This is a genomic window from Fructobacillus papyriferae (assembly GCF_018437225.1).
Taxonomy (GTDB): domain Bacteria; phylum Bacillota; class Bacilli; order Lactobacillales; family Lactobacillaceae; genus Fructobacillus; species Fructobacillus papyriferae.
Genome location: NZ_JAAMFI010000001.1, coordinates 170,662 through 228,332 on the forward strand (window position 1 = coordinate 170,662; position 57,671 = coordinate 228,332).

Below are 57,671 nucleotides of genomic sequence, written 5' to 3' on the forward strand. Positions count from 1 at the left end.
TTAGCTCAGGGAGTGACTGGTGTCAAACGAACCACTGGGCAGCACCCCGGTGGTATTCTGATCGTCCCTGCTGATTATGACATCTACGATTTCACGCCCGTGCAGTATCCGGCCGATGATCAAACGGCTCTTTGGCAAACTACTCACATGGATTACCACTCGATTCACGATAACCTCTTGAAGATGGATATCTTGGGTCACGATGATCCGACGATGGTGCGTACACTAAAGGATTTATCCGGGATTGATCCAACGACGATTCCGGCTAATGATCCGGGCGTTCTGAAGCTCTTTACTTCGACCGAACCGCTTGGTGTGACTGCCGAGCAAATCTATTCCAACACCGGAACGCTGGGCCTGCCAGAATTTGGTACCGGTTTTGTGCGAAACATGTTGGAAGACACGCAACCACACACCTACTCGGATTTGCTCCAGATTTCTGGACTATCCCACGGAACGGATGTGTGGTTGGGCAACGCCCACGACTTAGTCGAAAACGGAACGGCCACCATCGCAACCGTGATTGGAACCCGTGATAAGATCATGACCGATTTGATCAATTACGGCCTGCCTGCTGACGATGCCTTTAACATCATGGAAAAGGTGCGTAAGGGAAAGGGCATTACAGACGAGTATCAGGCATTGATGCGGCAGCACGAGGTGCCGGAATGGTACATTGATTCTTGTTTGAAGATCAAGTACATGTTCCCACGTGCCCACGCGGCTGCCTACGTCTTGATGGCTTTGCGAATCGCCTACTTTAAGGTGTATTTCCCAGCCATTTATTATGCGACCTACTTCACGGTCCGGGCCAACAGCTTTGACGTTGTGGCTATGGCCCGTGGTAAGGAGGCCGTTAAGGCCGCTATCGCGAAGATCAAAGACCTCGGAAACGACGCTTCAAAGGGTGACCAGGACCTTCAAACGGTGCTGGAAATGGCCAACGAAGCTTTGGAGCGTGGCATTTCCTTCAAGATGGTTGACCTGAAGCGCTCCGAAGCAACGGAATGGGTCATCGATGGCAACGAGCTGATCCCACCATTCTCGGTTATTCCGGGACTGGGGGACAACGTGGCCAACCAGATTGTCGCATCCCGGGCTGAGAAGCCTTTTATCTCAAAAGAAGATTTGAAAAAGCGCGGAAAAGTCTCGCAGACGATTATCGATTTCTTGACTTTGCACTCCGTGATTTCGGATCTACCGGATGAGAACCAATTGTCGCTCTTCGATTTTTAAAAGGAAAGAAGAGACTTGCTGTTTTAGCGTGACCGCTTATATGATGAGCGATTGTCGACCAGCAAGAAAAATGTAAAAACTAAAAAGGAGGGGGCTTTTGCCCCACACATCATGGATAAACTTTTCAAATTAAAAGAAAACCAGACGACTGTTAAAAAAGAAGTGATTGCCGGTTTGACGACTTTTGTCTCAATGGCTTACATCTTCTTTTTGAACCCACAAATTTTGTCCCAGGCGGGCATGTCCCAACTGGCTGTCTTCATCGCAGCCATTATCGTGGCAACTTTTGGAACGTTATTGATGGGCTTGTATGCCAATGTGCCATTTGCTTTATCACCTGGAATCGGCATGCAGGCTTACTTCACTTACACCATCGTCTTTGGCTTTGGCTTTAAGTGGCAAGAAGCCTTGGCGATTGTCTTTATGGTTGGACTGTTGGACATCTTGATCACCTTGACGCACGGGCGTCAGGCAATTGTGAAGGCCATTCCTGAAGAACTGAAAGCCGCCATTGGTGGTGGACTTGGCGTCTTTGTGACCTACATTGGTTTGAAAAACGCCGGTTTCATCAACTTTGTTGTGTCTAAAGGGTCGATCATGTCAGTCAATGACAAGCCTTACAGCGGTGGGGCAGTGAAAGATGGAATTTCTTCCATCATGGCTTCTGGTTCTGTGACACCAGAATTGACCCGTTTCACGGAAGCGTCTGCTTTGTTGGCCTTGATTGGTCTTTTGATTTTAACTTTCTTGGTCATCAAGAAAGTGCCGGCTTCCTTCTTAATCGCCTTGATTGTAACGACGTTGATTGGAATTCCAATGGGTGTGACAAGCACGCATTTGTCAGCTGCTGCCTCATTACCAAATGCTTTTGCGGACTTTACGAACACTTTTGGTGCTGCCTTTGGTTCAAATGGAATGGGCTCGCTTTGGACCTCTTGGACAAAAGCTTCCCTGGCCATTGTCACGGTCTTTGCCATGGGCTTGACCGGTCTGTTCGATGCCATTGGTACGTTGATCGGAATTGGAAACCAAACGGGAATCTTCTCAAAGAAGGACCAAGAAGCCTTTGTGGCGGATAACTCCTTTAACTCAAAAATGGATCGCGCTTTGGTTGTCGATACCTTTACAACGACTTTGGCCGGAGCAGTTGGAACGTCCAATACCACGACTTTGATTGAATCGGCAACGGGTGTTGCTGCCGGTGGACGCACTGGTTTGACGAACGTGGTTGCCTCAATCGGCTTCCTTGCCATGCTGGTTTTGTCACCATTGGTATCCATCGTGCCAACAGCTGCTACGGCGCCAATTTTGATTATGGTCGGTATTATGATGATGGGCGAATTCAAGAAGATTGACTGGTCAGACCTTGCTGTTGCTGTACCTGCCTTCTTCACGTCAATTTTCATGGGCTTCTCCTTTTCCATTTCTTATGGAATCGCCGCTGGCTTCATCTTCTACATTATCGTGAAATTGGCGCAGGGAAAGCGCAAGGAATTGTCACCAATTCTTTTGGTTGTCACGGCCTTCTTCTTAGCTAACTTTATTCTCTTGGCTTTTATCTAAAAAACGAATACGCATTTATAAAACCGCTCGTATCGAAAAGATGCCAGCGGTTTTTTGTTGTCGTCGATTTCATGGACTTTTGCAGCCTTAGACTAGCATTTTTGCTATAATAGAACTATGAAAAAAGGTACAGTAAAGATTTGGCAAAAAGACCGTGGCTACGGTTATATCACTCCTGATGAAAAAGGTGACGACATCTATGTTCACTTTAACGGGATTGCGGGCGAGGGCTTCAAGTCGCTTTTTCCAGGCGAGCGCGTACAATACGTGTTGGTGCAAGGAAAGGATGCTTTCCAGGCTGCGCAAGTTACTCCGCTTGATGAGGAGGATTAAGCATGGTCAAGAAGGAAGAATTCTACTCAAGCGATATTCAGTACGAAGGACCGATCTTCAAGATCGATTCACGTCGCGTCAAGCTCTTTGACGGCAGCATCGCCCAGCGGGATGTCGTTACCCGCGGACCAGCGGTCGGCATTTTACCATTGGTTGATGAGGATCATGCGATCTTTGTTCGCCAGTGGCGCGAACCAGTGCAGCAATTTGTTCTAGAAATTCCTGCCGGCAAAGTCGACGCCCGTGACCATGGCGATGTGAAGACGGCCTGTCGTGAAGCAGCCATTCGTGAATTAAACGAAGAGATTCGCGTCCATCCAGGAAAATTGGAGGAGTTCGCAGACGGCTTTGAGGCGGTTGGCTTCACTGACTCCAAAATTGCCTTATATCTGGCAACCGATTTAAAGCATTTGGATGGCACGGACCAACTGCCGCGTGATGAAGGCGAGTATTTGGATGTCGTCACGCTTTCTTATGATGAGTTGACTGCGATGTATCAGGCTGGTCAGCTCAATGATCTGAAGACCTTGGCTGCCTACTTCCACTGGACGATTCGGAGGCTTTCAAATGGCCAATAACTTTTTTACAAGAAGCCAAAAAACACGGGAACAGAAAGCTCGTTTAAAGCAACGTAGGCAAGTTGAACGGGAATATGCGAAGCAGCACGAAGACGACATTACCGTTGTTGAACCTGCCAATCGCCACGAAATGCGGCTCACGCACAAAGGACGTTTTGAGCTTGGATCAGACGGTGAACTGACATCAAAGGGGAAAACCGACCGTTTGTCCTACCGCTATAATCGTGGAATGATTTTGGTTGGCCTTTTGACGGTGGCGACTTACGTTGCTTTCTTCGTCTTGCCATAACGATAGGGGGACTTCATGAAAATTGGAATTATCACGCCAATGGAAGAGGAAAAGAAATCCTTGACGGCGGCTTTAGAAGACGCTGAAGTGGTGAGCTTTTCTGACCTTGACGTTCTAGTTGGCCGCTATCAGAGCCAAGACGTCTTCTTGGCGGAATCTGGGATTGGAAAGGTTGCTGCCGCCACAGCCACGACGATTTTGACGCAGGTCTTTGACGTTGATGTGGTGATTAACACGGGGTCAGCAGGTGCCTTACAGTCAGAATTAGCCATCGGTGACTTGGTCATTGGAAAAGAACTGGCCTACTTTGACGCTGACGTTACAGCCTTTGGCTACGATTATGGTCAGTTGCCAGCACAGCCGGCACGTTTTGAAGCCGACGCCGATTTGGTAGCGGCTTTTGAAAAGTTGACGGATGCCAAAACTGGTTTGATTGTAACGGGCGATACCTTTGTCCAACAGTCGAAGAAAGACGCGATCAAAAAGCACTTCCCGGATGCATCGCTTGCAGAGATGGAAGGCGCAGCGGTCGCGCAAGTGGCCAGCCGTTTCCAAAAGCCATTCATCGTCTTGCGTGGCGTGTCAGACCAAGCCGATGGCGAATCGGATGTCGACTTTGATGAATATGTTGTTCAAGCTGGACAGAAGTCCGCTGAACTTCTCCTTTCTTATTTAAAGGGATTGAATCAATAAGCAGACTTATTAAAAAGGACGAAAACCATGATTGCAGTTTATAACCAAGCAGCAGAGGGTGACATCCTGATGTTGACTTTTGCGCCTGCTTCAACAGGCACACCAGCAGTGGAAACAAAGAAAAACGTGACGGTTGTTAAAGAACCTGAATCAGAGGATCTGTTGGCCGTGAACATTCAAGGTATGGGCCAAGCGCTCGGTTTGGACAAGTTACCTGCCGGTCAGGTCTTCTTGTCAGACGAACAGGCTAAAGTGATCAACCAAGCCATCGAAACCGCCGGCTTTGATATCACGGTGGTAGCCGAAAAGCCAAAGTTGGTTATCGGGGTAGTCGAAGAAATGACGGAACACCCCGATTCCGACCACTTGCACGTAACGAAGGTAGACGTTGGCGAAGCCGATCGTTTGCAAATCGTTTCTGGTTCACCCAACATGACAACCGGCATCAAGGTTGTCGTGGCTAAGCCAGGTGCCATGATGCCATCGGGTGAAATCATCTGGCCGGGCGCCCTCCGTGGCGTGCCATCAGCCGGCATGATTTCTTCGGGCCGCGAATTGAAGATTCCGGGTGCACCGGACAAACCGGGCGCCTTAGTGCTTCCTGACGACTTTGGTCAGGTGGGGGAGGTCTTTTCATTTGAAAAGGCCAAAAACCTCTACAAAGACGGCCGCATCGATACGAATTACTAAAAAAGAGAGCACTATGCCAAAGAAATATTACTTCATCGGAATCAAAGGAACGGGGATGGGCCCACTGGCGCAGATCTTGCACGACCAAGGCAACGAAGTTCTTGGGTCTGATATTGATCAGTTTACTTACACGCAGGCGCCTTTGGAAAAGGCAGGAATCAAAATTTTGTCTTTTGACGAAAACAACGTTTTGGCCCACAAGGACTACACCTTCGTTCGCGGAAACGCCTTTGAAGACGACCAAGTCGAAGTCAAGGCGGCACTCGAAGCAGGCGTGAAGATGATTTCCTTCCCTGAAGCGGTTGCCGAACAGATCGAGCAGGCGACCACGATTGCCGTTGCCGGTGCGCACGGGAAGACGTCGACGACGGGGATGTTGGCCCACGTGATGAAGAACGTGGCGAAGACTTCTTATCTGATTGGTGATGGAACTGGTCACGGGGTCGAAGATTCCGAATTCTTCGTCTTGGAAGCCGATGAATACCGTCGCCACTTCAAGCCTTACCATCCTGATTACGCCATCTTGACCAATATCGATTTCGATCACCCGGACTACTACAAGAACCTTGACGATGTCTTTTCTGCCTTTGAAGACTTTGCGAGTGGTGTTAAAAAGGGAATCGTGGCTTGGGGCGACGATCCATCGCTGCAAAAGCTAGACGTCGACGTGCCGCTTTACTACTACGGTGACGTTGCCGGTCGTGATGACTTCTTAATTGAAAATGTGGACAAGGAGACCAATGGGTCAACTTTCTCCGTTTCCTTCCGGGGCAAGGACCTGGGCTCCTTCTTCATTCCAATCTTTGGTCAGCACAACATCTTTAACGCGACCGCAGTCATTGCCGTTGCCTATTTGGAAGGCTTGGACTTGGCTGGCGTGCGTGAGCACCTGAAGACCTATCCCGGTGTGAAGCGACGCTTTTCTGAAAAGCAGGTTGGCGGCGTGACCATCATTGATGACTACGCTCACCACCCAACCGAAATTAAGGCAACCCTTGATGCCGCTCGCCAGGAACATCCAGACAAGGAAATCGTGGCGGTCTTCCAGCCTCACACCTTTACCCGTGTGATCGCCTATAAAGATGAGTTCGCCAAAGCCCTTTCCCAGGCTGACACGGTTTATCTGACGCCAATCTTTGGCTCAGCCCGTGAAGCTTCCGGAACGGTTTCAGCAGAAGACATTGCGAAGGAAATCCCAGGTGGGGCAACGATTATCACAGAGGATAACCTGTCGCCCTTACTTGAACACGAAGACGGGGTCTTGGTCTTCATGGGGGCCGGTGATATTGAAAAGTATGAATTTACTTTTGAAAAGTTGCTCGGTCAAATCCAATCGGATCGGTCATAAGCTTTTAATCTTAGTTTAAGCTGGTTTCGATAGAATATTTTCAAATAAATTAGAAACTGAGGAGATATAAAATGAATAATTTTGATTTCAACTCTCGTCGCGACGTGACGGGCGCTGATACGGGCATGAAGCTCTTCTTCCAAAAGGTTTACGGTTACATGGCCGTTGCTTTGGCCGTGACAGCTATTTCTGGCTACATTGTCCAGAACTTCTTTTTGCCACAAGTTTTGTCACTCTTTACCGGTTCGTTTGTCGGTACGATCATCGTTTTCGGTATTGAAATCGCTTTAGTTGTGATGATTCGAAACGCTTCTTTCCAAAACAACCCTTCTAAGGCATTTGGTTTACTGATGACCTTTGCGGTTGCGCAAGGACTGATGCTGGGCATTCTCTTGGCCTACTACACGGGCGCTTCCGTTCTGGCAGCCTTTGTCTCAACAGCCGCACTTTTTGCTGGAATGGCCGCTTATGGTTTGTTTACTAAAAAGTCATTGGCTGGTATGGGATCCATTTTGTTTGGTCTTTTGATTGGTCTGCTTGTGGCCATCGTGATTAACATTTTCATGGCTTCAAGCGCCTTTCAGTTATTGATCTCTATGGCCTCTGTTGTGATTTTTGCCCTTTACACGGCATACGATAACAACATGTTACGTCAGGCATACGTCCAACTGTCTAGCCAAGGGGCTGATGAGGGGCATTTAACGGGCATGGCCATTGTTGGTGCCTTGATGCTTTACTTGGACTTCATTAACATTTTCTATTCATTGCTTCAGTTGTTCGGTGATAGCCGTGACTAAAGCAGTCAAAAAAGACTCGTTTCGGCGAGTTTTTTTTATGCTACACTACAAGAAGATGAAACAAGGGGAGCAACATGAGTAAAAAAATCCTACTAATTGACGGAAATTCGCTGGCTTTTCGGGCCTTTTATGCGATGTACCAACAACTCGACCGGATGGTGACACCAGAAGGTTTGCACACCAATGCGTTGGTCGCCTTTAACAACTTCTTGGAGTCGATTGTTTTACCGATGCAACCGGACTTGGCTTTGGTGGCTTGGGATGCTCGCTCTGGTAAAGAGACATTTCGAGGCGATTTGTACGCAGATTATAAATCTGGTCGTGATAAGGCGCCGGCCGAATTTAAGGAACAGTTCCCTTATTTGCGGGAAATGGTCGAGGCCCACGGCCTGCACAACTACGAGCAGATTGGCTTGGAAGCAGACGACATCATCGGAACGCTGTCTCGCATTGGCCAAAAGGCCGGGGACGAAGTCATCATTATTACCGGGGACCAGGATTTGACGCAATTGGTCACGGACCATGTGACGGTCAAGCTGACCAAGAAGGGCGTGACTCAGGTCGAGGTCTACACACCCGACTTTATCATGGAGCAGTTTGGCATTACACCCGAGCAAATAATTGATAAGAAGGCGCTGACGGGGGATACCTCTGATAACTATCCGGGTGTCACCAAGGTCGGAGAAAAGACGGCTTTGAAACTCCTGAAGGAGTATCATGATCTGGACAATCTTTACGCGCACGTGGAGGCGATGAAGCCTTCCAAGATGAAGGAAAACCTGATCAACGACAAGGACCAGGCTTATCGCGCCCAGAAGCTGGCGACGATTATTACTGATGCCGACCTGTCGATTGGCCTGGACGACATCGTTTATGCCGGTCCAAAGGAAAAGGGCTTGGTGACGCTCTTTGAAAAGTTGCACTTCCGACAAGCGCTGAATAAGCTCCGTTCGCAGTCACTTCTTCCTGATGACGGTCAAGCAGCCGAAGCTTCCGAGCAAAAGCAAGGGAACTTCCAAGAGGTCAAAGAACTGACGGATGTGGCCTTGGCCAAGTTGGGCAAGGAAAAGTCACTGGCTTTTCACATCGACACGACCGGTGACAACTACCACCAGGCTGACATGATTGCCTTTGCGATTGGAAACGATCAGCTTGGTTACTTTGGCAGCCGGGACTTCACGCTCTTTGATAACGAGCATTTGCGCCAAATTATCGAAGATAAAAGCATTCAACTTCGCCTCTTTAACGCCAAGGCCCACTGGGTTTTGCTACACCGTTTGGGTCTGACTTTGGCGGGCGTGGATTTCGACTTCCTGTTGGTCGCTTATTTGCTGGACACGGTCGGCAATGACAACGTGCTGTCGACATTAGCTGGCCGCTTCGGTCGTTATTTGGCAGATGATGAAGCAATTTACGGCAAAGGCGCTAAGTTCGCTGTGCCTGACGAGGGTCGAATCGTCGAAGAACACGTTGGCCATAAGGCGCAGACGGTCTTTGACTTGCGCGATCAGGCTTTCGAGGATTTGGACAAGCACGAACAGGGCCACTTGTACCACGACATCGAGTTGCCTTTGTCCTTTGTGCTTGCCAAAATGGAAGCCCGTGGCTTCACGGTTAACGAGGACCGCTTGGCCAAGATGGGGCAAGAGATGGACGAGCAGATTGCCTCACTGAAAGAAGAAATCTTCCAAATGGCAGGCGAAGAGTTCAACATTAACTCGACCAAGCAGCTGGGCACTTTGCTCTTTGAAAAGATGGGCCTGCCCGTCATCAAGAAGACAAAGACCGGCTATTCAACGGCTGTCGAAGTCCTAGAAAAGTTGGCGCCACAGGCACCAATTGTGGATCACATTTTGTCTTATCGTCAGTTGGCTAAGCTGAAGTCCACCTATGTCGATGGTTTGCTGGCCGTGGTTGATCAGGCTGATCATAAGGTCCACACGCGTTTCTTGCAAACGCTGACGCAGACCGGTCGATTGTCCTCAGTCGATCCAAACTTGCAAAACATCCCGATGCGGACGGAAGCCGGCCGCAAGATTCGCCACGCTTTCGTGCCGTCACACGACGACTGGGTGATCTTTGGTGCCGACTACTCCCAGATCGAATTACGTGTTTTGGCTTCGATTACCGGGGATCCAGCCATGGAGCATGCCTTTGTCGAAGACGAAGACATTCATGCGGAAACGGCCCGCAAAGTTTTTGGCCTGCCAGATGATGCGCCAATCGATGCCGACCAGCGTCGGACGGCCAAGGCGGTTAACTTTGGTATTGTGTATGGTATTTCCGATTATGGCTTATCGAAGAACTTGAACATTGCACGTAAAGATGCCAAGGCCTTCATCGAGACTTATTTCCAGGAATTTCCACGCATTCATCAATGGATGGAGCAGATTAAGGAAAAGGCGCATCAGGACGGCTTTGTCGAAACCATCGAACACCGCCGCCGGTATTTACCAGACATCAATGCCAAAAACTTCAACACACGCTCCTTTGCCGAACGAACGGCCATGAATTCGCCAATTCAGGGATCCGCTGCCGATATCATCAAGATTGCGATGATTAAAGTCAGTGATGCCGTGGAAGAGAAGGGCTTGCATGCTCGGATGTTAGTTCAGGTTCATGATGAACTAGTCTTCGAATGTCCAAAAGATGAACTGGAAACCTTAAGAAGAACGGTTACCTCCGTGATGGACAGTGCGGTTCAACTTGCCATTCCGCTTAAAGTAGAATCCCATGCAGGACCGACATGGTACGAAGCTAAGTGAGTCTTGCAAAATGAAAGGAGTCGATTGAATCGGCTCTTTTTTGCTCGTTTTGATTTATTAGCATTCTCTAACGGGGATCTTTACTAGACCAATTGCCATACCAATTGGGCGGTCAAGTCAAGAAAGCTGACCAAATTCTATACAAAGTCCTATGTTTCGACTATTATTTGTAACAAGGAGGTGGAACCAACATGAAAAGTTCGGAATTACAACGAAATAAAGCCGTCTTGCCGATGTCGGTTGTACGGGAGCTAACGTTGCTTTCTGACCGTCAAATCCGTTATTACGAAGAACATGGGTTGGTGAAGCCGAAGCGGGGAAAGGGTGGACAGCGCCGGTTCTCGTTAAATAACATCGATCAATTGTTACAGATAAAGGATCATTTGGACGCTGGCGATTCGACCAAAGATATTAAGGAACTTTTTGACAAGGCAGATCGCCTTCAAAAACAAAAAGAAGAGGATAAGAACTCTTCTTTGCGCCGTTCTTTGCAAGATGAATTTGCCCAAATTGCCCGGTTTAATCAGTATTAATTGATGGGATTTGATAGGATAAGGGGGAAGAAAATGGAAAAAGAGATGATGACCAAAGAGTCGATTAAAAAACGCGTGGTAGACGAACAAGTGGAGTTCATCCGGGTGACGTTCACGGATGTCTTTGGCACGATTAAGAATGTCGAGGTGCCTGCTTCACAGCTCGACCGAGTGTTGAATAATGACTTGATGTTTGATGGCTCTTCTATCGAAGGCTTTGTTCGAATTAACGAATCGGACATGTATCTTTATCCTGACTTATCTACTTTCATGATTTTCCCCTGGGCAACGGATGAGCATGGTGGCAAAGTGGCGCGCCTGATTGCCGACGTTTATAATGCGGATCGGACACCGTTTGAGGGCGACCCTCGAATCGCTTTGAAAGAGGCGGTTAAAAAAGCAGAAGACCGTGGCTTTACGGAATTTAATGTCGGAACTGAACCGGAGTTCTTCTTGTTTAAGTTAGATGAGCAAGGCAAGCCTACCATGGAGCTAAATGATCATGGCTCTTACTTTGATTTAGCACCATTGGACCGAGGCGAAGATGTTCGACGTGAGATTGTGTTGACTTTGGAAAAGATGGGCTTTGAAGTGGAAGCGGCCCACCATGAAGTGGCGGCTGGTCAGCACGAAGTTGATTTCAAATACGCTGATGCGTTGGATGCAGCCGACAAGATCCAAACGTTTAAGTTGGTCGTGAAGACAATTGCGCGAAAGAATGGCTACTACGCCACCTTCATGCCAAAGCCTGTTGCCGGCATTAACGGGTCGGGGATGCACGTTAACATGTCGCTTTTTGATCAGACGGGGAACGCCTTTGCCGGAGACGAAAAGAATCAGATGGCTCTTTCTGATACGGCCCTGCATTTCTTAGGCGGCCTATTGAAGCACGCTCCTGCCATTACAGCCATTGCCAATCCAACGGTGAATTCATATAAGCGATTGACACCTGGTTTTGAAGCACCGGTATACGTTGCTTGGTCGACTTCTAATCGGTCACCGATGGTCCGGGTTCCTGTGGCACGGGGCCTGGCCACTCGTTTGGAACTGCGAACAGTCGACCCAACAACCAATCCATACACTTGCTTGGCAGCGATTTTGTCAGCTGGACTGGACGGAATGGATCAAGGGTTGGAACCAAGTGCGTCGGTTGATAAGAACATCTACCTAATGGATGAAAATGAGCGAAAGAAAGCCGGTATCCGTGATTTGCCGGACACGCTCTTGGATGCTCTGGAAGAGTTAGAACAAGATCCGGTTATTATCGATGCAATCGGAACGCATATTACTGACAAATTCATTGAGGCTAAGAAGATTGAATACACGTCTTATCGACAGTACGTTTCCAAATGGGAAGTGGACAATTACTTTATGAATTATTAGAAAAAAGACCTTCGAGTAATGAACTCGAAGGTCTTTTTTTGTGCGACTTTGCTTGCTAATGAACGGTTTTGTTTCGATAAATGTTGAAATAAAAGAGCGTTCCGTTAATCGCCATGACAATTGCGGTGAAGATGAAGATCGCCCGGTAGTCAAAGACCGACGCAATGACCGTGCCACAAAGCGGACCGAGAACGGAACCAATCGATTGAAAGGATTGATTGTAAGAAAAGACACGGGAAACCATCTCGTCTGGACTGTTGCGTGACAACAAGGTCTGGATGGCTGGTAAAAGCGTGGCGTCGGCAATACCAATAGCAAAGCGGAAGAAAAGTAACCAAAAGACGGTTGTGACAAAGGCTGTTGGTACAAAAGCGATGACCGCCATGACAAAGCCCATCTGAAGCATAAATTTGGTTCCAATATGATCCCCTAAGCGGCCAAACCACGAAGCAAAGATAAAGGTCGCACAGCCAGGCATCGCCGCGACAAGACCGGTGATAAAGGTGATGTTACTGTGGCCGGAAAGCACCTCGCGGACGAAAAGGGCAACAATTGGGTTGATGGCCATGTTAACAATTTGGACCAACATCGTAGTTGTAAAGAGGGCCAACAGGACTTTCCAATTGGCTAAATCTGAAAAACGCATCTTGGGTTTTGGCTTTTCGTCTTCAGCTGGCTTTTCAGGTACCTTTTCTTCGACTAGAATCCAAATGAAAAAGAAGACGATGACAAAGATCGTTGCCGTAATCAAAAAGATTTGCCGGTAGGAAAGAAATGTGGCTAATGAACCACCAATTAAGGGGCCCATTAATGTACCACCAGTAAAGCCGGTAACGACAATACCAAGGGCTCGCCCAACTTGATCCTTTGGCGTCTGGGTGGCGATTAAAGCATTTGAGTTGGAGATAAAGCCACCAAGTGCCCCTTGCAAACCACGTAAGAAGATCAGCTGCCAGACGTTTTGACTAAAACCGGTCAAGGCCATCACAAAGGCCAAGCCGAGGGCTGCTCGCATCATCATTAGCTTGCGGCCTTTTTTGTCAGCCAGCTTGCCCCAAAGAGGCGAAACAATCGCTGAAACTAAGAAGGTTACCGCAAAAGCAGCCCCAGAATAGAAGTTTAGCTGATCGCTAGTGAAGCGGCCCATCGTGTCGATGTAAAGTGAGAGAAAGGGGACGATTTCGGAAAAGGCAATGCCTGTCATCATGACAGCTAGCCAGATGATCCACATGTTTCTTTTCCAATCAATTGTGTGCGCGTTTTCGGTCATGGCACCTCCGATAATGATTCAATACTATGGGCATATCTTACTCTTTTTTGATGAAAATGTCAGCTTTTAAACCGGGTATCATCAGGCGCTTTTCTAAAGTAAATATATATCTTAGAAAGGGGTCAGGACAGGGATCGATCGGAACAATTCGGATCTTGTGTCTGCTACATCCTTCCCTTATAATGAAACTTATCTAGAGTAAGGATTGAAACGTTTAAGGAGGGCCCCATGACCAAACACAAAGACTATCAAGCAGCTGACGTGTTGGCCATGGTGGCCGACTATTTACCAGAAGAACAGGTGCAGGCCGTCAAAAAGGCCTATGACTGGGCAGCGTTTTTACATAAAGAGCAAAAGCGCCAGTCGGGGATTCCATACATTGCCCATCCTATTCAGGTGGCAGGAATTTTAGCCGAGCTTAAAATGGACGGCCCAACAATTATTGCTGGTTTTTTGCATGACATTGTGGAAGACACTCCGGTGAGCTTAGAAGATGTTGTGGACCGATTCGGCCCAATCGTCGGCCGAATCGTGGACGGTGTGACGAAGATTTCCAAGATTAAATATCAGGATTCCAAAGTCCAATTAGCGGAAAACCATCGAAAGCTTCTTTTAGCGATGGCAAAAGATATTCGAGTGATTATTGTTAAATTGGCGGACCGTCTGCACAATATGCGTACGTTGGATGCTTTACGGCCAGAAAAACAACGTCGGATATCTCAGGAAACCTTGTCCATTTATGCGCCACTGGCAGATCGTCTTGGTATTTCGGCGATTAAATGGGAGTTAGAAGATCTGTCTCTTTCCTATTTAGAACCGGATGCCTATCACAAGATTGCCAGCATGATGTCGATGAAGCGTGATGAACGCTTGGCTGTTATTCAAGAAGCCATTGATGAAATTGAAGCTAGCATTGACGAATTACATATTAAGGACGTGTCCGTCTATGGCCGTCCAAAACACATCTATTCGATTTATCGCAAGTTGGTCGACCAGCACAAATCCTTTGATGAAATCTATGATTTGTCGGCCATCCGCGTTTTGACCGAAAATCTAACGGACACTTATGCTGTTTTGGGCGCCATTCACGCGCACTGGAAGCCATTGCCTGGTCGCTTTAAGGATTACATTGCCTTACCAAAGCCAAACGGATACCAATCCTTGCACACGACGGTGATCGGCCCTGCTGGTCGCCCGCTTGAGGTACAGATCCGCACTTATGCCATGCACCAAGTTGCTGAATTTGGTGTGGCCGCTCACTGGGCCTATAAAAAGAATAAAGGTTCTGATCAGCAGGCCGATGTTTCAGACAAATCTGAGCGTGTCTTAAATATGATCCAAGGTATTTTGGAGTTCCAGGAGTCGGCCGAAGACGCTCAAGATTTCATGGATTCTGTGCAAACAGACCTTTTTGTTGATCGCGTCTATGCCTTTTCACCAGCTGGGGATGTCTACGAGTTGTCAAAAGGGGCTGGTCCTTTAGATATGGCTTTTGCCATTCACTCTAAAGTTGGCGCACATACCACCGGTGCTAAAGCTAATGGCCGTATTGTCCCGTTGGATTATCAAATTCAAAACGGCGACATCATGGAGATCCTGACCAGTCCCAATGCGCAACCTTCTCGTGATTGGCTGGACTTAGTCAAAACAAGAAAGGCCCGGCATAAGATCAAGTCGGCGTTAAAAAAACGCGATCGTGAAGAAAACATTCAGGCTGGTTTAGATGCGGTTTCAAAGGAACTCTTTGATCAAGGTTATGATCTTAGTGACTTTGTGACCGACGAGAAACTGCAGGGTGTGGCTGATGTTTTCCAATCGGGAACAAAGGATGATTTACTGGCAGCTGTCGGGTATGGGGACGTCACCCGTTTGGCTGTTGTCCGTGAGCTAACGAAGGCAGACCGGGAAGCCAAAGAGGCGGCGGCAGCTGAAGAATTGCAAAAGCGCTTGCTCGAAGAGGGTGGTGCGATTAAAAAGAATAGCCAGACCAACAAGAAAAAGGAAAAGGCTGATTCTGATGTCGTTATTGCCGGCATTGACAGCCTGCTGGTTCATTTGGCCAAATGCTGTACGCCAGTGCCAGGCGACAACGTGACGGGTTATATAACACAAGGGCGTGGAGTGGCCGTTCACCGCTTTGATTGTCCAAACATTCACGCTGCCCAAAAAGCAGGTGAACGATTAGTGGATGTGATCTGGGCTGATCCGAATGGTCAGCGTCCAGACTACACCGCAGATTTGACTATCCACGCCGAAAATGAGCCAGGCATCTTAAATAGCTTGCTGAAATCATTGAACGCGAAGACGCGCTTTATTAAAGAAATTAATGGGCATGTTACTCGCGGTGGCATGGTGCAAGTTCAAGCTTCGCTTGGGGTGATGAATTTGGCCCAGTTAAATGGCATCATTGATTCTTTGTCTGCGCAACGCTCGGTCTATGAAGTGAAGCGTACGATTCACTAAATACAATCAAAAAGAGAAGAGGAGGACGTTGTGTCCAATACCCCAATCCGCCTGGTGTCTTTGAAAAAAAGGCATCAGGATCAGACGATTTATTACGATCCTGAAGACGGTCGCTACTACCAACGCACTATGCCTAAGAAATCTGGCTATGATTTGGCGCTCTTTGTCGCCTTTCTAATTTCAGCTGTTATCGGGACGGTTCTCTGGCTGGGCAAGTTTTTCTTCCCACTGCCCCAAATCACGCTGACGAATCCCTTGCTTTGGTGGCTCGTCTTAATAATCACGATGATTTTGCCCGCTTGGTTCTGGTTCATGGCCTACCGTCAAGGCAAAAAACAGGGCTTGCCAAAAGAGGAACTGCTGGAATTCTTGCCAAGCTCTGGACAGAAGACTTATCTGAAAGGGAAGTGGGGCTTTGAACGGGCATGGATTATCTTTGTTCTGCTCTTGCTGCCACCAACGACGCTGCTCTTCTTGATTCTTTATATCTTCAAGGCCAACTTGATTGATGCGGTCTTGCTGACTTTGCACGGGACGCTTTTCTTACGTCGGGTGCAGCCAGACGTTTGGCGGCGTTTGAAATGGTCAGCCAGAAAATTAAAGTAAATGAAAAAAGATTGATTTCCTTTTTATAGAGGGAATCAATCTTTTTTTATGCTTTGATCAAGGAAAAGTCGTGCTAATAAAAGCAATAGTAACGTAAAACCTAGACAGGTAACCATCATTTGAAGAGAAAATCGACTGGCTTGACCAGCAAGAAAATGACCGACTGGCATCGCAATGTTTAGTGCAATAAAGAGTAGCGAAAAGACTTTTCCGAGCTGCTTTGATTCGACAGTGAGTTGAATCGTATTTTGACTAAAAATAGCAAAGTGAACCATAAGCGTATTGCTAATGATAATAATCAGATACAATGACCAATCGCAGACTAGAAAGATTGGCGTTGCGATTAAGGCGATCATAATGATATAAATTGAACTTTTTTGAAGAAATCCTTTCTGAAATAGCGGATAAGTGACAGCTGCGGCAATACCCACGATGGCAATTAGCAGCAAAATCGCTGCATACTGTGAGGCATTACCCTTGATGTGAACGTAGTAATTCGGTAAGAAAACATTGAGCTGAGCAGCATAACAGGATAAGAGAAAACCATAGACGATTAAACATTGTAATGGTTTATTTTTATAAAGATAACCAAGTGCCTCTCGATAAGAATTTTTTTGTTTTTTTGGCTTTCTTTGGATTTTGTTTCGGATTGGGAGCAAAAGAATAAGCGATAGAAGAAAGGAACAGCCGTTCAGTAAGAGGACTGTTGGTAAATCGATCGATTTTAGACTGAAAAGGGAAACCGCTAGGGGAGGGATAACCACAGTTAGTATTTGACTAAAGAGGTTGTTTTGTTGATTAAAGGAGGGCATTCTTTCTTTTTGAATTCCAGCATGAATTAGTTGTTTCATGATAGGCGAAAACGTGTAATTGGCTAAGTTTAGTGAAAAGAGAATGAGGTTGATCGACAGCAGGTCAACGTGTCCTCTTGAGAACAGAAAAAAACCAAGAACAGACAGACCACATGAAAGGAGTTGGATGCTAACTGTTGCTTTGAAAAGCCTGGATGAATCAGCTAGGTAACCACCCATTAAACTGGCCAAAAAATTGGCTAAGCTCGCGATCATCATGGATTGTGCTAAGATCTGGGTCGAACTGAACAGTTGGAGAATCCATAAATCAAGGACAGCATTGAAGGCTAAATCACCAAATTGAGAAATTAAACGGGCACTTAATAATCTTATCGACACACTTTCACCTTTTTTGTATATTATCTAAAAATACGCTTGTTATTTAAATATTTTTAACTTATGATGATTGTAATCTTAATTGATTCTGAGTTCAATCTATTTTTGAAATGGAGGCGTAAATGAAGATTAATTTGATAGGTACAACTTTTGTCGATGTGCTTTTTAAGATGAAGGAGGTAAAAATTCTCTTTGATAATATTTCCTTTGCTGAAGAGGGACGTTTAACACCCGGGGGAAATGGCAGTAATGTTGCGATTAACCTATGTCGAAAAGGTTTAGATGTTGATTATTACGGGCAGGTTGGCAATGATACACATGGTCAGTTCTTAAAAGAACAATTTGCTCATTTTGGCATTAACATGGAAGGGTTAAGGGTCTCACCTGTTGAACAAACCGGTATGTCTTTAATACTAGTGAATCAATCTGGAGAACGTTCTGTGACAAGTTTTCAGGGGAGCAATGATTATTTTGACTTTAACACTTTTACAAGTCGTGGCGATGCTGTCGTAATTGCTGGTATTGGGTTATTGCCGAATGTGGATTCGCGGATAGGGGAAATTCTTCAAGAAACGAAAGCAAACGGAATTCCAGTTTTTCTCGGTGGATCGCCGAATATTGCTGTCATTCGACGATTTTTAATGTCTGGTCAGTACAGGGACGTTGATTTCTTTTTCTTGAACATACGTGAAGCTTGTGATGTTGCAAGAACAAGTGATGTACTGCAGGCGGGGTATTTTTTCCAGAAGTTTGGTGTGAAAAATGTGTTCATTACAGCAGGACCAAATGGTATTCATTATTTTGGCGAGGGGCAAGTTTATCAGTATGTTCGAATTCGTTCTGTTCAGCCCTGTGATTCAACTGGAGCAGGTGATGCTTTTATGGCTGGTACGATTCACCATTATCTATTGACTCAAGAGATTGACGAAGCAATTTTTGCAGGTCATCAGATGGCCTTAGAAACTATCAATAAAATCGGAGCAGTTCCTGTTAAAGGAGATTTAAAATGACTTTTTCACGTTTTAAAAAAGTTTTACAGCAGAAGTTGCCATATCCGATTATAGAATTACCTACTAGTTCTCTTCGAAGAAAAGGAATGCCTTACTTTACTTTTTCACCGTTTCAAGATACTGAGGACAATTACATTCGGTTAGCAAACAGTAACGACTTTTATATTAAAAAACAAGAGACTATTCGTAAAATAAACACTCTTGATTTAACGAACCCACTTTGTGTGAACAACCAGTGGACTTATGCTATTCAAAACTATCAAAAAATAGATCAGGCAGACAATATCAAAAGAATGATCGATGCCTTGTGTTTAGAGTTTTTTCCTAACTTATCCAAACAAGAGATCGAGATTACTTTTCCGATCACTTTGAAAACATTTTTTAGAAAGAATTTTTTCCCTTATCGATTGAATCCTGATGTGATGGAGAAAAGATACCAAGCGCGTTTACCTTTGCCAGGGGAACACTATTACTTAAAGGTGCGAATGAAACATCAAAAAGGTTGGCTCAATATTGTTGATTTTGTTCTCGTTAATTTCGATCAGAAAAATTTATCCTCTCAGTTGGACTCCATCTGGGTGGAAGATCTGATTGATTTAATTGAGGAAGATAAAACATACATTTTTGATGAAAAGAAATATGTTTCCTTACAAAAAATTGTTAGGAGTATTAGTGAGGATAAGCGCGACCAGCACATTCTTTTAAATGATTTTCGATTAATTCAAAAAATGCTATCACTTGGGATTGAACCTAGTTCAAAAGGTTCTGGAAACGATTTAAAACGTAAAATCCGCTCTTTTTATTTTTACAATGTTTTTTATCTAAAACTTGATTTAGATGGAATAAAAGCATGGTTAGATCAAATGCCTCCATCGGCATTTCACACTAATATAAGCCGACAGATACTCTTAAGCACACTTGAAAAAATTGATCGAGAGTACAAAAAAAGTGTTAAAGATTATTGGTGTAACAACTATGGGCGAAAATTTGCTCAAGATAGTTTAGGACTACCAAACGAATTTTTTGGTGATTTTTTAGTCAATTCTAAAACTGAATACAATTTTTAGGAGGTAAACATGAAAGGCGTTATTCTATCTTCTGGATTTGGGAAAAGGCTGTGGCCGGTTACCGAAGTCTCTCCGAAAGTTGTTCACCCAATTTATAATAAGCCGAGTATCTATTATTCGTTGGCATTTCTAATTCAACAGGGAGTAACTGAAATTGGCATTGTTGGCACTGATGAGTCAAACAATCTGATTAGGGGGTTATTCAATGATGGCTGCGATCTTGGTTGTAAAATTAAGTATTTGAATGAAGCGAAAAAGTATGTACGGGGAACAGCAACATCGTTAGCATGTGCTGAGGACTTTGTTCAGAAAGAACCATTCATTTTACTATTGGGCGATTCCTTGTTTATTGATAAGGAAGCCGGATGTTTAGGTAAACTTTTTAATCAAGTAATGAAAGCAAGGTCAACGTCCTTTAATTTGCTAATGCCAGTTTATGATGCAAGACAATATGCTTACTTTGATAAAGAAAAAGCGGTTGAAAAAGGAAATCGCGAAGGTATTACTCAGGCTATATCAGGCTTATATTTCTTTCAACCTTCCGTGTTTCAATACCTAAAAAAAATTAAGCAGTCGGAAAGAGGGGAATATGAACTTGTTTCGGTTATCAATCTAATGATGCAAGATCACTACTTTGAAACGTTAGGTCCCTTTGACCACGTCATTTGGACAGACACAGGTGTCCCAGAATTGTTATATGCTGCCACTTCATTAATTAGGCAGATTGAATTATTAACAGGTCGTTTAATCGGTTCTCCGCATTATGAAGCTTATAAGAAGGGGTTAGTGAACAAAACAATGTTGGTCAATCAATTCCAAGGGAAAAATAGTTCTTATGCTGAAGGTGTGCGGAGAATGTTACCTGAATTGAAATGGAGGACAACATGAACTATTATATTTGGCCTTACTCTCCTCACAGCTTGTCTTTAATTGAAGATCATCAAACGATTGTTTTGACTAGCGAAGAGAATCGGTCTCACTTTGTTGATTGGTCAGACAAAGCCGTCTTTTTTTTTGATGAATTAAGTTTCGAAACGCTATTTGCTTATTTTCGTCAGCACCGTGGCCACTCTATTGATCGAATTTGGACTTTGGATGAGGAAAAGATCATTTGGGTTAGCCAGTTAAACAATCTCTTTGCAACGCAACGAGACGATACAGCGATCCTTTTCAAAGATAAATATTTCATGCGTTCAGCATTGCAAGACATTGTTTTACAACCACGCTTTCAAAAAGCTAGTCGTCAACAGCCATTTTCTGGCAAGGGCTTTCTAAAATATCGACGTTCGGACTCAGCACAAGGTGTCGAAGACTATCAGGATGATTCTGAATATCAACAATTACTTTTACAAATTCCCGAGGTGAGTTGGGCTGACTACATGGTTGAGGAAGCCGTTTCATACGATACCATGTACACAATTGATGGATATCGAACGGCTACCGGGCAATTTCGCCTGTTCGCACACGAGTACTACGGCAAAGTCAATGAAGTCGTTCACGGGCAATACTTGTTATTAACAACGGCCTCTTTATATCAAAAGCCCGAACTGTTAAAACGACTATTCACCTTATCAAAACGGGTGGTGAACCAGCTGAGCCGACCTGGCGATACTGTCCCTTTTCATATTGAATGGTTTTATCAGAAGGATCGTAATCGCTTTGTTTTCACCGAGATTGGTCGGCGCTTTGGTGGGGGGCATATTCCGCGCTTAATTCAAGAAGCGTTTGGGATTAATCTTTTACAGGAATACTGGGCAAATCTGAATAAGACGACAACTTTTAACGAGCAATTGCTCTATCCGAAGTGTTATTCCGCAACTTATTTCCAGATGCACGATGGTCGTGCGCTAATTAATACGCATTTCTTAAATGAATTTCAAAATGTTTTTGGTCAACAGGTTCATGACGATTCGGCAATGAAGGCCGTCGGTCAATCGGTCAATGATAATTATTTTGCTTTACAATTCCGCGCTTTATCCACTGTCCAGTTACAAAAGCAGGCGGCGTTGATAAACGAACGATTTAAGGAGGAAAACCCCCGATGAATGTTGTTATTTTAGCACCAATCGGTAACCGTTATATCGATTATTTCACTGTTGTAAAGGATCATCCCGATCATCATTATTGCTTATTTATTCTAGAAAAGCATCGCGATAATTATCCCGAAAGCTTACCTGATAATATCGAATTAATCGTCTTAAAAGATTGGGTGCGGACATACATTGCCTATGAGATTGGTCTTTTCCACCAACGATATCCCATTGATCTTCTTTTTGCTTATACAGAAGAAGAAATCCTTTTTGCTGCAGAAATGCGGGAGAGGTATCAAATAAAGGGACAAAAAACTGAGAATGCGCTGCGTTTTCGACATAAAAATCGCATGATGGATTTTGTTCAACAAAACGGCTTCGATGTTCCGAGCTTTGATCTGGTTCATTCCGTTGAAGAATTGAAAGAGGCGATTGAACGAATAACCTATCCGGTGATCGTTAAACCGGGGGATGGAATGGGATCACAGCGGACTTACCGATTGAATCATGCAAGCGATTTGCAGCAATACATCCGTGAAAATAACATACAAAACATTTTGGTGAGTCGGTTCATTGATTGGCCTGTTTACCATTTAGATGGATTGATGAAGCAGGGGGAAATTTTAGCGTTTTCGCCATCACGGTATTTTCATAACACATTGGATTATCAACACAATCAATCGATTGGTAGTATACAGGTCGAAGAAAATAGTCCGGCTTATCATCATTTACTCGACTATAGTCAAAGCCTATTGCCCTTGTTTAATCAGGAGGAAACGCTTATCTTTCATCTTGAAGTTTTTTTCAAAAAAGGGAAAATTTACTTTTTGGAAGTGGCTTGTCGAATGGGCGGCGGAAGAATTGAACGTGAACTTTATCAAACGTATGGTGTCCACTTTATTCAAGAACTATTGGCTCAGGAATTAGGGGAAAAACAACGAATGTCCTATCGAAAAATTAACCCATTAACGAAAGGCTTTGTATTGGTTGCGCCAAAAGAAGGGCTGATTCGACAGTTGCCGGCGCAGAGCATTGAGAAGTTACCCTTTGAAAACGTCTATGATTTTTATTTATTTCGCAAAGAAGGCAGTCAGTCAAAGAAAGCAGCATCCAGCATTGATGCTATTGCGTCGATTTCTGTGGAGGGACAGTCTTTTGAAAAAGTTTTGAAGGAGCTGAAAGAAATCGACCGTTGGTACCGCGAAAAGATGATCTATGAATAAAAAAAGAACGGCACCTAAGGTGTCGTTCTTTTGATATAGTATAGTTTATTTTTTTAACCAATAAACCAACCCGAATGGAATCGTGGATTCTTTTCCAGAAAGGATGCGGCCGATGTTTTGTCGGTGTCGATAGAAGACAAAGACGGTTAAGGTAATCGCGATGATGGATAAGATTAGGTCATGGTAGTAGAAAACGGACATGACTGTGGCAAAAGAAAAGCCGACCATTGAGGCAACTGAGACCATTGAAAAGAGAATCAGGCAGGATACAAAGACGGCACAAACCATCCAAAAGAGGGGGCCGTTATAAACGGACAAGACACCGGCCGAGGTGGCCACAGCTTTGCCTCCCTTAAAGCCAATCCAGATCGAAAAAGTATGGCCCAAAATGGCAAAAAGACCGACCCACATCACATTGACATCAAGACCAAAGATTGCTGGCAATAAACCGGCTAGGGCCCCTTTCAAGATGTCAAAAGCTAGGACAAAGCAGCCGGCGACAGGCCCTAGGATACGAAAGGCGTTAGTGGTCCCGATATTACCAGAACCTTCGTTTCGAATATCTTTATGGAAGAAGAGTTTACCAATCCAGTAACCTGGGACGAGTGAGCCGATTAGGTAGGCCAAGATAAACACCATCATTATTTTTTCCATTCTGTTACACTCCTTTTTTAAAAGCAGATAATATTTTACCACAGAGACGAGTTTTTGGTTGATTCTAAGCCCTTCTTTTTTGTTTTTTAGAAATGGTTGGAAAGTGACGCAACCGAAATGAAATGATTTTCGCTGGATTTTTTGTTGTCAGTTTTTCGTTTTTAATCTATGATAAGGTAGATTGCCAAAAGTGCCGGGTTGCCCGGCCTTTTGAAAACGAAGATTAAAGGATGATCACTGTGACAGAGCAAAGACATTACGATGCAGATTCGATTAAAATCCTAGAAGGCTTGGAGGCCGTTCGCAAGCGTCCCGGTATGTATATCGGTTCGACCGATGGCCGTGGCTTGCACCACCTGGTTTACGAAATCGTCGACAACGCCGTCGATGAGGCGTTGGGTGGTTATGGTGACGATATTGAAGTCACGATTGAAGAAAACAACGCCATTACCGTTTCCGACCAAGGACGAGGCATGCCGGTGGGAATGCACTCATCCGGTAAGCCGACTCCTGAAGTCATTTTGACAGTGCTTCACGCTGGTGGAAAGTTTGGCCAGGGTGGTTATGCCACTTCAGGCGGGCTGCACGGGGTTGGGTCCTCGGTTGTTAACGCCCTTTCTGAATATTTGAAGGTATCGATCGTCCGTGACGGCCACCTTTTCGAAGAAACTTTTGAGCATGGTGGTAAGCCCGTTGGGACCTTGAATGATTTGGGGCCAACTAAAGAACACAGCGGGACTAAGGTGACCTTTAAGCCCGATGCTGGCATTTTCTCAACGACGGTCTTCAAGTTTGATACCTTGGCGGAGCGATTGCGCGAAGCTGCCTTCTTGATGTCTGGTGTGAAGTTTACACTGACCGACAAGCGCGTTTCACCAGCTCGTCAAGAAATCTATCACTACGATCACGGCCTCCGTTCTTTCGTTGACTTTTTAAACGAAGAAAAAGAGGGCCTTGGTCCAATCATGACTTTTGAAGGCAAAGAAGATGGCATCGTTGTCGACGTGGCGGCTCAGTATAACGATGGCTATTCTGAAACGCTTTTGTCCTTTGTTAACAATGTTCGTACCCAAGATGGTGGTACGCACGAAATGGGCTTCCGTTCCGCATGGACAAAGGCCTTTAACGAATACGCTCGACGGGTGAATTTGTTAAAAGATAAGGACAAGAACCTGGAAGGTTCCGACGTCCGTGAAGGCTTGTCTGCCGTTATTTCCCTCCGTGTACCAGAAGAAATTTTGCAGTTCGAAGGACAGACCAAGGATAAGCTGGGAACGACCGAAGCGCGTGGCGCTGTTGATTCCGTTGTCAACGACACCTTGGCTCGTTTCTTATTGGAAAACGGTGATTTCGGTCAAAAGATCGTCCGCAAAGCCCTTCGTGCTCGTGAAGCTCGTGAGGCCGCTCGTAAGGCTCGAGAAGAGTCCCGAACGGGTAAGACAAAGGGAAAGAAGGAACGCTTACTGTCGGGTAAGCTGGCCCCTGCTCAGTCAAAAAACGCCGATAAGAACGAACTGTTTTTGGTCGAGGGTGATTCGGCCGGTGGTTCGGCTAAGCAAGGCCGTGACCGGAAGTTTCAGGCTATTCTGCCGCTTCGTGGGAAGGTTTTGAACACCCAGAAGGCCAAACTGCCCGACATCTTGAAGAACGAAGAAATCTCGACGTTGATTTATGCCATTGGTGCCGGGGTGGGGCCCGATTTCAATATTAAAAACGCCGCCTTTGACAAGGTCATCATCATGACCGATGCCGATGATGACGGGGCCCACATTCAAACGTTGCTATTGACTTTCTTTTATAAGTACATGCGGCCATTGATCGAAGCAGGCAAGGTTTACATCGCTTTGCCACCGCTTTACCGTGTTAAGTACCGGGGCAAGAAGGATGATTCCTTTGCCTGGACCAACGACGAATTGGCCGACATTACGGCTGCTGCCAAGGTGAAGTACGAATTGACTCGTTTTAAGGGTCTTGGTGAAATGAACGCCACGCTTCTATGGGAAACGACGATGGATCCCGAGTCCCGTACGTTGATTCGTGTGAAAATCGACGATGCCATGCTGGCTGAAAAGCGCGTGACGACGTTGATGGGCGACAAGGTTGACCCACGGCGTCAGTGGATTGAAAAAAACGTGCAGTTCACCTTGGAAGAAGAAGGTTCGATTTTGGATAACGTGGCGGGTGGTTCCGACTCTCGTCAGGTCTTCGACCAAGTGATGGCCGGTAAAGATCCAAACCAAGAAGATGAGGCTGATGAAGTCGCTTCCGTTGCCAAAAACAGTCCAGCTGCCAAAGCCGAACGCCAGATCGCCGAAAAGGTAGCAGCTGATAAGGCAAAAGAAGAAGCTGAGGCGAAGAAAGCCGAAGCGGAAGTGAAGGCTGCCGAAAAGGCGGAAGCCGATGCTAAGAAGGCAGCTGCAGAAGCAGCCGCTGCCAAAAAGGAAGATGCTAAGGAAAAAGACAGCAAGTCCGAACCCAAAGCTTCCAAAAAGGATCCCGAAAACTTCGAGAACCTGAACTTGTTTTAATGATTAATTACGAAAGGATGGGGTTGTCCATATGGCAGACCGCATTACCGAGCTCTCATTAGAAGCCGTCATGGGCGAGCGCTTCGGTCGCTATTCCAAGTACATTATTCAGGAACGAGCCCTCCCTGACATTCGGGACGGCTTGAAGCCTGTTCAGCGTCGTATTTTGTACGCGATGGAACAGGATTCCAACACCTATGACCACCCATACCGTAAGTCGGCCAAGGCCGTTGGTAACATCATGGGTAACTTTCACCCCCACGGGGACTCCTCGATTTACGAGGCGATGGTTCGTTTGTCACAGGACTGGAAGGTTCGAGAACCGCTTATTGACATGAACGGTAACAATGGTTCGGTCGATAACGATCCGGCCGCGGCCATGCGTTATACCGAGTCCCGTTTGGCCAAAATATCTGGCGAAATCTTAAAGGATTTGGCTCAAGACACGGTCGAAATGGTCTTGAACTTCGATGACACGACCTACGAACCAACGGTGTTGCCATCGCGCTTGCCAAACCTCTTTGTCAACGGAGCAACGGGGATTTCGGCTGGTTATGCCACGGATATTCCACCGCACAACCTAAAGGAAATCAACGACGCTTTGATCTACTTGTTGGATCATCCGGAGGCTTCCTTAGACGACTTGATGCAATTCGTCAAAGGCCCTGATTTCCCAACTGGCGGCATCATTCAAGGACTGGATGGTATCAAGCAGGCCTATGAAACTGGCCGTGGCCGCGTGGTCGTTCGTGCCAAAACCGAAGTGACGCCTTTGAAGGGTGGCAAGCAGAAGATTGAAATCACGGAGATTCCATACGAAGTCGTGAAGTCAACTTTGGTTGCTAAGATCGATGCCATTCGCTTGAACAAAGAAGTTGCTGGAATCTCCGAAGTCCGTGATGAATCGGACCGGGAGGGGATGTCAATCGTCATCGAGTTGTCCAAGGACGCTTCGGCTGACGGTATCTTGACTTATCTCTTTAAAAAGACGGACCTGCAGATCTCTTACAACTTCAACATGGTCGCCATTCACGACCAACGGCCTGTTTTGGTTACCTTGCAAAACGGTCTTTCGGCCTTCTTGGACTTCCGTAAGGATGTTGTCTTGAAGCGTTCGGCCTATGATTTGAAGAAGGCCGAAGCTCGTCAGCACATCGTGGAAGGGTTGATTCGCATGTTGTCCATCTTGGACGAAGTCGTGCAAACGATTCGCTCGTCTAAGAACCGGAAGGACGCCACGCAGAATTTGATTGACAACTACGACTTCACCAAGCCGCAAGCCGAAGCCATCGTGACCCTGCAACTTTACCGTTTGACCAACACCGACGTGACCCAGTTGCAAGACGAGCACGACGCTTTGGCCAAAAAGATTGCGGAATTGCAGAAGATTTTGAACGAAACCGCTGCTTTGCATACGGTGATCCGTAACGAATTGAAGGCGATTTCCAAGGAATACGCCACGGAACGTCAGACCGTGATCGAAGACGAAATCGAATCATTGGTCATCGACACGGCCGTGACGGTGCCAGACGAAAACGTTCGTTTGCTCTTGTCACAAAACGGCTACGTTAAGCGTTCATCACTGCGTTCCTTCAAGGCCTCAGCCGACGATAACGGCTTGGCCGAAGATGATCCAATCATCGTAAACGAAACGGTCAACACGACCCAGCACCTCTTGGCCTTCACCAACATGGGCAACCTGATCTACCGTCCAGTTTATGAAATCGCTGATTTCAAGTGGAAGGAACCAGGGGAACACTTCTCCCAGTCGCTTTCGAACTGGAACCCAGAAGAAACGATTCTCTCGGCCATGGTCATCGACGACCCAGCCAGCGAGGACGCCTTGCTCTTGGCAACCAACGACGGTTACATCAAGCAGTCGATCGTGAAGGATTTGGTGCCAAAGTCATACAAGAAGAAGTCGGCAACGGTCATGAAGCTGAAGTCAGACGACGCCCGTGTGATTACCGTTGCGCCAGTCAAGGACGCAAAGGAAGTCATGACGATTTCTGAAAGTGGTCTGGCCTTGCGCTTTGAAATCGAAGAAGTGCCAGTCGTTGGGGCTCGGACAGCCGGTGTCAAAGCGATGAAATTAGGCACAGACGACCAGGTCAAGGCTGCCTTGATTTTATCGGTGGACGAGATGTACTTGGCACTCGTAACAAACCAGGGAACCTTTAAGTACTCCCGTCTGGACGAGATTTCCGAATCACACCGCGCCAACAAGGGCATGCAGGTCTTGTCACCACGCAAGACGGTTCACTACGCCGTGGCCGCAGCAACGGTCATTCCAGAAGCACAGGGTGCTTTGCGGATCGAGACCGACCGTTTCAAGACCTTTGACATTCAACTGCAAGATCACGGTCTGTCCAACCGGACGGCCAATGGATCGGCTTTGATCAATCCAACATCGGATGGTCAAGCAAGGTCGATTAAGCCGTTGAATTTGCAAGAAGAAGACTAGAAATTAGCCCAGGCTTCTTGTTACAATAAAAATGAATTCAAGCGGGTAACCGCACTGAGGAGAAAAGACATGGCAAAGATTCAAGTTTTTGGACACAAGAGTCCAGATATGGATACGGTGGCATCTGCGATCGCAGCTGCTGATTTGCTGAAGCAACAAGGTTTGGATACGGAAGCCGTTGCACAAGGTAAGCCAAACCAAGAAACGCAATTTGCATTGGACCACTTCGGTGTTGAGGCTTTGCCAATCATCGAAAAGGCGGCCACTGACGAAGTTGTCTTGGTCGACCACAACGAAGCTGCTCAATCAGTTGACAACTTGGCGGACGTGACAGTATACGGCATTTACGACCACCACAAGTTTAACTTCCAAAACGGTACACCTTTGTACATCACCGCAAAGCCTTGGGGTTCTGTATCAACGATCTTGTACTTTGAGTACAAGAAAGCTGGTTTGACGATTCCTGCAAAGATTGCTGGTCTCTTGGCATCTGGTTTGATCTCGGACACGCTTTTGTTGAAGAGCCCAACGACGACCGACAAGGATCGCGAAGCCTTGCCTGAATTGGCTAAGATTGCTGGTGTTGCTGACATCGAAGCATACGGATTGGCCATGTTGAAGGCCGGAACCGACTTGTCCACGCGTTCAGACGAAGAACTCTTGGAAGGGGATGCCAAGTCCTTTACCATGGGGTCACACGACTTCCGCATCGGACAGGTCAACACAGTGGACATTGCTGATGTGTTGAAGCGTCAAGCTGATCTGGAAAAGGCCATGAAGGCTTCTGGTTACGAAGACTTCTTGTTGGTTATCACCGACATCTTGAACTCAAACTCTAAGGCCATTTACTTGGGCGATGCAGCGGATGCCATTGAAAAGGCCTTTGACGAAAAGCTTGAAAATAACGTCATTGATTTGCCTGGTGTGGTCTCACGTAAGAAGCAAGTGGTGCCACCATTGCAGAAGCAATTCTAAGTTAGTGAAGTGGGTGAAAACTTTTTAAGAAAAAGTTAAAGAGACCCCTTTACAGTGTGTGAACAAGCATGTATAATACTATTTTGTATTGACAAGCAAATAAATTTTTATCAAAAATTCTAAATCTGAGGAGCTGGGACTATGCGTATTCATGTCGTATTAGGCAATGATGAAACTGGAGAGCGTATTTACTTGACGTCAAAGAACCGTCGTAACACGCCTGACCGTTTGGAGTTGAAGAAGTACTCACCAAAACTTCGTAAAGTAGTAACGTTTAAGGAGATCAAGTAATGGCTAAGAAATCAAAGATCGCAAAGGCAAAGCAACGCGAAGCATTGGTTGCTAAGTACGCTGACAAGCGCGCTGCTTTGAAGGCTGCTGGTGACTACATCGGTTTGGCTAAGTTGCCAAAGGACTCATCACCTGTACGTGTTCACAACCGTGACCGCATCGACGGCCGTCCACACGGTTACATGCGTGAATTCGGTATGTCACGTTTGAACTTCCGCCAATTAGCACACAAGGGTCAGATCCCTGGTGTTCGCAAGGCTTCTTGGTAATATGAATCAAAACCACAGCCTTGCTGTGGTTTTTTCTTTACCTTCTTGCTTTTCGGCCGTAAATCAACTATTATAGAAGTAAGTTAATTTACAGTCGTAAATGAGCGGGTCGAGCGATTGACCGGCTCATTTTTTATGGCAAAGAATAGGAAAGGAATAGACAATGGCACAAGCTAAGAATCAAGCGTTGTTAGATCTTGTTCAACCCGTCATTGACGCACAGGGCCTCATGTTGTGGGACCTAAACGTTAAGAAGGTGGCTGGACAAAAGACAGTCGAACTGCTCGTTGATTTGCCAAAGCATGCTAAGATTTCGATGAATGAAATCACCGAATTCACACAGGCAATGAACGAAGCCTTGGACGAAGCCGAAGTTGACCCAGTTCCTGGTGAATACATGTTAGACATTGCTTCTCCAGGTTGGGACCGCGCCTTGACTGAGCGCTGGCACTACACCTGGGCAAAAGAGGAGGGGGACCCGATTACGGTTGCACTCTTTGCAGCAAAGGATGGTCAAAAGAAGTGGACTGGTCAGATCGATCAGCTCGATGATTCGAAAGTGACCTTGTTGATTGATGGTGAGAAAAAAGACTTTTCTTTCGATGAAATCGCCAAGGCCGTTGTCTCTGTCCAATTTGATTAGTTAACAGTGGAGTAAGTAGATGAGTAAAGAACTAGTACAGGCCTTAGATGCCTTGGAACAAGAACGTGGAATCGATCGGACGATTGTTGTTGAAGCCTTGGAAGATGCGCTAAAGGCCGCTTACAAAAAGCAGTACAACGCCAACCAAAACGTCGAAGCAACCTTTGATGACAAGAAGGGGAAGATGACGATCAAGCAGATCAAGACGGTTGTTTTGGATGACGATCTCTTGGATCCTGATACGGAAATCTCGTTGACAGACGCCACGGCCATTAATAAGGCTTATGAAGCGGGTGATGAAATTCGCTTTGATGTGACGCCAAAAGATTTCGGTCGTATGGCGGCTCAAACGGCAAAGCAAGTCATCGTTCAAAAGATGCGTGAAGCAACGCGTCAGGCGGTTTACGATCGCTACAAGGACTACGAAGGCGAAATTATCACCGGAGAAGTCGAGCGCCAAGACAACCGTTTCTTGTACGTGATGTTGCCAGGTAAGCAAGAAGCTGTCATGACAGCAGGCGACCAAATGCCAACGGAACACTACCGGATGCGTGACCGTATCAAGGTTTTGGTCTCAAAGGTGGACGACTCATTGAAGGGCCCTCAGATCTTTGTTTCTCGTACGGCTCCTGATTTGGTTAAGCGTTTGTTCGAGCAAGAAGTGCCTGAAGTTTATGACGGCACGGTCGAAATTGTTTCGGTTGCCCGCGAAGCCGGTGATCGGTCAAAGATTGCTGTTTACACACACGATGCCGACTTGGATCCCGTTGGGGCCTTGGTTGGTCAGCGTGGTGCCCGTGTTCAAGCCGTTGTGACGGAACTGGGTGGTGAACACATGGACATCGTGGAATGGGTGGAAGACGAAGCGCAATACATTGCAAACGCCTTGAACCCTGCCGAAGTCACGGATGTGATCTTCGATCCTGAAAACGATCAAGCCGTCACAGTGATCGTTCCTGATGATCAGCTGTCACTTGCCATCGGTAAGAAGGGACAGAACGCTCGTTTGGCCGCTCGCTTGACTGGTGTCAAAATTGACATCAAGCCAGAATCAGAAGCTGCTGATCTTGCTGTTTCAATGGATGAAGCAGCAGACGACGCCTTTGATGATGCAGCTGACGAAGCCGCTGATACGAACATCGATGACAGCGTTGACGCCATGGTTGATGACGATAGCGAAAACCCTGAAATTTAATTTCTTGGAGGTTCCTCATGAAGACACGCAAGATTCCGATGCGAAAAGACATCGTCTCCGGTGAGATGGTGCCCAAAAAAGAACTGGTACGGGTTGTCAGAAATAAAGAAGGCGACGTCTTCTTAGATCCAACCGGTAAGCAAAACGGACGTGGTGCCTACATTGCACTCGATCGTGAAACGGCCAAAAAGGCGCAAGAAAAACGCGTCTTTGAAAAGGCCTTTTCCCAGGCGATTGATCCGGCTTTCTATGAGGAACTTTACGCCTATGTCGACCATCAGCAAGCCCGAAAAGAGCTTTTCGAAAATGAACAAGACTAAAGAATTAATGCAGGTCTTGGGCCTAGCCCGCAGAGCTAATCAGCTGATTTTGGGTTCTGGGCCAACGTTGAAAGCGATTCAAGGCCAGACTGCCCGCCTTGTCTTTTTCCCAAAAGACGGTGGTGCTAGTCAGCACAAGAAGTTTTCGGACAAGAGTCAGTTTTATCAAATCCCCTTCGTGGATGATTTGACAAGAGACGAAATCAGCCAATCGATCGGTTTAAACCGGTCAATCGTCGCGATTTCGGATGCTGGCTTTGCTAAAAAAATCAAACAATTACTTGAAGAAAAGGAGCGGAATTAAATGGCAGAAGAAAAGAAATTCTCCGGCTCAAATCGAAAAACCCGCAAGATGGCTGTGCCAGAACGTAAGGAGCTTCCAGCATCCCAGCGTCGTCACGCCGCCAAGTTGTCGGATGGGGCAGCCAAGCCAGCTAGCCCAAGCCGTCCACGACCAAAGCAAAACGGTCCACGTAACGAACAAGGCGGTCAAAATCGTCACAATGCTCGTCCTGGCCAAGGAGGCTCACGTCGTCCAAATAACCGGACGAACAACCCATCCTCTGGACGTCCAATGATTCGCGAAAAGAAGTCCTGGTCAACAAAGCCTCGTGAAGGCCAAGTGAACTATTCGGCTCAAAAGGACGATTCCTTGAAGGAATACGTCGCGCAAAATAATAAAGCCAAGCAAGAAGCCAAGAAGGCGGCTGAAAAGAAGGCGCAAAAGGCTGCTAAGCCAGCCCAAAAGCCTGCTGCTAATGCTGCCAAGCCGGCAGCTGGCAATGGTAACGGCACTGGTCGTTTCGGTGGTTCTTTGTCATCTGGTAACAATTCCGCTCGTAACAACACGCGTAAGCGCAACACGAACGGGACGGGCCAACAGACACCACGCCGTAACGACAAGCCACATGGTTCGAAGAAGGCCCGTCGGATTGCGGCTAAGCAAGCACCTAAGAAGCAACCAACGGTCCGTAAGGAACAGCCATTGCCAGAAGTACTGGAATACAAGGTCGGCATGAACGTGCAGGACTTGTCAAAGCTCTTGCACCGCGATACGGCTGAAATCATCAAGAAGCTTTTCTTGCTTGGAATCGTAACGAACCAAAACCAGTCTTTGGATGAAGACACGATCGAAATCCTGGCGGCTGATTACGGGATCGATGCCAAGCAAAAAGAAGAAGAAGATTTGGCTGACATCGACCGTTTCTTCGACGAAGCACAAGTTAACGAAGAAAACTTGGCCCCTCGTGCTCCAGTGGTCACGATTATGGGACACGTTGACCACGGAAAGACGACGTTGCTTGATTACTTGCGCAAGACCAATGTCACCGAAGGCGAAGCTGGTGGAATCACGCAGCACATCGGTGCCTATCAAGCTCGTTTGGATGGTCGTTTGATCACCTTCTTGGATACGCCAGGTCACGCGGCCTTTACAGAAATGCGTGCTCGTGGTGCTAACGTGACCGATATCACGGTCTTGGTTGTTGCCGCCGATGATGGGGTCCAGCCTCAGACGATTGAAGCGATTAACCACGCCAAGTCTGCTGGTACGCCAGTGATTGTGGCCGTCAACAAGATCGATAAGGAAGGGGCCAACCCTGAACAAGTCATGAACCAATTGATGGCTTACGACCTCGTTCCTGAAGAATACGGTGGCTCAACGATCTTTGTTAAGATCTCAGCCAAGAAGGGTGAAAACATTGAGCAATTGCTCGAAATGATTTTGCTTGAAGCTGACGTTTTGGAATTGCAGGCGGACCCAACGGTTCCTGCCCGTGGTTCTGTTATCGAAGCCCGACTTGACAAGGGTCGCGGACCGGTTTCAACGGTGCTCGTTCAACAGGGAACGCTTCACGTCGGTGATCCTGTCGTTGTGGGTAATACCTACGGACGTATCCGGACGATGCAAAACGAAAAGGGTGTTGACCTAAAGGAAGCAAAGCCTGCAACGCCTGTTCAGATCACTGGTCTAAACGAAGTGCCATCAGCTGGTGATCGCTTCGTGGTCATGGCCGACGAAAAGTCTGCCCGTGCCGCTGGTGAAGAACGTGCTAAGCGTGCCCGCGAAGAAGTTCGCAACGCTGGTTCTGTTGTGACTTTGGATACGCTCTTTAACACGATGGCTGAAAAGGCCATGAAGACGGTTCCCGTTGTTGTTAAGGCCGATGTACAAGGTTCTGTTGAAGCCTTGGTTGGCTCATTGAAGAAGATCGAAGTCGACGGTGTGAAGGTGGATGTTGTCCACGCTGCCGTTGGTGCGATTAACGAATCCGATGTGTCCCTTGCTGAAGCTTCTGGTGCTTTGATCCTTGGCTTTAATGTGCGTCCTACGCCATTTGCCAAGAACCAAGCCCAAGCCGACAAGATCGACATGCGCTTCTACTCCGTCATCTATGACGCCATTGACGACGTGACGGCTGCGATGAAGGGACAACTCGAACCAGTATACGAAGAGCGTGTTATTGGACAAATCGTTGTTAAGGAACTGTTTAAGTTCTCCAAGGTTGGAACGATCGCCGGTGCCACCGTTGAAGAAGGTAAGATTAAAAAGGACGCCAAGGTCCGCATTGTCCGCAATGGTACGGTGATCTACGACGGTGCCTTGGCATCGCTTCAGCGTGGTAAGGATGCGGTGAACGAAGTGAAGTTCGGATACGACTTTGGATTCACGGTGAACAAGTTTAACGACATCCAACTGGGTGATGAAGTCGAAGCCTACATCATGGAAGAAGTAAAGCCTAAGTAAGCGTATCAGAATTGGAGGCGGACATGGCAAATGCACAACGTGCTGGGCGTCTGGCCCAGGAAATTCAAAAAGATGTGTCCGATTTGCTTTTAAAGCGGGTCAACGACCCACGGGTCCAGGACGTGACGGTCACTTCCGTTGACGTTTCCGGTGACCTGCAAATCGCCACCATTTATTATTCGATTCTGTCGGACTTTGCGTCTGATCGGAAGAAGGCCCAAGCTGGGCTTGAAGCCGCGTCTGGTCTGATCCGTCGCGAGCTCGGGTCACGCTTGACCGTTTATAAGATTCCTGAAATCCACTTTGTCTTGGATAATTCCATCCAATACGGTGACCACATCGAATCCTTGATTCGTGAGTTGCACCAAAAAGAAGGAAAGTAAGAAAAAACAGCCTGCGGGCTGTTTTTTTGACTTAAATTCTCATTTATTTTTCATAAAAGTCTTTTCAATTCTTTTTAAATCGGTTAGAATATCCCTATCAAGGAAAAGGAAAGCAGGTCGAATCATGGTCCAACACAGTCGTTCATTAAATCCTTCGGTTACAGAAATCCCAGCAGATAAGATTTTGGGTTTTCAGGCAAGCATCCAGTCCGTGCCGGATATGGTTTATTTGACCTTGGGTGAACCGGGCTTTGATGCGCCAAACGTTGTTAAAGAAGCAACGGTTCAGGGGATTCGGGCGAATCATTCACATTATGGAAATAGTCAGGGAAATCCAGAATTAAGGCAAGCGGTTATTGACTACTTAGCCGATCGATATCGGTTGACGACCTACAAAGATCCCAATCAAGTTGTGATTACAGCGGGTGTTTCTGAAGCGATGTATGCCATTTTTAAAACCGTGCTTTCATCAGGCGATGGCATTTTGGTTCCAGATCCAGCCTATGGTTCCTATTTTTCTTCCATTGCCTTAGCCGATGGGAAAGCGTTACCGATCGATACGTCTCTTTCCGGCTTCAAATTGACACCTGAGGCTATCCACAAAGCGGTGAAGGCAGCGAGTGTGCCGGTTAAAGCCGTTCTCTTTAATTATCCCAATAATCCCACTGGCGTTACTTATAGTTATGAAGAGCTTTCGGCACTCGCTCAGGCATTTGAAGAGGAACAGCTCTGGGTCATTTCTGATGAAATCTATTCGGAACTGACTTATGGCAAGGCGCATTTTTCAATTGGACAGCTGATTCCGGACCAAACACTTGTGGTCAATGGCCTTTCCAAGTCTCATGCTATGACGGGTTACCGAGTCGGATTCATCTTGGCACCACAGGTGGTGGCCGATCAATTAAAGAAAGTTCATGCTTCGTTGATCTATTCCATTCCGACCTTTGTTTATGATGGGGCCTTGGCCGCATTGAAGATGCAAAAAGAAGAATTAAACGACATGATTAAAAGTTATGAAGCACGTCGCAACATGGCGGTTGATGCACTGAAAGAGGCGGGCTTTCATGTTTTGTCACCAGATGGGGCCTTCTATTTGTTTGCTAAATTACCTGTTGATATAAAAGAAGATGGCTGGACTTTTGCCGAAAAATTGGCTAAAGAAGGTCATGTTGGTGTGATTCCAGGCGAAGCCTTTTCTCAATTTGAAGGGGCAAAAGACTATATCCGGATCTCCTATGCAGGTGATCAAGAGCAGCTTAAAGAAGGCCTCGAGAGAATTTCAGATTACATTGAAAAGCGACGGGCAAACCGGTAGAATATAGACCGATGATTTCGATGAAATCACGGTTTTTTCTTTGAAAGTGAGAATGGAATGGAAAAGAATGGCAGTAATCTAACGGGCTTACTGGTCGTCAATAAGCCGAAAGGAATGACTTCTTTTGGGGTCGTTTCACGTCTGCGCCGAATTACTGGACAAAAGAAGATCGGCCATGCAGGGACCCTTGATCCAAACGTTGACGGTGTCTTAGTGGTGGCCTTAGGCAGGGCAACCAAGCTCATTGATTTGCTACAGAGAAGGCCAAAGACATACGTCGGTACGGTAACCTTTGGCTTTGCTACGGAGACACAAGACGCAGATGGAGCAGTCATTGAAAAACAGCCGCTTGAAAAACCGCTGGAGGATTCGGTTGTCCAAGCTGCTTGTCGACAATTGGAGGGGGACATTATCCAAGTTCCACCACTTTATTCTGCTGTTAAAGTGAAGGGAAAAAGACTCTACGAGTACGCCCGTGCAGGAGAAGAAGTATCGTTACCGAAACGTGCGGCAACAATTTATTATTTCCACCTAACGGCAGAAACCGCCTTTGATGCCAATAAAGGCTACCAGACCGCTTTCTTCGAAGCTCAAGTATCCAAAGGAACATACATTCGCACGTTGGCCTATGACTTAGGGCGGTCACTTGGTTTACCAGCTACCATGACGGCCTTGCGAAGAACGTCTGGATCAGGTTTTGATTTGGCACAAGCAACAGACTTAGATGAATTGATGGCGATGTCTAGAGAAGAGCTAGCCGCTGTGTTGAAGCCAATTGCTGCTGTTTTGCCTTTTGAGCGAAAAGATATGAATGAGGAAGAAAATTTTGCGGTTCGAAACGGACAAAAGGTGGATACCTGGCCAAAGAATAGGGATGGGTACTACCAATTGTACGATAAGGACCAGCTCGTTGCGGTGTACCAGTACTCGGACGAAGAGGGGCTTTGGCGGTCGCGCTATTATTTTGCCTAAAACGTTGATGAAAACGGTATAATAAAAACATGACGACTTTGTATAAAATTCACTATCCATTGGACAATCATTTCGAGCAAGCCAGTCCACAAGTGCTGGCCATGGGCTACTTCGACGGTGTTCATCTGGGACACCAGGCCGTCATCAAAGAAGCTAAGAAGCAAGCGGATGCGCTCGGACTACCTTTGGCGGTCTTAACTTATGCCCCTTATCCCGGTTTGGTTTTCGACAAGCAACCACTACCTTGGCATGATTTGACGCCCATTGACCAAAAAGTGGCCTTGCTTGGCGAACTTGGGGTCGACCGTGTCTACTGTCTGAATTTGACCTCGACTTTGGCCAGCTTATCACCAGTTGATTTTGTTGAAAAAGTATTGCTGGTTTTACAGGCAAAGGTTGTGGTTGCCGGTTTTGATCACTTGTATGGTCCAAAAGAACGGCAGGCCGATATGGCCCATTTACCGGAGTATGCGAATGGTCGTTTTGACGTAACAGTTGTCGAAAAACAGAAAATAGCAGGTGGAAGTGATAAAATAGCCTCCCGAGCCATCCGTATTGATTTAGCCAATGGTCATTTAGAAGCTGTAACGAACAGTCTCGGTCGACCGCATCGAACAAGCGGTGTTGTTGTTCATGGCGATGCTCGGGGGCGGACACTTGGGTATCCCACGATTAACATCTGGACACCAGAAAATGAGAGCCTACCGGGGATTGGTGTTTACGTGGTAAGGGTTCAAATTGCTGGGCGACAAGTAAGGGGGATGGCGTCGATTGGACGAAATGTGACCTTTGAAAAGAATCGTCCGGTGACTGTTGAAATTAATCTTTTTGATTTTGATCAGCAGGTTTATGGTGAAGAAGTGACGGTCGATTGGCTGCATTACCTACGTGGTGAAGTCGCTTTTGAATCGGTTGAGGACTTAATTCAGCAATTAGAATGCGATCGAGCAGATAGCCAACAATATTTTTTGGAAAACTAGGAGAAATCCTAGTTTTTTTTATGGGTTAATACCCGTAAAAAACCTCTTGCAAGCGCTCTTTTACCTTAAATTAGCACTCTTACAAAAAGAGTGCCAAAAAGGGTTGCATTCTATTAAAACTTCCGTATAATAAGAATTAGCAGTTGAGTTAATCGAGTGCTAATCAGAGGAAGGTGGTGTGCTGAAGTGCTAACGGAACGACAAAAGCAAATTTTGGCGGCCATCATTTATCAGTACACGCAGACAGCTCACGCTGTGGGCTCCAAAGCCTTGCATGACGAACTGGATTTGGATGTGTCACCCGCGACGATTCGTAATGAGATGTCGAGCTTGGAGTCAGCGGACTTGATAAAAAAGTTGCACACTTCGGCTGGACGCGTACCGTCGCTTGAAGGTTATCGCTATTACTTGGACCATTTGATGGGCCCGGCGGGCGTTTCAGATAAGGAAATTGCGCTGGTTGCCAAGCAAATTCGGGGTAACTTTCATGAGTTAGACGAGCTGCTTGACCAGACGGCCAAACTTTTAGCGAAAGAAACGGGACTGACGGCCCTGGTATTGAAACCAAAGCCCATCAATTTAAAGATTTCTTCCTTTCAATTGATTCCGATGGAGAATCGGCAGGTGATTGCTGTCTTGGCCACATCCGATGGTAAAGTCACTTCGCAGACCTTCCGATTACCAAAAGAATTACCGTTGGCGTCGCTTTCGGGTATGGTGGCTTACATCAATGCACAGATGGTCGGGCGTCCGGTCCATGAAGTTCTCTCGTTGATGACATCAGAACAGTTGCCGGTCTTGCTTTCGCGAAATATCGAGAGTCCGGCTGCTTTCTTGCAACTATTCGGCGACGTGCTTGCTCGTTCGGTTGCTGAAACGGTTCATCTGGGTGGCCGTTTAAACCTCTTGGAGATTGCCGATGATGCTTATCTGGACGTTAAGTCCGCTCGTAAGATATTGGAGCTGTTTGACTCACCAGATGCAGTCAGACATTTAGCAAAAGCCGAGAGGGGAACGGTTAACATTCGTCTAGGGGACGAGTTAAATACGCCTGTCCTTGAGGATTTTGCAATGTTGTCTGCGGCTTTTACAGTCGGACAAGATGACAGTGGGGTGATTGCCTTGGTCGGACCCATGCGTCTGCCATATGCTCAGCTGTCTCGTCTGTTGTCAGCCTTTGCTTCGGCATTGGATTCCAAACTCATCGAATACGTACGATAAAGGAGGCTCTTGTGGCCAAGAAGAATCAAGAAGAACAAGTTCAAGAAGAAATTCAAGCGGAAGAAGAAGCACAAGACTTTGCGGGTGAAAACCCCGATGAAAAGCCAGCAGCAGAAACTGAAGAAGTCGATCCAATGGCTGATTTGAAGCAGCAATTGGCAGATAAAGAAGATGCTGTTCTCCGTGCGCAGGCTGAAATTCAAAATATTCAGACTAGAAACGCTCGTGAGCTGGCTAACATCCGCAAGTACGACGGTCAGAAGCTGGCCGAAGCGATTTTACCAGTCGTTGATAACTTGGAACGTGCTTTGGCGGTTGAAACCGACGGCAACGAGCAAGTTGCTCAGATTCACAAGGGTGTTGAAATTACCTTGAAGACCCTGAAGTCGGCACTGGATGCCAATGGCATAAAAGAAGTCGGCCAGGTTGGGGACGAATTTGATCCCAACACCATGCAAGGGGTGCAGACCGTTCCGGTCGAAGGTGAGCTCAAGGCTGACCAAGTCGCCAACGTCTTGCAAAAGGGCTACATGCTACAAGATCGCGTTATTCGGCCTGCAATGGTTGCGGTTGCACAATAAGCGCACTTATTTAAGTCGAACATGGTGATTCAGCGCGGGGCGCACCACACCGAAAAAAGATAAATATTGTTAATCAAATTGGAAAGGGTATCGATATGTCAAAGATTATTGGAATTGATTTAGGAACGACGAACTCTGCAGTTGCTGTTTTGGAAGGTGGTAAGCCAAAAATTATCACCAACCCTGACGGTGGCCGGACGACGCCATCTGTTGTCTCATTTAAGAATGGGGACACGCAAGTTGGTGACGTGGCTAAGCGCCAAGCCATCACGAACCCTGACACGATCTCATCGATCAAGTCACACATGGGTGAAGCCAACTACAAGGTAACGGTTGACGGTAAGGACTACACGCCACAAGAAATCTCAGCCATGATCTTGCAGTACATCAAGGGTTATGCCGAAGATTACTTGGGTGAAAAGGTTGACCAGGCCGTGATCACGGTTCCTGCCTACTTCAACGATGCCCAACGTCAAGCAACCAAGGATGCTGGTAAGATTGCCGGTTTGAAGGTTGAACGAATCATCAACGAGCCTACTGCCGCTGCTTTGGCATACGGTATGGACAAGTTGGACAAGGACGAAAAGGTCCTCGTTTACGATTTGGGTGGTGGAACTTTTGATGTTTCCATCCTTGAATTGGGTGACGGTGTCTTCGAAGTTTTGTCAACCAACGGTGACACGCACCTCGGTGGTGACAACTTTGACCAAAAGATCATCGACTACTTGGCGGATGAATTCAAGTCAGAAAACGGGATCGATTTGAAGCAAGACAAGTTGGCCTTGCAACGTTTGAAGGATGCTGCTGAACAAGCAAAGAAGACCTTGTCTTCTGCATCTGAAGCACAAATCGACTTGCCATTTATCGCTTCTGGTGACCAAGGCCCATTGCACTTGCAAACGTCACTGACGCGCGCTAAGTTCAACGAATTGACGGCTGATTTGGTCAAGAAGGCCGAAGAACCTGTTATGAACGCGTTGAAGGATGCTGGCTTGTCATTCTCTGACATCGACGAAGTCATCTTGAACGGTGGATCAACTCGTATCCCAGCCGTCCAAGAATCAGTTAAGAAGATGACGGGCAAGGAACCTAACCACTCCATCAACCCTGATGAAGCCGTTGCCCTTGGTGCCGCTGTTCAAGGTGGTGTGATTACGGGTGATGTCAAGGACGTCGTCCTCTTGGACGTAACGCCTTTGTCACTTGGTATCGAAACGATGGGGGGTGTCTTCACGAAGTTGATCGAACGTAACACGACGATCCCAACTTCTAAGTCACAGGTCTTCTCAACGGCCGCTGATAACCAACCAGCCGTTGATATCCACGTTTTGCAAGGTGAACGCTCAATGGCGGCCGACAACAAGACGCTTGGACGTTTCCAATTGGCTGACATTCCGGCAGCCCCACGTGGTGTCCCACAAATCGAAGTTACTTTCGATATCGACCGTAACGGTATCGTGAACGTTTCTGCTAAGGACCTCGGAACTCAGAAGGAACAAAAGATCACGATCCAAGCCGCTGGTGGTTTGTCAGACGATGAAATCGAAAAGATGATGAACGACGCCAAGGCCAACGAAGAAGCTGACAACAAGAAGAAGGAAGCCGTTGAAACGCGCAACAACGCGGACCAATTGATCTTCCAGACTGAAAAGACTTTGGAAGAAGTTGACGGCAAGTTGTCTGAAGACGAAGTCAAGCCAACCAAGGACGCTTTGGAAGACTTGAAGAAGGCCAAGGAAGACGCAGCCGCTGAAGATGCTGACTTGACTGACTTGAAGGAAAAGTCTGATGCCTTGTCAAAGGTTGCTTCAGAATTGGCACAAAAGTTGTACCAACAAGCCCAACAAGCACAACAAGCTCAGGGCGGTCAAGAAGCCGGACAAGAAAAGCAAGATGACAACACCGTAGACGGTGACTTTGAAGAAGTAAAGGACGACGATAAGAAGTAATTCTTTTCATCAAACCCAGCTTTTCAATACAAAAACAGGCTAGGGCGACCTAGCCTGTTGTACATACTAAGAATTAAAGGAGTTGCTTGTGAATAATACGGAATTTTATGATCGACTTGGTGTCTCAAAGGATGCCAGCCAGGACGAAATTAAAAAGGCTTACCGAAAGTTATCCAAGAAGTATCACCCCGATTTGAACCACGAACCAGGTGCTGAGGACAAGTATAAGGAAGTTCAAGAAGCTTGGGAAACGCTTGGTGATCCACAAAAACGTCAGCAATATGATCAGTTCGGTTCTGCTGGTGCTAACGGCCAAGGTGGCTTTGGCGGCTTTGGTGGCGGCGGAGCGCAAGGCTTTGGTGACTTCTCTGATTTGGGCGACATCTTTTCGCAAATGTTTGGTGGCGGTTTCCAACAAGACCCGAATGCGCCACGTAAGGGTCGTGACTTGCAGTACCGCATGCAATTGACCTTCGAAGAAGCCATTTTTGGAACAGAGAAGAATGTCAAATACCGGCAATCCCAGGGTGATACCAAGGAACACGAAGTCAAAGTCAAGGTGCCAGCCGGTGTTGAAACCGGCCAGCAAATGCGCTTGGCTGGACAAGGTGAGGCCGGCTTTAACGGTGGTCCTCACGGAGACCTCTTTGTGGTCTTCACGGTCGGTGCTTCAAAGGAAGGCTTCGAACGTGATGGCGCCGATATCTACGTCCAACAAGATATCGACTTTATCACGGCTGCGATGGGTGCTGAAATTCCGGTTAAGACGGTGCACGGTGACGTGAAGTTGAGGATTCCGGCTGGAACGCAAAATGGTCGTCGCTTCCGCTTGGCTGGTAAGGGCGCACCGCGTTTGCGTGGTTCTGGTTATGGTTCAGAGTTTGTTGTCATCAACGTGACGGTGCCAACCAAGCTGAACAAGGACCAAAAAGCAGCCTTGCAAGCCTTTGCTGAAGCCTCTGGTAAAGCAAAGAAGAGCATGTTTAAGTAAACTGTTTAAAAAAGCGTTCGAGTTATAAAACTCGGACGCTTTTGTTATCTAATTACATGTTGAGGTAGGAGACGGGCTTGTCGACTTCGACTTTTTCATGTAGGATGGAAACCTTCAAGACGTTCTGGTTACTTTTTTTCGCAATGGTGTTTCTAGTGAGGCCGCTTCAATACTTTTATCATTAGTCAGTTTAGGACCAGTCGTGTCATCGGATTCCTTGAGTTGGAAGTTATAGTGAAAAAATTGGGTAAAGTTTTTTCAAGTTGTCTTCGTGCATTCAGTCAATTTATCTCACTTCTTGCAAATGGGCTGCAATTTGATCAGCGACTTCTGCCATCTCTTTTGAACTTTTATTAAAGTCTAATTCAATCCATTGGTGTAAAAGTTTAGTAATGCCCCCTAATGCAAATGCAGATACATAAATGTCAGAATGAAATTGCGTTACTAAAAGGCTTTTTGAAATATTGATTTCTAATTGATTTTCCAACATAAAAAATCGATTATTTTTAACTAAGATAGCTAAAAATGACTTGTCTTTCGAAAAAAAATCAAAGAGAAAGGTAATTAATTCAGAGAAGTGACTGATTTTCAATGACTTAACTTCGTCATAGAGAACAAGAACTTTTTGATTGACGATTGCTTTGAAGACATCTTCAATTGACGCAAAATGTCGAGGAAAAGTTCGCCTAGATAGTCCGGCTTCATCGCATAGAAGAGTTACTGATATCTGATTAAGTGGCTGTTTTTCCAAGAGCTGGAGAAGACTTTCTTGAATCAGTTTGCGACTTTCTTCAATTTGCTTGTTTCGTTTAACTGTCATTTTTCTTCCTCTTTGAGCCACTTAATGGTAAGGCATTGTAAAAGCATCTTCTGTCATTATAATAGGATTTAGTAAAAGTCTCAAAGGGGACACATAAGGAGAGGTCAGATGTTCTTTATTAAAAATTGGTATCGCTTCGGTGCGGCTTTGTTTATTGCTTTGGCTATTTTTCTTTTGGCGAATAGTGGTTCAATGACAAACGTTCAAGTGATTGCTGTACTAAATCTTTTAGCTTTGTTTGCCCATCAATTTGAGGAATACCAATTGCCGGGTGGGGCGCCAATGATCATTAATCGTGTGGTTTATGATGAAACAAAGTTGGCGGATCGCTATCCTGGAAATAGTTTGTCAATTATGGTAGTGAATGTATCAGCTTGGATTATCTATCTTTTTGCTATCCTTTTTTCAAATTTACATTGGTTGGTTTTAGGTGTAACACTCTTCAGCCTTTTTCAAATTTTGGGTCATGTCTTGCAAATGAATATTAAGTTGAAAGTCTGGTATAATCCTGGATTGGCGACGACAGTGTTTTTGTTCTTCCCACTAGGAACTTACAGTATTGTTAAGATGAGTTCCCTTGGATTTTTGAATGGGACGACGTGGTTCTTTGCTGTTCTTATCTTGGTTGCTTGCATTGGAATTACAATTGTTGCTCCTGTTCAATTGCTAAAGGACAAAGGAACAAAGTATGTCATCTCTTCTTGGCAACAGAAGCGTTTTCACCAAATTCTCTCAAAGTGCTCAGTTAGGATGGGAAAGTAAATGAAAAAATAGTGATGCGTTGGTATGACTATATGCCATACGTTGCTGGCCTATATGCCCTGTTACTAGGATGTTTTGACTGGACTTTCCAAGAGCGCATTTTGTTAATGAGCTTGATTGTCATTCATCTCCATTTCTTTGAAGAATTTGGTTTGCCAGGTGGTTTTGCCTGGGGTGGTATAAAAGTTGAAATGGGGAAGCCGGACCTTGATGTCACCAAATGGCCGCTCAATCAATTATCTTCCGTCTTTGGTAATCTGTGGTTTGCCCTATCGGTGTACTTATTACCATTGTTTACTCAAAATTGGCATTGGACAGTTTTGGCTGCCGTTATTTTCGCCTTTGCTGAATTAATCATTCATCTTTTTGCTTTCAATATTGGACTGAAGTCATGGTATAATGCTGGATTGTTTACAGCTGTTTTTGGCTTAGCCCCAATTTCCCTTACTTATCTTCTGTATGCTCTACCAAAAGGGCTTTATAGTTGGATCGACTTAATTTTAGCAGTTCTTTGGATTGCGTTTAACTACTGGATTGCCTTCCGTTCACCAATTTGGAGAGCTTTGAATCAACACTCAAAATATCGTTTTACAAAAAACGATATTCAAAAGTCGGAAAATTACATGAAAAAATTTGGGGATAGTCCTGAGAACTATATCAATATGCAGGAGGATTGAATTTAAAAAAGCGCTCGAAACTGAGTTTCGGCGCTTTTTACTTTTAAAGATATTTCGTGTTGTCGTCCACGTGCCAAGGTTCGGCCTTGTCGATGTGGTCGTAATAGAGTTTTCCATGTAAGTGATCAATTTCGTGCTGGAAAACGATGGCAGGGTAGTTGCGCAAGGTCTTTTCGTAGGTGTCGCCCTTTTCGTCTTGGTAACGAACCTTAATCTTTTTGGAGCGGGGCACAAAGCCAGGCACGTCGTTATCGACAGAAAGGCAACCTTCGCCTGTTTCCAAAGCCGCACGGCCAACCGTTTCTGAAACGATGATCGGATTGAAGATGACGCCCTTGAAGTAGGGCACGTCATCCTCTTCGGCAGGATCTTCTGACGGAATCAGGATAGCCGACATTTGCAAGGATTCACCCACTTGGTTGGCAGCTAAGCCAACACCAGGGCGCAGCCCGTATTGTTCATTTTGCTCGGGGTCTTGTGACACGACCAAGTAGGTCATCATGTCTTCGGCCAATTGACGGTGTTCGTCAGAGAGCGGGAATGGCACCTTTTCTGCTGTCTTTCGCAAGACGGGATCGCCGTCCTTGGTAATCTTATCCATGGTAAAACGAATGCTCATGTTTTACGCCACCTTTCTTTTCGTACTTACTAGTATAGCAAAAAGAAGGGGGCTTTTGGGCAGGACATGTTGGCAAATGAAAAAGAAAGAAGATGTTCATGATTTAGGCGGTATCGTTATAAGTGCACTTATAAAACAGAATTAGTAGAATTCGCCCTAAATTCTTGTTAAACTAGAGATAACAATAACTTTAGAAGGAGCGCGCAATGGCTGACAACTACCAACTACCAATCGATGGCAACTGGAACACTGAGGATATGATCGCGGTTTCTAAGCTGATCGACGCCATTTTGCAGGTCTATGAAAATGGTTGTCCAAAAGAGGTCTTGTTAGCCAACTACCAAGACTTCTTGGACGTCATGCCAGCCAAGGCCGAGCAGAAGCGCTTCGACCGTGATTTCGAAGCACAGACCGGCCGTTCCATCTACCAAACAATGAAGCTGGCCAGGGAATCAGAGAAGAAGGTGATTCGACTTGCTTGATCTTTCAACCAAGAAACAAATAAAAGCCGTTGACGACCGGATTTCTTCGTGGATCCGTGATTTGGCCAAAGAAACCAAGCAAAAGCGGGCCGAAGAAAGCGTCAAGGTTTCTTATAAAGAGGGTGACCATCGAAACCTCGTCACCGACCTGGACCGCTCCAACCAGCGGGCTTTGATTGCGCGCATTCAGGAGTTGGACGCTGATGCCCGCTTTGTCTGTGAGGAGGCCGGGGAAGCCCGGGCTGAATCAATGGACGGGCAGGTTTGGTTCGTCGACCCAATCGACGGGACGCTGAACTTTGTCCTTGAAGACCGGGATTATGCCATCATGGTGGCACTCTATGAAGACGGAAAGCCTGTTTTGGGTTGGATCTGTGATGTGCCGGACGGCCGTCTCTTCCACGGAGGCCCAAAAACCGGCGTTTATGAAAACGACCAGCCACTGCCTTCAGTCGATGACAAGACCTTAGAGGATGCGGTTGTCATCGTTTCGGGACGGCGTTTGGTAGCTGGAAAAAAGCCTTATGGCCAGCTAGCGAAAGGGGCTAGAGCATTTCGTGTGCTCGGCTCGGCTGGCATTTCCTTCACCCGGCTTTTAGTCGGTTCGGCTCAAGCCTATTTGTCCAAGTTATCCCCATGGGATTTGGCGGCCGGAAGAGCGCTTGCAGAAGGGCTTGGCTACGAAGTGAAAAACCTTGACGGAACCTCTATTGATATGCTATTATCAAACTCAGTATTAATCGCTACAACCAAGATTCATCGCGAATTGGTCAAGATGTTGAAAGACTAGGGGATTCCCTAGTCTTTCTTGTGAGTAGCAAAGATAAAGGAGCACAAGAAATTGGCAAATCTTCGCGAAGATATTCGTAATATCGCAATCATCGCCCACGTCGATCACGGAAAGACGACGTTGGTGAACGAAATGTTGAAGCAGTCCGACACGATGGACGCCCGTAAGGAAGCAGCTTTGGGTGACCGTGCCATGGACACGAACGACATCGAAAAGGAACGTGGTATCACGATCTTGTCTAAGAACACGGCTGTCCGTGTTGGCGACAAGCAGATTAACATTTTGGATACCCCAGGCCACGCCGACTTCGGTGGAGAAGTTGAACGTATCATGGGAATGGTTGACGGTGTTCTCTTGGTCGTCGATGCCTTTGAAGGTACGATGCCACAGACGCGTTTTGTTTTGAAGAAGGCCTTCGAACAACACTTGACGCCAATCGTTATCGTCAACAAGGTGGACCGTCCAGGTGCCCGTCCGGCAGAAGTTGTCGACGAAGTGCTTGACTTGTTCATCGAATTGGGTGCAGACGAAGAAGACTTGGACTTCCCAGTGATCTTTGCCTCAGCCATGAACGGAACGACGTCAATGGACCCTGAAATTGACACGCAAGAACACACGATGGACCCAATCTTCAAGACGGTCTTCGAAACGATTCCTGCACCGGTTGACAACTCAGACGAACCATTGCAGTTCCAAGTTGCCATGCTTGACTATAACGACTTCGTTGGTCGTATCGGTATTGGTCGTGTCCAACGTGGAACGATCAAGGTCGGTGACAACGTGACCGTTATGAAGAAGGACGGCACAAAGCAAAACTTCCGTGTGACGAAGTTGGCCGGCTTTATCGGTTTGGACCAAGTTGAAATCAACGAAGCCAAGGCCGGTGATTTGATCGCCGTTTCTGGTATGGAAGACATCAACGTTGGTGAAACAGTTGTTGATCCAGAACACCCAGAAGCATTGCCATTGCTTCGTATCGATGAACCTACTTTGCAGATGACTTTCCGTCAAAACGACAGCCCCTTTGCTGGTCGTGAAGGTAAGTACGTGACGGCTCGTCAAATCGAAGACCGTTTGCAACGTGAATTGCACACCGATGTTTCATTGCGTGTTGCTGACACGGATGCTGCAGGTGTTTGGTCAGTTTCTGGACGTGGTGAATTGCACTTGTCCATCTTGATCGAAAACATGCGTCGTGAAGGCTTCGAATTGCAAGCTTCACGTCCACAGGTTATTTACCGTGACATCGATGGTGTGACGTCAGAACCATATGAATCCGTACAAATCGATACGCCTGATGAATACTCATCAGCCGTTATCGACTCATTGAACCAACGTAAGGGTGAAATGCAAAACATGGAGTCTGTTGGAAACGGCCAGACTCGTTTGACTTACATGGCCCCATCACGTGGTTTGATCGGTTACTCAACGGAATTCATGACGGCTACGCACGGTTACGGTATCTACAACCACACTTATGCTGAATACCGTCCAATGGTTAAGAACTGGGCCCCAGGTCGTCGTAACGGTGCCTTGGTTTCAATCAACCAAGGACAAACGACAAACTACGCCATCATGGGTGTTGAAGACCGTGGTCAAATGTTCGTTGGTGCCGGTATCGACGTCTACGAAGGTATGGTTGTTGGTATGAACGCTCGTGACAACGACATCTCGGTTAACGTCACGAAGGCCAAGCCACAGTCTAACGTTCGTTCTTCTAACAAGGACCAAACGGCTTCGATCAAGACGCCACGCGACATGTCTTTGGAAGCATCGCTTGAATTCTTGAACGATGACGAATACGTCGAAGTAACGCCAGAAAACGTTCGAATCCGTAAGGAAATCTTGAACACTTCTGAACGTGAAAAGGCTGCTAAGCGTAAGAATAAGTAATTTAACTATTGCCCGCTCGATTTTATCTATGGTAGAATTTTAGAGCGGACTTATGGAGATATGGCACAATCTGGTACTGCAGCGGACTCGAAATCCGTCGAGCCGTCGTATGGCGGTGTGCGGGTTCAAATCCCGCTATCTCCTTGATGCAAAATATGAGAGGGTAAGCTAGCAAGAATGCTGGACTTATCCTCTTTTTTGTTTGTCTTTTTAATTTGGAGAGACAAAAAGACATGAAAAAAGCACCTTTTGTGAGGTGCTTTTAATTACTTACCAATGTTGTCTAAATCTTTTTGAATTTGTTCATCTTCTGCTTTATCACGTTTTGCTTTATTTTCATCACTGAAGTAATCAAAGGCGATCCACGCAAAGAAGGTATAAATTAACAACGTAATGATTGGATGGTCAATCATAAATGTAAGTGTGTACATAACAATTAACAGAAGGAATAAAGCTGGTAGCCATTTAAAGATTTCGTAGGTAGTCCAGAACATTAAGTAGATAGAAAGGACGAAAATTACGATTAATCCAAAGAGAACCATTAGTTACTTCCTTTCTTTGCGGGATATCCGCCTTTATAGTTAACACTATCGGGATCATTAATGTCGATGATATGCATTCCTATAACGAAAATATAGAAAAGTACTGAAATGGCAATAACCCATTTTTGTTGTCTGTTAATCTTGTGTTTCATTTTTATCTCCTAATTTTGATTCTAATCTATCTAACTTTTGATTGATTTCATCTAATTGTTTCTTTAATTCATTGCCCGATTCTTCATTTTGCTGTTGAGTAAAGAATGTGGTAACCGTGCTCGTAATCGTACCAATCAAACCGATACCAACAAACATTAAAACAATGGCAACTCCTTTTCCTACCGCTGTAGCTGGGGAGATATCTCCATAACCAACAGTAGTGGAAGTAACGATAGCCCACCATAATGCATTACCGTAATTGACGTTTTCGGCTAATGAATAGATACCAGCTGAAATTAGAACCAAAGCTATAGCAACGGACATCAGGTAAATAAAACCATTGGTATTAATAAACCGAGTAACGTTATGCTTGAACCTTCCTGCAAAACCAATGATTCGGATGAATTTAAGTAATTTCAGAAGTCGTACAGTCCGTGCAATACGGAACATAGCAAACATACTATCAAATGGAATAATGGCTAATAAATCAAAGATATTGGACTTAAAGAAGTGCCACTTATCTTTGGCTAGTGTGATCCGCACAATATAATCTATCCAGAAGAAGATGAGTATAAATTTATCGATAATTAAATAGGGTGGGGAAGTTATGGATATAAAGCCACCAATATCAAGTCCAGCTAGAACCACTGAAACGATAGCAAAAGTGAATACTGTAGCGTAATATAGTTTTTTCATTTCCAAATCATTCTCTGTTAATATGTCTAATTTATAATCAATATAATAATATCATCATTAGGCCTATATTTCTCTAGGATGAAACTACCGGTTGATTCCGCTAGATGCAATATTATTATGTGTGATAAATTTCATAATATTAAATTATATTTTTGTTTAAAAATATAGCAAAGAAATAAAAGGCGCTTCCCCTGTAAGTTAAATGGGGAAGTGCCTTTTAAAAATTTATCCTAATAAAGCCGCATAGCCGACCATACTCAGAACTGCGATGATACCGATGAGAATGAACCATGGCTTCTTGTATGGCGTTTCTTCTTCATTGGGTTCTTCTGAATGTTGATTTTTCATCGTAACCTCCTTGGCTTTGTTCTATGAACAGCATACCACTTTTACTGGCTGACTGATCGCATTGAAAATTGATCGTATTGAAAAACGATTCTAAGCTGATAGAATAGGAAATAGATAAGAAAAGAGGCATTTATGCAGATCCAAGCAATAACTGGCTATCTACCAGACCAATACAGCAAGCACGCGCCCGAAGAATACCGGAAAGAAGGCGTGCCGGTCTGCTCGCTACCAATCGAGCTGGAAGATTTGCCAAAAGGAACCAAGGATTTGGCGGTTGTTTTCATCGACTATGACGCGGTGCCAGTTTGTGGCTTCCCATTTATTCACTGGTTGGCAACTGGCTTTGGTGCGGTCACGAATGTTCCAGAAGACGCGGCTCGCTTGGATAAGAGCCTTTGCCAGGGAAGCAATAGCTTTTCGTCGAAGTTCTATCCAGAGCACGCTGAGAGTATCGTGCAGGGCTATGCGGGCCCAATGCCGCCGGATAAGGACCACAACTATACCTTGACGGTCTATGCTTTAGATCAGAAATTGGACTTGTCCAAGGGCTTTTATTTGAACGAATTGCTGAAGGCGATGGACGGACATGTGTTGGCTCAGGCGAGCGAGCAAGTGTTGGCAAAGGCGTAAGGCTACAATTGAAGCAAGCTCAAGGAGGACGCTCATGAAAAAGATTGACGGACACCTACATTTAGTACGAAATATCGCGGGTTTGAACGGCAAGGGGCGACTAAACGCGCTCGGTAATGGCCAGGCCATCTGGGATGATGGCACGGTGATTCAGTTGATACCAAATGGTTCGGGTGCTGATTCCTTCAGTGCCGAATCAGCAATGAAGCTGATGGATCAGGCAGACGTGGAGAAGGCAGTGCTCCTTCAGGGATCCTTAAATGGCTACCAGAATTACTATAGCTATCAAATGATCAAAAAGTATCCAGAACGTTTCATTGGGGCGTTTTCTGTTGATCCATTTGCAGATAACGCAATGGCGATTGTGAAGCGCCATGTCGAAGACTTGGGCTTTCGTGCCATTAAGTTCGAAATTTCTCAAGGTGGTGGCTTGCACGGCTACCATTCCGAGAAGCCTTTCCGCTTAGATACCGATCCGAAAGTGGGCGAGATCTTTCATTATTTGGCAGACTATCCGGGCTTTACCGTGACGGTCGATTACGGTAAAGCCGATCAGATCTCTTACCAGCCAGAGGCAATTGCTAATCTGGCGGCTCACTATTCTGCGATGACCTTTGTCGTCTGCCACTTGTCCTTTCCAGATTATGACCATCAAAACCGCTTGGTGGCTGCCCTTCGACTTTTTGCGCCATACCCGAATATCTATTCCGATTTGTCGGCCATTCAAGACATTGTGGGGGAGACGGACTTTCCTTATCCAAAGTGTCAAGCCGTTTTGGCTTTGGCCAAAAAGGTGCTGGGCGCAAAGCGTCTCATTTGGGGAACCGATTCGCCTTGGTCGGCAACCTTTAATACCTATGGCCAGTTGGCTACTTATCTGGAGGCATCTGATTTGTTTAATGAATCAGAATTAGAAGATGTGTTATATCATAACGCCGAGCGCGTTTACTTCAATCAACAGGCTATCCAAGCTGTCAAAGAGGCAAGCGACCCAGCGCTTCAACAATAGGAGGTTGTGATGTCGTTATTTGAAGAAATTAAAGCTGATCCAATGAACCAGTCGTTAACCAAGCAGGGGTTAGATCCGATTTATGCCGCACCGAAAACGGCCAAAATCATCATCATTGGCCAAGCGCCTGGACGAAAAGTGCAGGAGACTGGCATTATGTTTAACGATGCATCGGGTGACCGTTTGCGGGAATGGATGGGCATTTCGAAGGATGAGTTTTATCGGTCAGGGGATATCGGTGTTGTCCCTATGGATTTTTATTATCCGGGAAAGGCCAAATCTGGTGATAAAGCTCCTCGAAAGGGAATTGCGGATAAGTGGCATCCCCGTCTGCTCGAACAGATGCCGGATCGTCAGTTGATTATTTTGGTGGGTTCATACGCCCAGAAAAAATACTTAGATTTGCCTTCCTCTGCAAAAATTACGGATACGATTCGAAATTTTGAAGATTACCTGCCAGAATACTTTCCAATCGTTCACCCATCACCAAGAAATAACATTTGGTTATCTAGAAACCCTTGGTATGAGCGTGACGTTATTCCTGCCTTACAAAAGCGCGTGAAAGAGATTTTGGGCGCTGGTAAAACCATCGATTAAACAAAAAGCGTCGTTCTTTTTAGAACGGCGCTTTTTTGAGTTAAAAAAGAAGAAAGAGGCTGGCGAGCCCGGCACCAACCAATAGGAAAAGGAAGTTAGTAATCGTGAAAGTTTTGATGAAGGAAAACTGGTTCTTAGAAGTGGCGGCTGCCTTAACCTGACGGTAAGCTAAGAGGTTAGCTAGTGAAGCTATAAGCGTACCGAACCCACCGATTGAAACGGCCAAATACAAGGCCGTGAAATGTTCGGTCATCGGTGCGAGTAAAGCGGCAGCCGGTACGTTTGAGATCAGTTGGCTGGTCAACAGACCAGTTAAGAAGAGTGAAAGGTTTTGTGAACCAAGATGCTGTAAAAGATGATGGACAGCCGGAATTGTTATCCATCCACTAACTAATAAGAAGAAATTCATGATCGATAAAACAACGCCGTAGTCAACTTCCTTCAGTACGCGACGGTCGTAAAAGAATATTAAGATCAGCACCAAAGCCAAGGCACTAAGTAAGTTAGTTTGAATAATCAAGTCGCCTAAGACGATAACCGTACCAGTGCCTAAAAGGAATTTTTCCAATTTAGGCATTGGCTTGATCCAGGCCTGCTGTTTGATCGGCTGGATGTTTTCATTTGGCATGAGGAGTAAAAAAATAGGCATGGAGACCAGTCCAAGAAAAAGCATCAGGCTAGCGGGGGGCAGCATGGACAAAAAGGTGCGTTGGTAGTGAGCCAGCAAAAAGATGTTTTGTGGATTGCCTATCGGCGAGACTGCTGAGCCGAGGTTGGCATAGATGGTGATGAAGACCGTGACTTTAATGGTCGGCAGGGTGACTTTTTTAACCAGGGCAAAGGTCAGGGGTAAAAAGGTCAAGATGGCGACATCGTTGGTCACCAACATGGACGAGAAGAAAGTGAGCAGGAAGATCGCCAGTATCAGTGAGCGGGTTGTCTTGGCTTTTTTGATGAAAAAGTCGGCTAACGCATCGATTAGGCCAAGCGATTGGTAAAGGCTGACCATACCGAGCAGGCTTAGAAGAGAAATGACCGTTGGCCAAGAAATGGCCGCCCAGTCGAGGACGCCAAAGCAAGCAGCAACAAGGACCAGTGCCGTAGTGAATAGAAAGAGATAGTCTTGGCTCAGCTTTTGAATCATTCGCTGCATGGGTGCCTCCTAATTGGCGGGTCGGACTTGCCGACCAGAAGAATACATTCATTATAGCTGAAACGCCCTTTTTAAGAAAAAGGAAAAGACGATCAAAGAATCTGAAGTGAGCCTGACCAAGCAAAAGAAAGCCACCCACTTTACCCTTTGGCCAAACTTTTCCTGTAAGTCTTGACATGGCGTGAACAACTGCTAGAATAAAAGTAACGTTTAACCGATGAATAGGGAAAGAAACAAGTCGTTTGATGAAGAGACCTGGCGGTTGCTGCAAGCCAGGCAAAGCTTGTTTCAAGACACCTATAAGGCGCTGTTAACCCAGCCGTTTTCCCGCGTTATGGGAACCTAGCGTGTGTTCAGCACACGAAAGTAAGGTGGTACCGCGCACAAAGCGCCCTTAGGAGATATTTTTAATGTCTCTTGAGGGCGTTTTTTGGTTAATTGGAATAAGATGGAGGCGGCGCAAAGGCGTCGATTAAGATACATGGCAAAAGCAACTTTTCAAAAACCCAAAGGAACGGCTGATCTTTTTGGCCAGAACGTGTTGGCCTGGCAAAAAATCGAACAGCAGGCGCGCTTGATTTTCTCGCGCTATGGTTATGGTGAAATTCGCACGCCCATCTTCGAATCCTTTGACCTGTTTTCACGTTCTGCCGGCGATACGTCAGATGTCGTGACCAAAGAAATGTATGACTTCACCGATAAGGGTGACCGCCACATGGCCTTGCGTCCGGAAGGAACGGCCGGTGTTGTGCGGGCCTTTGTGGAAAACAAACTCTTCGGACCCGAACAAGAAAAGCCATACAAGGCCTTTTACATGGGGCCCATGTTTCGTTATGAACGCCCTCAAGCGGGCCGTTTTCGTCAATTTCACCAAATTGGGGTGGAAGCCTTTGGCTCAACAGCGCCCAGCCTCGATGCCGAAGTGATCACGATGGTCGTGAAGTTCTTGTCTTCGCTTGGCTTAAAGGACTTGCGGGTCGCTTTGAACACCTTGGGGGACCAAGATTCCCGTGCCGCTTATCGGCAGGCCTTGATTGATTACCTGAAGCCACACGAGGCGGATTTGTCAGAAGATTCCCGTACACGTTTGGAAAAGAACCCACTGCGCGTTTTGGATTCGAAGGATCCGAAGGATCAGGCCATCGTCGAAGGGGCGCCAACGATCTTTGATTATTTGTCAGAAGCTTCGAAAGCGCATTTTGAAGCCGTCAAAGGATTCTTGGACGACTTGAAAATTGACTACACGATCGATTCTTCGATGGTTCGTGGCTTGGATTACTATAACAACACGATCTTTGAAGTGATGACGACGGACCCAGAATTAAAGGGCGCTGCCACCATTGCTGGTGGTGGTCGATACTCTGGCTTGGTTGAAGAATTTGGCGGTCCTGAAACACCCGGGATCGGATTTGGAATCGGTGTCGAACGATTGATCGCCCTCTTAGAAGCGCAGGGACAACTGAACTTGGAAACTTCTGGTTTGGACTTTTACTTGGCCCACATTGGGGAAGCTAGCTCTGCCATGACTTTGGAATTGGCCACGAACTTGCGTGACCGTGGCTTTTCAGTCGACCTGGACTTTGCGGATCGTTCCGTCAAGGCGCAGTTCAAGACGGCTAACCGTCGCAAGGCGCGCTTTGTGATCACCATCGGAGATGCCGAAGTGGAGAGCAAGCAGGTCAAAGTCAAGGACATGGTTTCTGGTAAGCAAGCCGATTTGGATTTGACCCAGTTGGATAACAAAATTGATGATGTGATGGCTGAATTAGTCGCAGAGGAGGCAGAATAATGGAACGGACAACCTACGCAGGGTTAGTAGATGAAAAATACATTGGCCAAACGGTCAAGTTGGCTGGCTGGGTGCAGAAGCGGCGTAACTTCGGTGAACTGGTTTTCATCGATTTGCGGGATCGCGAAGGTATTGTGCAACTGACCTTCTCGTCAGATCAACAAGAGGCCTTAGATGTGGCCCAAAAAGCCCGTAACGAATTCGTATTAGCCGTTGAAGGTGAAGTGGTGGCCCGTGCCGAAGGACAACAAAACGATAAGATCAAGTCCGGTGGCATTGAAGTTAAGGTAGAAAAGGCCGAAATTTTGGCTGACTCCAAGACGCCAGTCTTTGATATCGAAGACGATGTCAATGCTAATGAAGAATTGAAGCTCCAGTACCGTTATTTGGACTTGCGTCGTCCACAAATGCAGCGCAATTTGAAGGTGCGCTCGAAGATCATGTCTTCTGCCTACCGTTTCATGGAAGAACACGATTTTATCAACATCGAAACGCCTTATTTGGCTAAGTCGACGCCTGAAGGGGCCCGCGATTACTTGGTTCCATCACGTATCTATCCAGGTTCCTTCTACGCTTTGCCACAGTCACCACAGCTTTTTAAGCAACTCTTGATGGGCGCTGGTTTTGACCGCTACTTCCAAATCGCCCGTTGCTTCCGTGACGAGGATTTGCGTGGTGACCGTCAGCCAGAATTCACGCAGCTTGATTTGGAAACGTCTTTCTTGAACGCTTCTGAGATTCAAGGTTTGGTTGGCCACTGGGTCCAACAGATCATGAAGGATGTTGTCAACTACGATTTGAAGTTGGAAGACATCGAAAAGTTGACTTGGCAGGAATCCATGGATCGCTTCGGAACGGACAAGCCGGACTTGCGCATTCCATTTGAAATCAAGAACTTGTCTGAAGTCGTCAAGGATTCTGATTTTGGTGTCTTTGCCAATGCGGTTAAGGACGGTGGGGTTGTGAAGGCCTTGGCCGTTCCTGGTGCGGCCGAACATTACTCCCGTAAGGACATTGACAAGCTCGGTCAGTACATTGAACGGTTTGGCGCTAAGGGCCTTGCTTGGATGAAGGTTTCAGATGAAGGCTTGACTGGTCCAATCGCCAAGTTCTTCGATGAGGCCAAAGCGGCTGCCTTGATTGCAGCAGCTGGCGCTAAAGTCGGCGACC

General features: G+C 46.2%; 56 protein-coding genes, 1 tRNA gene and 1 pseudogene (2 of these 58 only partly in view). 48 read left to right on the top strand and 10 right to left on the bottom strand.

What is annotated here, in order from left to right; translation table 11 throughout:
- The 12 genes from G6R27_RS00820 to glnA all read left to right on the top strand — a co-directional run.
- Positions 1 to 1,236: the end of a PolC-type DNA polymerase III gene (locus G6R27_RS00820; protein ID WP_213819195.1), read on the top strand. It extends 3,078 nt beyond the left edge of the window; only the last 1,236 of its 4,314 coding nucleotides appear in the window; its start codon lies beyond the left edge, outside the window; the stop codon is at positions 1,234 to 1,236.
- Positions 1,237 to 1,347: 111 nt separating this feature from the next.
- Complete coding sequence (locus G6R27_RS00825) at positions 1,348 to 2,799, top strand: NCS2 family permease (RefSeq protein ID WP_213819196.1); 1,452 nt, start codon at positions 1,348 to 1,350, stop codon at positions 2,797 to 2,799.
- Positions 2,800 to 2,916: 117 nt separating this feature from the next.
- Entirely contained in the window at positions 2,917 to 3,132 is a 216-nt protein-coding gene (locus G6R27_RS00830; protein WP_213819197.1) for a cold-shock protein, read from the top strand.
- Between the two features lie 2 nt (positions 3,133 to 3,134).
- Positions 3,135 to 3,710 (top strand): NUDIX hydrolase, encoded by a 576-nt coding sequence (locus G6R27_RS00835; protein ID WP_213819198.1) that lies wholly within the window; start codon positions 3,135 to 3,137, stop codon positions 3,708 to 3,710.
- Positions 3,700 to 3,999, top strand: coding sequence for a hypothetical protein (locus tag G6R27_RS00840; protein WP_213819199.1), 300 nt, complete (start codon positions 3,700 to 3,702; stop codon positions 3,997 to 3,999). Before G6R27_RS00835 ends, G6R27_RS00840 begins: the two co-directional genes overlap by 11 nt.
- 15 nt (positions 4,000 to 4,014) lie before the next feature.
- A complete protein-coding gene (locus G6R27_RS00845) occupies positions 4,015 to 4,692 on the top strand; it encodes a 5'-methylthioadenosine/adenosylhomocysteine nucleosidase (RefSeq protein WP_213819200.1) in 678 nt (225 codons plus the stop codon).
- A 27-nt stretch (positions 4,693 to 4,719) separates the two neighbouring features.
- Positions 4,720 to 5,382 carry a YtpR family tRNA-binding protein gene (ytpR, locus tag G6R27_RS00850; protein ID WP_213819201.1) on the top strand — a complete coding sequence of 221 codons (663 nt, stop codon included), beginning with the start codon at positions 4,720 to 4,722 and terminating at the stop codon, positions 5,380 to 5,382.
- A gap of 13 nt (positions 5,383 to 5,395) precedes the next feature.
- Positions 5,396 to 6,730, top strand: coding sequence for a UDP-N-acetylmuramate--L-alanine ligase (gene murC, locus G6R27_RS00855; RefSeq protein ID WP_213819202.1), 1,335 nt, complete (start codon positions 5,396 to 5,398; stop codon positions 6,728 to 6,730).
- 71 nt (positions 6,731 to 6,801) lie between these two features.
- On the top strand, positions 6,802 to 7,527 hold the full coding sequence (locus G6R27_RS00860) for a Bax inhibitor-1/YccA family protein (protein ID WP_213819203.1): 726 nt from the start codon (positions 6,802 to 6,804) through the stop codon (positions 7,525 to 7,527).
- 74 nt (positions 7,528 to 7,601) lie between these two features.
- Positions 7,602 to 10,292 carry a DNA polymerase I gene (polA, locus tag G6R27_RS00865; protein ID WP_213819204.1) on the top strand — a complete coding sequence of 897 codons (2,691 nt, stop codon included), beginning with the start codon at positions 7,602 to 7,604 and terminating at the stop codon, positions 10,290 to 10,292.
- 191 nt (positions 10,293 to 10,483) lie between these two features.
- Positions 10,484 to 10,825 carry a MerR family transcriptional regulator gene (locus G6R27_RS00870; protein WP_213819205.1) on the top strand — a complete coding sequence of 114 codons (342 nt, stop codon included), beginning with the start codon at positions 10,484 to 10,486 and terminating at the stop codon, positions 10,823 to 10,825.
- Positions 10,826 to 10,858: 33 nt separating this feature from the next.
- Positions 10,859 to 12,208: a type I glutamate--ammonia ligase gene (glnA, locus tag G6R27_RS00875; protein ID WP_213819206.1), complete on the top strand. Its 1,350-nt coding sequence runs from the start codon at positions 10,859 to 10,861 to the stop codon at positions 12,206 to 12,208.
- A 55-nt stretch (positions 12,209 to 12,263) separates the two neighbouring features.
- Here glnA and G6R27_RS00880 read toward each other — a convergent pair whose 3' ends face one another.
- Entirely contained in the window at positions 12,264 to 13,478 is a 1,215-nt protein-coding gene (locus G6R27_RS00880) for an MFS transporter (RefSeq protein ID WP_213819207.1), read from the bottom strand.
- 228 nt (positions 13,479 to 13,706) lie between these two features.
- Between G6R27_RS00880 and G6R27_RS00885 the strand changes: the two genes are divergently transcribed.
- Positions 13,707 to 15,941 (top strand): RelA/SpoT family protein, encoded by a 2,235-nt coding sequence (locus G6R27_RS00885; RefSeq protein ID WP_213819208.1) that lies wholly within the window; start codon positions 13,707 to 13,709, stop codon positions 15,939 to 15,941.
- A gap of 30 nt (positions 15,942 to 15,971) precedes the next feature.
- A complete protein-coding gene (locus tag G6R27_RS00890) occupies positions 15,972 to 16,547 on the top strand; it encodes a cation diffusion facilitator family transporter (RefSeq protein ID WP_213819209.1) in 576 nt (191 codons plus the stop codon).
- Positions 16,548 to 16,582: 35 nt separating this feature from the next.
- Here the strand turns inward: G6R27_RS00890 and G6R27_RS00895 are convergent, their stop codons facing one another.
- Entirely contained in the window at positions 16,583 to 17,737 is a 1,155-nt protein-coding gene (locus G6R27_RS00895; protein ID WP_213819210.1) for an MFS transporter, read from the bottom strand.
- A gap of 119 nt (positions 17,738 to 17,856) precedes the next feature.
- Here G6R27_RS00895 and G6R27_RS00900 point away from each other — a divergent pair, with 119 nt between their 5' ends.
- From G6R27_RS00900 to G6R27_RS00920, 5 genes are read left to right on the top strand one after another with little or no spacing between them, the layout of a single operon-like run.
- Entirely contained in the window at positions 17,857 to 18,744 is an 888-nt protein-coding gene (locus tag G6R27_RS00900; RefSeq protein WP_213819211.1) for a carbohydrate kinase family protein, read from the top strand.
- Positions 18,741 to 19,811 (top strand): hypothetical protein, encoded by a 1,071-nt coding sequence (locus G6R27_RS00905; protein ID WP_213819212.1) that lies wholly within the window; start codon positions 18,741 to 18,743, stop codon positions 19,809 to 19,811. Before G6R27_RS00900 ends, G6R27_RS00905 begins: the two co-directional genes overlap by 4 nt.
- A 9-nt stretch (positions 19,812 to 19,820) precedes the next feature.
- Entirely contained in the window at positions 19,821 to 20,699 is an 879-nt protein-coding gene (locus G6R27_RS00910; protein WP_213819213.1) for a sugar phosphate nucleotidyltransferase, read from the top strand.
- Positions 20,696 to 21,856: an ATP-grasp domain-containing protein gene (locus G6R27_RS00915; RefSeq protein WP_213819214.1), complete on the top strand. Its 1,161-nt coding sequence runs from the start codon at positions 20,696 to 20,698 to the stop codon at positions 21,854 to 21,856. The genes G6R27_RS00910 and G6R27_RS00915 overlap by 4 nt, the downstream gene beginning before the upstream one ends.
- Positions 21,853 to 23,064: an ATP-grasp domain-containing protein gene (locus tag G6R27_RS00920; RefSeq protein WP_213819215.1), complete on the top strand. Its 1,212-nt coding sequence runs from the start codon at positions 21,853 to 21,855 to the stop codon at positions 23,062 to 23,064. The genes G6R27_RS00915 and G6R27_RS00920 overlap by 4 nt, the downstream gene beginning before the upstream one ends.
- Positions 23,065 to 23,109: 45 nt before the next feature.
- Here the strand turns inward: G6R27_RS00920 and plsY are convergent, their stop codons facing one another.
- Positions 23,110 to 23,718, bottom strand: coding sequence for a glycerol-3-phosphate 1-O-acyltransferase PlsY (plsY, locus tag G6R27_RS00925; RefSeq protein ID WP_213819216.1), 609 nt, complete (start codon positions 23,716 to 23,718; stop codon positions 23,110 to 23,112).
- Positions 23,719 to 23,957: 239 nt separating this feature from the next.
- On the opposite strand from plsY, the pseudogene parE reads away from it, so the two are divergent.
- From parE to G6R27_RS01015, 18 genes and pseudogenes are all read left to right on the top strand, one after another.
- Positions 23,958 to 25,931: pseudogene (gene parE / locus G6R27_RS00930) on the top strand (DNA topoisomerase IV subunit B); the annotation flags it as partial.
- Between the two features lie 346 nt (positions 25,932 to 26,277).
- Positions 26,278 to 28,710: a DNA topoisomerase IV subunit A gene (parC, locus tag G6R27_RS00935; protein WP_213819217.1), complete on the top strand. Its 2,433-nt coding sequence runs from the start codon at positions 26,278 to 26,280 to the stop codon at positions 28,708 to 28,710.
- Between the two features lie 69 nt (positions 28,711 to 28,779).
- A complete protein-coding gene (locus G6R27_RS00940; RefSeq protein WP_213819218.1) occupies positions 28,780 to 29,685 on the top strand; it encodes a manganese-dependent inorganic pyrophosphatase in 906 nt (301 codons plus the stop codon).
- A gap of 141 nt (positions 29,686 to 29,826) precedes the next feature.
- On the top strand, positions 29,827 to 29,976 hold the full coding sequence (gene rpmG / locus G6R27_RS00945; RefSeq protein WP_002815032.1) for a 50S ribosomal protein L33: 150 nt from the start codon (positions 29,827 to 29,829) through the stop codon (positions 29,974 to 29,976).
- Complete coding sequence (rpsN, locus tag G6R27_RS00950; protein ID WP_091501864.1) at positions 29,976 to 30,245, top strand: 30S ribosomal protein S14; 270 nt, start codon at positions 29,976 to 29,978, stop codon at positions 30,243 to 30,245. The genes rpmG and rpsN overlap by 1 nt, the downstream gene beginning before the upstream one ends.
- A 163-nt stretch (positions 30,246 to 30,408) precedes the next feature.
- A complete protein-coding gene (locus tag G6R27_RS00955; RefSeq protein ID WP_213819219.1) occupies positions 30,409 to 30,888 on the top strand; it encodes a ribosome maturation factor RimP in 480 nt (159 codons plus the stop codon).
- Between the two features lie 19 nt (positions 30,889 to 30,907).
- Complete coding sequence (gene nusA, locus G6R27_RS00960) at positions 30,908 to 32,083, top strand: transcription termination factor NusA (protein ID WP_213819220.1); 1,176 nt, start codon at positions 30,908 to 30,910, stop codon at positions 32,081 to 32,083.
- 17 nt (positions 32,084 to 32,100) lie between these two features.
- The gene (gene rnpM / locus G6R27_RS00965; protein ID WP_213819221.1) at positions 32,101 to 32,403 is read left to right on the top strand and encodes an RNase P modulator RnpM; all 303 of its coding nucleotides are present in this window, start codon (positions 32,101 to 32,103) and stop codon (positions 32,401 to 32,403) included.
- A complete protein-coding gene (locus tag G6R27_RS00970; RefSeq protein ID WP_213819222.1) occupies positions 32,390 to 32,707 on the top strand; it encodes a L7Ae/L30e/S12e/Gadd45 family ribosomal protein in 318 nt (105 codons plus the stop codon). The genes rnpM and G6R27_RS00970 overlap by 14 nt, the downstream gene beginning before the upstream one ends.
- Positions 32,708 to 35,149, top strand: coding sequence for a translation initiation factor IF-2 (infB, locus tag G6R27_RS00975; RefSeq protein ID WP_213819223.1), 2,442 nt, complete (start codon positions 32,708 to 32,710; stop codon positions 35,147 to 35,149).
- A 23-nt stretch (positions 35,150 to 35,172) separates the two neighbouring features.
- Positions 35,173 to 35,532: a 30S ribosome-binding factor RbfA gene (rbfA, locus tag G6R27_RS00980; RefSeq protein ID WP_213819224.1), complete on the top strand. Its 360-nt coding sequence runs from the start codon at positions 35,173 to 35,175 to the stop codon at positions 35,530 to 35,532.
- 124 nt (positions 35,533 to 35,656) lie between these two features.
- Positions 35,657 to 36,847: an aminotransferase class I/II-fold pyridoxal phosphate-dependent enzyme gene (locus G6R27_RS00985; RefSeq protein ID WP_213819225.1), complete on the top strand. Its 1,191-nt coding sequence runs from the start codon at positions 35,657 to 35,659 to the stop codon at positions 36,845 to 36,847.
- A gap of 57 nt (positions 36,848 to 36,904) precedes the next feature.
- Positions 36,905 to 37,819, top strand: coding sequence for a tRNA pseudouridine(55) synthase TruB (gene truB / locus G6R27_RS00990; protein WP_213819226.1), 915 nt, complete (start codon positions 36,905 to 36,907; stop codon positions 37,817 to 37,819).
- A gap of 29 nt (positions 37,820 to 37,848) precedes the next feature.
- Entirely contained in the window at positions 37,849 to 38,799 is a 951-nt protein-coding gene (gene ribF / locus G6R27_RS00995; RefSeq protein WP_213819227.1) for a riboflavin biosynthesis protein RibF, read from the top strand.
- Positions 38,800 to 38,985: 186 nt separating this feature from the next.
- Positions 38,986 to 40,020: a heat-inducible transcriptional repressor HrcA gene (gene hrcA, locus G6R27_RS01000; RefSeq protein ID WP_213819228.1), complete on the top strand. Its 1,035-nt coding sequence runs from the start codon at positions 38,986 to 38,988 to the stop codon at positions 40,018 to 40,020.
- A gap of 11 nt (positions 40,021 to 40,031) precedes the next feature.
- Positions 40,032 to 40,601: a nucleotide exchange factor GrpE gene (grpE, locus tag G6R27_RS01005; RefSeq protein WP_213819229.1), complete on the top strand. Its 570-nt coding sequence runs from the start codon at positions 40,032 to 40,034 to the stop codon at positions 40,599 to 40,601.
- Positions 40,602 to 40,696: 95 nt separating this feature from the next.
- On the top strand, positions 40,697 to 42,550 hold the full coding sequence (gene dnaK / locus G6R27_RS01010) for a molecular chaperone DnaK (RefSeq protein ID WP_213819230.1): 1,854 nt from the start codon (positions 40,697 to 40,699) through the stop codon (positions 42,548 to 42,550).
- A gap of 88 nt (positions 42,551 to 42,638) precedes the next feature.
- Positions 42,639 to 43,541 (top strand): DnaJ C-terminal domain-containing protein, encoded by a 903-nt coding sequence (locus tag G6R27_RS01015; RefSeq protein WP_213819231.1) that lies wholly within the window; start codon positions 42,639 to 42,641, stop codon positions 43,539 to 43,541.
- A gap of 286 nt (positions 43,542 to 43,827) precedes the next feature.
- Here the strand turns inward: G6R27_RS01015 and G6R27_RS01020 are convergent, their stop codons facing one another.
- Positions 43,828 to 44,361: a TetR/AcrR family transcriptional regulator gene (locus G6R27_RS01020; protein WP_213819232.1), complete on the bottom strand. Its 534-nt coding sequence runs from the start codon at positions 44,359 to 44,361 to the stop codon at positions 43,828 to 43,830.
- Between the two features lie 108 nt (positions 44,362 to 44,469).
- On the opposite strand from G6R27_RS01020, the gene G6R27_RS01025 reads away from it, so the two are divergent.
- Both G6R27_RS01025 and G6R27_RS01030 read left to right on the top strand, forming a co-directional pair.
- The gene (locus G6R27_RS01025) at positions 44,470 to 45,123 is read left to right on the top strand and encodes an HXXEE domain-containing protein (protein WP_213819233.1); all 654 of its coding nucleotides are present in this window, start codon (positions 44,470 to 44,472) and stop codon (positions 45,121 to 45,123) included.
- Between the two features lie 14 nt (positions 45,124 to 45,137).
- Positions 45,138 to 45,800 (top strand): HXXEE domain-containing protein, encoded by a 663-nt coding sequence (locus tag G6R27_RS01030; protein ID WP_213819702.1) that lies wholly within the window; start codon positions 45,138 to 45,140, stop codon positions 45,798 to 45,800.
- A 43-nt stretch (positions 45,801 to 45,843) separates the two neighbouring features.
- Here G6R27_RS01030 and def read toward each other — a convergent pair whose 3' ends face one another.
- Positions 45,844 to 46,419, bottom strand: a complete 576-nt coding sequence (def, locus tag G6R27_RS01035) for a peptide deformylase (protein ID WP_213819234.1) — start codon at positions 46,417 to 46,419, stop codon at positions 45,844 to 45,846.
- A 206-nt stretch (positions 46,420 to 46,625) separates the two neighbouring features.
- On the opposite strand from def, the gene G6R27_RS01040 reads away from it, so the two are divergent.
- The 4 genes from G6R27_RS01040 to G6R27_RS01055 all read left to right on the top strand — a co-directional run bounded on the left by G6R27_RS01040 (position 46,626) and on the right by G6R27_RS01055 (position 49,728).
- A complete protein-coding gene (locus G6R27_RS01040) occupies positions 46,626 to 46,901 on the top strand; it encodes a UPF0223 family protein (protein WP_213819235.1) in 276 nt (91 codons plus the stop codon).
- Positions 46,894 to 47,691 carry an inositol monophosphatase family protein gene (locus tag G6R27_RS01045; protein WP_213819236.1) on the top strand — a complete coding sequence of 266 codons (798 nt, stop codon included), beginning with the start codon at positions 46,894 to 46,896 and terminating at the stop codon, positions 47,689 to 47,691. The genes G6R27_RS01040 and G6R27_RS01045 overlap by 8 nt, the downstream gene beginning before the upstream one ends.
- Before the next feature lie 51 nt (positions 47,692 to 47,742).
- A complete protein-coding gene (gene typA, locus G6R27_RS01050) occupies positions 47,743 to 49,584 on the top strand; it encodes a translational GTPase TypA (protein WP_213819237.1) in 1,842 nt (613 codons plus the stop codon).
- A 54-nt stretch (positions 49,585 to 49,638) separates the two neighbouring features.
- Positions 49,639 to 49,728, top strand: a tRNA-Ser gene (locus G6R27_RS01055).
- A 122-nt stretch (positions 49,729 to 49,850) separates the two neighbouring features.
- Here G6R27_RS01055 and G6R27_RS01060 read toward each other — a convergent pair.
- The 4 genes from G6R27_RS01060 to G6R27_RS06385 all read right to left on the bottom strand — a co-directional run bounded on the left by G6R27_RS01060 (position 49,851) and on the right by G6R27_RS06385 (position 51,323).
- Positions 49,851 to 50,015, bottom strand: a complete 165-nt coding sequence (locus G6R27_RS01060) for a hypothetical protein (protein ID WP_213819238.1) — start codon at positions 50,013 to 50,015, stop codon at positions 49,851 to 49,853.
- Between the two features lie 110 nt (positions 50,016 to 50,125).
- Complete coding sequence (locus tag G6R27_RS01065; RefSeq protein WP_213819239.1) at positions 50,126 to 50,278, bottom strand: hypothetical protein; 153 nt, start codon at positions 50,276 to 50,278, stop codon at positions 50,126 to 50,128.
- Complete coding sequence (locus G6R27_RS01070; RefSeq protein WP_213819240.1) at positions 50,262 to 50,975, bottom strand: ion transporter; 714 nt, start codon at positions 50,973 to 50,975, stop codon at positions 50,262 to 50,264. The genes G6R27_RS01065 and G6R27_RS01070 overlap by 17 nt, the downstream gene beginning before the upstream one ends.
- 225 nt (positions 50,976 to 51,200) lie before the next feature.
- Entirely contained in the window at positions 51,201 to 51,323 is a 123-nt protein-coding gene (locus G6R27_RS06385) for a hypothetical protein (protein ID WP_274381118.1), read from the bottom strand.
- A 132-nt stretch (positions 51,324 to 51,455) separates the two neighbouring features.
- On the opposite strand from G6R27_RS06385, the gene G6R27_RS01075 reads away from it, so the two are divergent.
- From G6R27_RS01075 to G6R27_RS01085, 3 genes are read left to right on the top strand one after another with little or no spacing between them, the layout of a single operon-like run.
- A complete protein-coding gene (locus tag G6R27_RS01075; RefSeq protein ID WP_213819241.1) occupies positions 51,456 to 51,953 on the top strand; it encodes a YbhB/YbcL family Raf kinase inhibitor-like protein in 498 nt (165 codons plus the stop codon).
- A 34-nt stretch (positions 51,954 to 51,987) separates the two neighbouring features.
- Positions 51,988 to 52,962, top strand: coding sequence for an amidohydrolase family protein (locus tag G6R27_RS01080; RefSeq protein ID WP_213819242.1), 975 nt, complete (start codon positions 51,988 to 51,990; stop codon positions 52,960 to 52,962).
- A 9-nt stretch (positions 52,963 to 52,971) separates the two neighbouring features.
- Entirely contained in the window at positions 52,972 to 53,559 is a 588-nt protein-coding gene (locus G6R27_RS01085) for a uracil-DNA glycosylase family protein (RefSeq protein WP_213819243.1), read from the top strand.
- A 40-nt stretch (positions 53,560 to 53,599) separates the two neighbouring features.
- Here G6R27_RS01085 and G6R27_RS01090 read toward each other — a convergent pair whose 3' ends face one another.
- Positions 53,600 to 54,712, bottom strand: a complete 1,113-nt coding sequence (locus tag G6R27_RS01090) for an SLC13 family permease (RefSeq protein WP_213819244.1) — start codon at positions 54,710 to 54,712, stop codon at positions 53,600 to 53,602.
- Positions 54,713 to 55,193: 481 nt separating this feature from the next.
- Here G6R27_RS01090 and hisS point away from each other — a divergent pair, with 481 nt between their 5' ends.
- Entirely contained in the window at positions 55,194 to 56,501 is a 1,308-nt protein-coding gene (gene hisS, locus G6R27_RS01095) for a histidine--tRNA ligase (protein ID WP_213819245.1), read from the top strand.
- Positions 56,501 to 57,671, top strand: partial view of an aspartate--tRNA ligase gene (gene aspS, locus G6R27_RS01100; RefSeq protein WP_213819246.1) — the 5' portion only. 614 nt of this gene lie beyond the right edge of the window; 1,171 of the gene's 1,785 nt are visible here — the first part of the coding sequence; the start codon lies at positions 56,501 to 56,503; its stop codon lies beyond the right edge, outside the window. The genes hisS and aspS overlap by 1 nt, the downstream gene beginning before the upstream one ends.

What these genes read in the sequence shown, in the direction of transcription:
- G6R27_RS00825 (WP_213819196.1), top strand. Translation starts at nt 1,348, where the DNA reads ATGGATAAACTTTTCAAATTAAAAGAAAACCAGACGACTGTTAAAAAA.
- G6R27_RS00830 (WP_213819197.1), top strand. Translation starts at nt 2,917, where the DNA reads ATGAAAAAAGGTACAGTAAAGATTTGGCAAAAAGACCGTGGCTACGGT.
- G6R27_RS00835 (WP_213819198.1), top strand. Translation starts at nt 3,135, where the DNA reads ATGGTCAAGAAGGAAGAATTCTACTCAAGCGATATTCAGTACGAAGGA.
- G6R27_RS00840 (WP_213819199.1), top strand. Translation starts at nt 3,700, where the DNA reads ATGGCCAATAACTTTTTTACAAGAAGCCAAAAAACACGGGAACAGAAA.
- G6R27_RS00845 (WP_213819200.1), top strand. Translation starts at nt 4,015, where the DNA reads ATGAAAATTGGAATTATCACGCCAATGGAAGAGGAAAAGAAATCCTTG.
- ytpR (WP_213819201.1), top strand. Translation starts at nt 4,720, where the DNA reads ATGATTGCAGTTTATAACCAAGCAGCAGAGGGTGACATCCTGATGTTG.
- murC (WP_213819202.1), top strand. Translation starts at nt 5,396, where the DNA reads ATGCCAAAGAAATATTACTTCATCGGAATCAAAGGAACGGGGATGGGC.
- G6R27_RS00860 (WP_213819203.1), top strand. Translation starts at nt 6,802, where the DNA reads ATGAATAATTTTGATTTCAACTCTCGTCGCGACGTGACGGGCGCTGAT.
- polA (WP_213819204.1), top strand. Translation starts at nt 7,602, where the DNA reads ATGAGTAAAAAAATCCTACTAATTGACGGAAATTCGCTGGCTTTTCGG.
- G6R27_RS00870 (WP_213819205.1), top strand. Translation starts at nt 10,484, where the DNA reads ATGAAAAGTTCGGAATTACAACGAAATAAAGCCGTCTTGCCGATGTCG.
- glnA (WP_213819206.1), top strand. Translation starts at nt 10,859, where the DNA reads ATGGAAAAAGAGATGATGACCAAAGAGTCGATTAAAAAACGCGTGGTA.
- G6R27_RS00880 (WP_213819207.1), bottom strand. Translation starts at nt 13,478, where the DNA reads ATGACCGAAAACGCGCACACAATTGATTGGAAAAGAAACATGTGGATC.
- G6R27_RS00885 (WP_213819208.1), top strand. Translation starts at nt 13,707, where the DNA reads ATGACCAAACACAAAGACTATCAAGCAGCTGACGTGTTGGCCATGGTG.
- G6R27_RS00900 (WP_213819211.1), top strand. Translation starts at nt 17,857, where the DNA reads ATGAAGATTAATTTGATAGGTACAACTTTTGTCGATGTGCTTTTTAAG.
- G6R27_RS00905 (WP_213819212.1), top strand. Translation starts at nt 18,741, where the DNA reads ATGACTTTTTCACGTTTTAAAAAAGTTTTACAGCAGAAGTTGCCATAT.
- G6R27_RS00910 (WP_213819213.1), top strand. Translation starts at nt 19,821, where the DNA reads ATGAAAGGCGTTATTCTATCTTCTGGATTTGGGAAAAGGCTGTGGCCG.
- G6R27_RS00915 (WP_213819214.1), top strand. Translation starts at nt 20,696, where the DNA reads ATGAACTATTATATTTGGCCTTACTCTCCTCACAGCTTGTCTTTAATT.
- G6R27_RS00920 (WP_213819215.1), top strand. Translation starts at nt 21,853, where the DNA reads ATGAATGTTGTTATTTTAGCACCAATCGGTAACCGTTATATCGATTAT.
- plsY (WP_213819216.1), bottom strand. Translation starts at nt 23,718, where the DNA reads ATGGAAAAAATAATGATGGTGTTTATCTTGGCCTACCTAATCGGCTCA.
- parC (WP_213819217.1), top strand. Translation starts at nt 26,278, where the DNA reads ATGGCAGACCGCATTACCGAGCTCTCATTAGAAGCCGTCATGGGCGAG.
- G6R27_RS00940 (WP_213819218.1), top strand. Translation starts at nt 28,780, where the DNA reads ATGGCAAAGATTCAAGTTTTTGGACACAAGAGTCCAGATATGGATACG.
- rpmG (WP_002815032.1), top strand. Translation starts at nt 29,827, where the DNA reads ATGCGTATTCATGTCGTATTAGGCAATGATGAAACTGGAGAGCGTATT.
- rpsN (WP_091501864.1), top strand. Translation starts at nt 29,976, where the DNA reads ATGGCTAAGAAATCAAAGATCGCAAAGGCAAAGCAACGCGAAGCATTG.
- G6R27_RS00955 (WP_213819219.1), top strand. Translation starts at nt 30,409, where the DNA reads ATGGCACAAGCTAAGAATCAAGCGTTGTTAGATCTTGTTCAACCCGTC.
- nusA (WP_213819220.1), top strand. Translation starts at nt 30,908, where the DNA reads ATGAGTAAAGAACTAGTACAGGCCTTAGATGCCTTGGAACAAGAACGT.
- rnpM (WP_213819221.1), top strand. Translation starts at nt 32,101, where the DNA reads ATGAAGACACGCAAGATTCCGATGCGAAAAGACATCGTCTCCGGTGAG.
- G6R27_RS00970 (WP_213819222.1), top strand. Translation starts at nt 32,390, where the DNA reads ATGAACAAGACTAAAGAATTAATGCAGGTCTTGGGCCTAGCCCGCAGA.
- infB (WP_213819223.1), top strand. Translation starts at nt 32,708, where the DNA reads ATGGCAGAAGAAAAGAAATTCTCCGGCTCAAATCGAAAAACCCGCAAG.
- rbfA (WP_213819224.1), top strand. Translation starts at nt 35,173, where the DNA reads ATGGCAAATGCACAACGTGCTGGGCGTCTGGCCCAGGAAATTCAAAAA.
- G6R27_RS00985 (WP_213819225.1), top strand. Translation starts at nt 35,657, where the DNA reads ATGGTCCAACACAGTCGTTCATTAAATCCTTCGGTTACAGAAATCCCA.
- truB (WP_213819226.1), top strand. Translation starts at nt 36,905, where the DNA reads ATGGAAAAGAATGGCAGTAATCTAACGGGCTTACTGGTCGTCAATAAG.
- ribF (WP_213819227.1), top strand. Translation starts at nt 37,849, where the DNA reads ATGACGACTTTGTATAAAATTCACTATCCATTGGACAATCATTTCGAG.
- dnaK (WP_213819230.1), top strand. Translation starts at nt 40,697, where the DNA reads ATGTCAAAGATTATTGGAATTGATTTAGGAACGACGAACTCTGCAGTT.
- G6R27_RS01020 (WP_213819232.1), bottom strand. Translation starts at nt 44,361, where the DNA reads ATGACAGTTAAACGAAACAAGCAAATTGAAGAAAGTCGCAAACTGATT.
- G6R27_RS01025 (WP_213819233.1), top strand. Translation starts at nt 44,470, where the DNA reads ATGTTCTTTATTAAAAATTGGTATCGCTTCGGTGCGGCTTTGTTTATT.
- G6R27_RS01030 (WP_213819702.1), top strand. Translation starts at nt 45,138, where the DNA reads ATGCGTTGGTATGACTATATGCCATACGTTGCTGGCCTATATGCCCTG.
- def (WP_213819234.1), bottom strand. Translation starts at nt 46,419, where the DNA reads ATGAGCATTCGTTTTACCATGGATAAGATTACCAAGGACGGCGATCCC.
- G6R27_RS01040 (WP_213819235.1), top strand. Translation starts at nt 46,626, where the DNA reads ATGGCTGACAACTACCAACTACCAATCGATGGCAACTGGAACACTGAG.
- G6R27_RS01060 (WP_213819238.1), bottom strand. Translation starts at nt 50,015, where the DNA reads ATGTACACACTTACATTTATGATTGACCATCCAATCATTACGTTGTTA.
- G6R27_RS01065 (WP_213819239.1), bottom strand. Translation starts at nt 50,278, where the DNA reads ATGAAACACAAGATTAACAGACAACAAAAATGGGTTATTGCCATTTCA.
- G6R27_RS01070 (WP_213819240.1), bottom strand. Translation starts at nt 50,975, where the DNA reads ATGAAAAAACTATATTACGCTACAGTATTCACTTTTGCTATCGTTTCA.
- G6R27_RS06385 (WP_274381118.1), bottom strand. Translation starts at nt 51,323, where the DNA reads ATGAAAAATCAACATTCAGAAGAACCCAATGAAGAAGAAACGCCATAC.
- G6R27_RS01075 (WP_213819241.1), top strand. Translation starts at nt 51,456, where the DNA reads ATGCAGATCCAAGCAATAACTGGCTATCTACCAGACCAATACAGCAAG.
- G6R27_RS01080 (WP_213819242.1), top strand. Translation starts at nt 51,988, where the DNA reads ATGAAAAAGATTGACGGACACCTACATTTAGTACGAAATATCGCGGGT.
- G6R27_RS01085 (WP_213819243.1), top strand. Translation starts at nt 52,972, where the DNA reads ATGTCGTTATTTGAAGAAATTAAAGCTGATCCAATGAACCAGTCGTTA.
- G6R27_RS01090 (WP_213819244.1), bottom strand. Translation starts at nt 54,712, where the DNA reads ATGCAGCGAATGATTCAAAAGCTGAGCCAAGACTATCTCTTTCTATTC.
- hisS (WP_213819245.1), top strand. Translation starts at nt 55,194, where the DNA reads ATGGCAAAAGCAACTTTTCAAAAACCCAAAGGAACGGCTGATCTTTTT.